This window comes from Rhizobium herbae, from assembly GCF_019511375.1.
GTDB classification, from domain to species: Bacteria; Pseudomonadota; Alphaproteobacteria; order Rhizobiales; family Rhizobiaceae; genus Pararhizobium; species Pararhizobium herbae_A.
The window spans coordinates 1,183,979-1,238,095 of sequence record NZ_JAEUAO010000001.1 but is presented as its reverse complement, the minus strand read 5'-3'; the positions used below and the strand labels follow the sequence as shown (position 1 = coordinate 1,238,095).

At 61.2% G+C, this 54,117-nt stretch carries 59 protein-coding genes and 1 tRNA gene (2 of these 60 only partly in view); 36 read left to right on the top strand and 24 right to left on the bottom strand.

What is annotated here, in order from left to right; genetic code table 11:
* From JNB71_RS06025 to JNB71_RS06000, 6 genes are all read left to right on the top strand, one after another.
* A protein-coding gene (locus tag JNB71_RS06025) for a carbohydrate ABC transporter permease (RefSeq protein ID WP_220370882.1) crosses the window boundary here: on the top strand, positions 1-480 show its 3' portion. It extends 345 nt beyond the left edge of the window; only the last 480 of its 825 coding nucleotides appear in the window; the start codon falls outside the window, past its left edge; it ends in the stop codon at positions 478-480.
* A gap of 54 nt (positions 481-534) precedes the next feature.
* Entirely contained in the window at positions 535-1,536 is a 1,002-nt protein-coding gene (locus JNB71_RS06020; protein ID WP_220370881.1) for an ABC transporter ATP-binding protein, read from the top strand.
* Positions 1,533-2,306 carry an L-iditol 2-dehydrogenase gene (locus JNB71_RS06015; RefSeq protein ID WP_220370880.1) on the top strand — a complete coding sequence of 258 codons (774 nt, stop codon included), beginning with the start codon at positions 1,533-1,535 and terminating at the stop codon, positions 2,304-2,306. Before JNB71_RS06020 ends, JNB71_RS06015 begins: the two co-directional genes overlap by 4 nt.
* Positions 2,307-2,333: 27 nt before the next feature.
* Positions 2,334-3,818: a mannitol dehydrogenase family protein gene (locus tag JNB71_RS06010; protein WP_220370879.1), complete on the top strand. Its 1,485-nt coding sequence runs from the start codon at positions 2,334-2,336 to the stop codon at positions 3,816-3,818.
* Between the two features lie 81 nt (positions 3,819-3,899).
* On the top strand, positions 3,900-4,595 hold the full coding sequence (locus JNB71_RS06005) for an HAD family hydrolase (RefSeq protein ID WP_220370878.1): 696 nt from the start codon (positions 3,900-3,902) through the stop codon (positions 4,593-4,595).
* Positions 4,595-6,175, top strand: coding sequence for an FGGY-family carbohydrate kinase (locus tag JNB71_RS06000; protein WP_220370877.1), 1,581 nt, complete (start codon positions 4,595-4,597; stop codon positions 6,173-6,175). Before JNB71_RS06005 ends, JNB71_RS06000 begins: the two co-directional genes overlap by 1 nt.
* Before the next feature lie 257 nt (positions 6,176-6,432).
* Here the strand turns inward: JNB71_RS06000 and JNB71_RS05995 are convergent, their stop codons facing one another.
* Positions 6,433-7,395, bottom strand: a complete 963-nt coding sequence (locus JNB71_RS05995; protein WP_220370876.1) for a sensor histidine kinase — start codon at positions 7,393-7,395, stop codon at positions 6,433-6,435.
* Between the two features lie 208 nt (positions 7,396-7,603).
* Positions 7,604-8,398, bottom strand: coding sequence for a response regulator (locus tag JNB71_RS05990; protein WP_220370875.1), 795 nt, complete (start codon positions 8,396-8,398; stop codon positions 7,604-7,606).
* Positions 8,399-8,538: 140 nt separating this feature from the next.
* Here JNB71_RS05990 and JNB71_RS05985 point away from each other — a divergent pair, with 140 nt between their 5' ends.
* From JNB71_RS05985 to JNB71_RS05975, 3 genes are all read left to right on the top strand, one after another.
* The gene (locus tag JNB71_RS05985) at positions 8,539-8,733 is read left to right on the top strand and encodes a NepR family anti-sigma factor (protein WP_220370874.1); all 195 of its coding nucleotides are present in this window, start codon (positions 8,539-8,541) and stop codon (positions 8,731-8,733) included.
* 8 nt (positions 8,734-8,741) lie between these two features.
* Entirely contained in the window at positions 8,742-9,296 is a 555-nt protein-coding gene (locus JNB71_RS05980; protein ID WP_220370873.1) for an RNA polymerase sigma factor, read from the top strand.
* A 188-nt stretch (positions 9,297-9,484) separates the two neighbouring features.
* Positions 9,485-10,990 carry a sensor histidine kinase gene (locus JNB71_RS05975; protein ID WP_220370872.1) on the top strand — a complete coding sequence of 502 codons (1,506 nt, stop codon included), beginning with the start codon at positions 9,485-9,487 and terminating at the stop codon, positions 10,988-10,990.
* A gap of 12 nt (positions 10,991-11,002) precedes the next feature.
* On the opposite strand, the gene JNB71_RS05970 is transcribed toward JNB71_RS05975, so the two are convergent.
* The 7 genes from JNB71_RS05970 to hemP form a co-directional block, all read right to left on the bottom strand.
* Positions 11,003-11,434, bottom strand: a complete 432-nt coding sequence (locus JNB71_RS05970) for a hypothetical protein (RefSeq protein ID WP_220370871.1) — start codon at positions 11,432-11,434, stop codon at positions 11,003-11,005.
* 90 nt (positions 11,435-11,524) lie between these two features.
* Positions 11,525-11,878 carry a DUF883 family protein gene (locus tag JNB71_RS05965; protein ID WP_220370870.1) on the bottom strand — a complete coding sequence of 118 codons (354 nt, stop codon included), beginning with the start codon at positions 11,876-11,878 and terminating at the stop codon, positions 11,525-11,527.
* Between the two features lie 147 nt (positions 11,879-12,025).
* Positions 12,026-12,814: a heme ABC transporter ATP-binding protein gene (locus JNB71_RS05960; protein ID WP_220370869.1), complete on the bottom strand. Its 789-nt coding sequence runs from the start codon at positions 12,812-12,814 to the stop codon at positions 12,026-12,028.
* An 8-nt stretch (positions 12,815-12,822) separates the two neighbouring features.
* Complete coding sequence (locus tag JNB71_RS05955) at positions 12,823-13,947, bottom strand: FecCD family ABC transporter permease (protein WP_220370868.1); 1,125 nt, start codon at positions 13,945-13,947, stop codon at positions 12,823-12,825.
* Complete coding sequence (locus tag JNB71_RS05950; RefSeq protein WP_220370867.1) at positions 13,934-14,875, bottom strand: heme/hemin ABC transporter substrate-binding protein; 942 nt, start codon at positions 14,873-14,875, stop codon at positions 13,934-13,936. Before JNB71_RS05950 ends, JNB71_RS05955 begins: the two co-directional genes overlap by 14 nt.
* Before the next feature lie 11 nt (positions 14,876-14,886).
* Entirely contained in the window at positions 14,887-15,942 is a 1,056-nt protein-coding gene (locus JNB71_RS05945; protein WP_220370866.1) for a hemin-degrading factor, read from the bottom strand.
* Positions 15,943-15,951: 9 nt separating this feature from the next.
* The gene (gene hemP / locus JNB71_RS24325) at positions 15,952-16,101 is read right to left on the bottom strand and encodes a hemin uptake protein HemP (protein ID WP_346657248.1); all 150 of its coding nucleotides are present in this window, start codon (positions 16,099-16,101) and stop codon (positions 15,952-15,954) included.
* 231 nt (positions 16,102-16,332) lie between these two features.
* On the opposite strand from hemP, the gene JNB71_RS05935 reads away from it, so the two are divergent.
* The 5 genes from JNB71_RS05935 (at position 16,333) to JNB71_RS05915 (ending at position 18,899) form a co-directional block, all read left to right on the top strand.
* The gene (locus JNB71_RS05935; RefSeq protein WP_431028332.1) at positions 16,333-16,767 is read left to right on the top strand and encodes a hypothetical protein; all 435 of its coding nucleotides are present in this window, start codon (positions 16,333-16,335) and stop codon (positions 16,765-16,767) included.
* Between the two features lie 25 nt (positions 16,768-16,792).
* Positions 16,793-17,707 (top strand): energy transducer TonB, encoded by a 915-nt coding sequence (locus JNB71_RS05930; RefSeq protein ID WP_220371164.1) that lies wholly within the window; start codon positions 16,793-16,795, stop codon positions 17,705-17,707.
* Positions 17,708-17,827: 120 nt separating this feature from the next.
* Positions 17,828-18,247, top strand: coding sequence for a DUF2325 domain-containing protein (locus JNB71_RS05925; protein WP_220370863.1), 420 nt, complete (start codon positions 17,828-17,830; stop codon positions 18,245-18,247).
* Between the two features lie 56 nt (positions 18,248-18,303).
* A complete protein-coding gene (locus JNB71_RS05920; RefSeq protein WP_220370862.1) occupies positions 18,304-18,573 on the top strand; it encodes a hypothetical protein in 270 nt (89 codons plus the stop codon).
* Between the two features lie 11 nt (positions 18,574-18,584).
* Positions 18,585-18,899, top strand: coding sequence for an antibiotic biosynthesis monooxygenase family protein (locus JNB71_RS05915; protein ID WP_220370861.1), 315 nt, complete (start codon positions 18,585-18,587; stop codon positions 18,897-18,899).
* Between the two features lie 27 nt (positions 18,900-18,926).
* On the opposite strand, the gene JNB71_RS05910 is transcribed toward JNB71_RS05915, so the two are convergent.
* Both JNB71_RS05910 and JNB71_RS05905 read right to left on the bottom strand, forming a co-directional pair.
* Positions 18,927-19,295, bottom strand: coding sequence for a DUF423 domain-containing protein (locus tag JNB71_RS05910; RefSeq protein ID WP_220371163.1), 369 nt, complete (start codon positions 19,293-19,295; stop codon positions 18,927-18,929).
* A 2-nt stretch (positions 19,296-19,297) separates the two neighbouring features.
* Positions 19,298-19,693 carry a group II truncated hemoglobin gene (locus JNB71_RS05905; RefSeq protein ID WP_220370860.1) on the bottom strand — a complete coding sequence of 132 codons (396 nt, stop codon included), beginning with the start codon at positions 19,691-19,693 and terminating at the stop codon, positions 19,298-19,300.
* Positions 19,694-19,846: 153 nt separating this feature from the next.
* On the opposite strand from JNB71_RS05905, the gene JNB71_RS05900 reads away from it, so the two are divergent.
* The 4 genes from JNB71_RS05900 to JNB71_RS05885 all read left to right on the top strand — a co-directional run bounded on the left by JNB71_RS05900 (position 19,847) and on the right by JNB71_RS05885 (position 22,726).
* On the top strand, positions 19,847-20,407 hold the full coding sequence (locus JNB71_RS05900) for a TetR/AcrR family transcriptional regulator (RefSeq protein ID WP_220370859.1): 561 nt from the start codon (positions 19,847-19,849) through the stop codon (positions 20,405-20,407).
* A gap of 20 nt (positions 20,408-20,427) precedes the next feature.
* A complete protein-coding gene (locus JNB71_RS05895) occupies positions 20,428-20,769 on the top strand; it encodes a DMT family transporter (RefSeq protein WP_220370858.1) in 342 nt (113 codons plus the stop codon).
* A gap of 119 nt (positions 20,770-20,888) precedes the next feature.
* Positions 20,889-21,674: a ThuA domain-containing protein gene (locus tag JNB71_RS05890; protein WP_220370857.1), complete on the top strand. Its 786-nt coding sequence runs from the start codon at positions 20,889-20,891 to the stop codon at positions 21,672-21,674.
* Positions 21,671-22,726 (top strand): Gfo/Idh/MocA family protein, encoded by a 1,056-nt coding sequence (locus JNB71_RS05885; protein ID WP_431028203.1) that lies wholly within the window; start codon positions 21,671-21,673, stop codon positions 22,724-22,726. Before JNB71_RS05890 ends, JNB71_RS05885 begins: the two co-directional genes overlap by 4 nt.
* Positions 22,727-22,728: 2 nt before the next feature.
* On the opposite strand, the gene JNB71_RS05880 is transcribed toward JNB71_RS05885, so the two are convergent.
* Positions 22,729-23,748 carry a substrate-binding domain-containing protein gene (locus JNB71_RS05880; protein ID WP_220370856.1) on the bottom strand — a complete coding sequence of 340 codons (1,020 nt, stop codon included), beginning with the start codon at positions 23,746-23,748 and terminating at the stop codon, positions 22,729-22,731.
* A 102-nt stretch (positions 23,749-23,850) separates the two neighbouring features.
* Positions 23,851-24,891: a DUF4105 domain-containing protein gene (locus JNB71_RS05875; protein ID WP_220370855.1), complete on the bottom strand. Its 1,041-nt coding sequence runs from the start codon at positions 24,889-24,891 to the stop codon at positions 23,851-23,853.
* Positions 24,892-25,231: 340 nt separating this feature from the next.
* Here JNB71_RS05875 and JNB71_RS05870 point away from each other — a divergent pair, with 340 nt between their 5' ends.
* The 8 genes from JNB71_RS05870 to JNB71_RS05835 all read left to right on the top strand — a co-directional run bounded on the left by JNB71_RS05870 (position 25,232) and on the right by JNB71_RS05835 (position 33,816).
* Positions 25,232-26,287 (top strand): dipeptidase, encoded by a 1,056-nt coding sequence (locus JNB71_RS05870; protein ID WP_220370854.1) that lies wholly within the window; start codon positions 25,232-25,234, stop codon positions 26,285-26,287.
* A 47-nt stretch (positions 26,288-26,334) separates the two neighbouring features.
* Positions 26,335-27,978: an ABC transporter substrate-binding protein gene (locus tag JNB71_RS05865; protein WP_431028329.1), complete on the top strand. Its 1,644-nt coding sequence runs from the start codon at positions 26,335-26,337 to the stop codon at positions 27,976-27,978.
* Positions 27,979-27,992: 14 nt separating this feature from the next.
* Positions 27,993-29,060, top strand: coding sequence for an ABC transporter permease (locus JNB71_RS05860; protein WP_220370852.1), 1,068 nt, complete (start codon positions 27,993-27,995; stop codon positions 29,058-29,060).
* Positions 29,057-29,989, top strand: coding sequence for an ABC transporter permease (locus tag JNB71_RS05855; RefSeq protein ID WP_220370851.1), 933 nt, complete (start codon positions 29,057-29,059; stop codon positions 29,987-29,989). Before JNB71_RS05860 ends, JNB71_RS05855 begins: the two co-directional genes overlap by 4 nt.
* Entirely contained in the window at positions 29,986-30,819 is an 834-nt protein-coding gene (locus tag JNB71_RS05850; protein WP_220370850.1) for an ABC transporter ATP-binding protein, read from the top strand. The genes JNB71_RS05855 and JNB71_RS05850 overlap by 4 nt, the downstream gene beginning before the upstream one ends.
* Positions 30,816-31,577, top strand: a complete 762-nt coding sequence (locus JNB71_RS05845; protein WP_220370849.1) for an ABC transporter ATP-binding protein — start codon at positions 30,816-30,818, stop codon at positions 31,575-31,577. The genes JNB71_RS05850 and JNB71_RS05845 overlap by 4 nt, the downstream gene beginning before the upstream one ends.
* Positions 31,578-31,715: 138 nt before the next feature.
* Positions 31,716-33,149, top strand: coding sequence for an FAD-binding oxidoreductase (locus JNB71_RS05840; RefSeq protein WP_220370848.1), 1,434 nt, complete (start codon positions 31,716-31,718; stop codon positions 33,147-33,149).
* A 196-nt stretch (positions 33,150-33,345) separates the two neighbouring features.
* On the top strand, positions 33,346-33,816 hold the full coding sequence (locus JNB71_RS05835) for an aminoacyl-tRNA deacylase (protein ID WP_220370847.1): 471 nt from the start codon (positions 33,346-33,348) through the stop codon (positions 33,814-33,816).
* 163 nt (positions 33,817-33,979) lie between these two features.
* Here JNB71_RS05835 and JNB71_RS05830 read toward each other — a convergent pair whose 3' ends face one another.
* The 5 genes from JNB71_RS05830 to xylF all read right to left on the bottom strand — a co-directional run bounded on the left by JNB71_RS05830 (position 33,980) and on the right by xylF (position 38,145).
* Entirely contained in the window at positions 33,980-34,189 is a 210-nt protein-coding gene (locus tag JNB71_RS05830; RefSeq protein ID WP_220370846.1) for a hypothetical protein, read from the bottom strand.
* 400 nt (positions 34,190-34,589) lie between these two features.
* Positions 34,590-34,666 (bottom strand) — tRNA-Arg (locus JNB71_RS05825).
* A gap of 195 nt (positions 34,667-34,861) precedes the next feature.
* A complete protein-coding gene (locus tag JNB71_RS05820) occupies positions 34,862-35,647 on the bottom strand; it encodes an ATP-binding cassette domain-containing protein (RefSeq protein WP_220370845.1) in 786 nt (261 codons plus the stop codon).
* A gap of 14 nt (positions 35,648-35,661) precedes the next feature.
* The gene (locus JNB71_RS05815; RefSeq protein ID WP_220370844.1) at positions 35,662-36,987 is read right to left on the bottom strand and encodes a sugar ABC transporter permease; all 1,326 of its coding nucleotides are present in this window, start codon (positions 36,985-36,987) and stop codon (positions 35,662-35,664) included.
* Between the two features lie 117 nt (positions 36,988-37,104).
* The gene (xylF, locus tag JNB71_RS05810; protein WP_112859368.1) at positions 37,105-38,145 is read right to left on the bottom strand and encodes a D-xylose ABC transporter substrate-binding protein; all 1,041 of its coding nucleotides are present in this window, start codon (positions 38,143-38,145) and stop codon (positions 37,105-37,107) included.
* A 230-nt stretch (positions 38,146-38,375) separates the two neighbouring features.
* Here xylF and JNB71_RS05805 point away from each other — a divergent pair, with 230 nt between their 5' ends.
* Complete coding sequence (locus tag JNB71_RS05805) at positions 38,376-39,611, top strand: ROK family transcriptional regulator (protein WP_220370843.1); 1,236 nt, start codon at positions 38,376-38,378, stop codon at positions 39,609-39,611.
* Between the two features lie 59 nt (positions 39,612-39,670).
* On the opposite strand, the gene iolG is transcribed toward JNB71_RS05805, so the two are convergent.
* Positions 39,671-40,666 (bottom strand): inositol 2-dehydrogenase, encoded by a 996-nt coding sequence (iolG, locus tag JNB71_RS05800; protein WP_220370842.1) that lies wholly within the window; start codon positions 40,664-40,666, stop codon positions 39,671-39,673.
* A gap of 377 nt (positions 40,667-41,043) precedes the next feature.
* On the opposite strand from iolG, the gene JNB71_RS05795 reads away from it, so the two are divergent.
* Complete coding sequence (locus JNB71_RS05795; protein ID WP_018326820.1) at positions 41,044-41,271, top strand: hypothetical protein; 228 nt, start codon at positions 41,044-41,046, stop codon at positions 41,269-41,271.
* A gap of 4 nt (positions 41,272-41,275) precedes the next feature.
* Here JNB71_RS05795 and JNB71_RS05790 read toward each other — a convergent pair whose 3' ends face one another.
* Positions 41,276-41,743, bottom strand: a complete 468-nt coding sequence (locus JNB71_RS05790; protein ID WP_220370841.1) for a hypothetical protein — start codon at positions 41,741-41,743, stop codon at positions 41,276-41,278.
* Between the two features lie 54 nt (positions 41,744-41,797).
* Positions 41,798-42,775 (bottom strand): LysR family transcriptional regulator, encoded by a 978-nt coding sequence (locus JNB71_RS05785; RefSeq protein WP_220370840.1) that lies wholly within the window; start codon positions 42,773-42,775, stop codon positions 41,798-41,800.
* Positions 42,776-43,068: 293 nt separating this feature from the next.
* On the opposite strand from JNB71_RS05785, the gene chvE reads away from it, so the two are divergent.
* From chvE to JNB71_RS05745, 8 genes are all read left to right on the top strand, one after another.
* Positions 43,069-44,136, top strand: coding sequence for a multiple monosaccharide ABC transporter substrate-binding protein (gene chvE, locus JNB71_RS05780; RefSeq protein ID WP_220370839.1), 1,068 nt, complete (start codon positions 43,069-43,071; stop codon positions 44,134-44,136).
* Between the two features lie 121 nt (positions 44,137-44,257).
* Positions 44,258-45,793: a multiple monosaccharide ABC transporter ATP-binding protein gene (gene mmsA / locus JNB71_RS05775; RefSeq protein ID WP_220370838.1), complete on the top strand. Its 1,536-nt coding sequence runs from the start codon at positions 44,258-44,260 to the stop codon at positions 45,791-45,793.
* Positions 45,793-47,001, top strand: a complete 1,209-nt coding sequence (mmsB, locus tag JNB71_RS05770; protein ID WP_220370837.1) for a multiple monosaccharide ABC transporter permease — start codon at positions 45,793-45,795, stop codon at positions 46,999-47,001. The genes mmsA and mmsB overlap by 1 nt, the downstream gene beginning before the upstream one ends.
* A 227-nt stretch (positions 47,002-47,228) precedes the next feature.
* Positions 47,229-48,221, top strand: a complete 993-nt coding sequence (araD1, locus tag JNB71_RS05765) for an AraD1 family protein (RefSeq protein ID WP_220370836.1) — start codon at positions 47,229-47,231, stop codon at positions 48,219-48,221.
* 68 nt (positions 48,222-48,289) lie between these two features.
* Positions 48,290-49,723 (top strand): aldehyde dehydrogenase family protein, encoded by a 1,434-nt coding sequence (locus tag JNB71_RS05760; protein ID WP_220370835.1) that lies wholly within the window; start codon positions 48,290-48,292, stop codon positions 49,721-49,723.
* 55 nt (positions 49,724-49,778) lie between these two features.
* Positions 49,779-51,518 (top strand): L-arabinonate dehydratase, encoded by a 1,740-nt coding sequence (gene araD, locus JNB71_RS05755; protein WP_220370834.1) that lies wholly within the window; start codon positions 49,779-49,781, stop codon positions 51,516-51,518.
* Between the two features lie 127 nt (positions 51,519-51,645).
* Complete coding sequence (locus tag JNB71_RS05750; protein ID WP_220370833.1) at positions 51,646-51,891, top strand: type II toxin-antitoxin system Phd/YefM family antitoxin; 246 nt, start codon at positions 51,646-51,648, stop codon at positions 51,889-51,891.
* Positions 51,888-52,301 (top strand): type II toxin-antitoxin system VapC family toxin, encoded by a 414-nt coding sequence (locus JNB71_RS05745; protein WP_220371161.1) that lies wholly within the window; start codon positions 51,888-51,890, stop codon positions 52,299-52,301. Before JNB71_RS05750 ends, JNB71_RS05745 begins: the two co-directional genes overlap by 4 nt.
* Before the next feature lie 12 nt (positions 52,302-52,313).
* Here the strand turns inward: JNB71_RS05745 and JNB71_RS05740 are convergent, their stop codons facing one another.
* The 3 genes in view from JNB71_RS05740 to JNB71_RS05730 are tightly spaced (at most 22 nt apart) and all read right to left on the bottom strand, a layout consistent with a single transcriptional unit that may run on beyond the window.
* Complete coding sequence (locus tag JNB71_RS05740; RefSeq protein WP_220370832.1) at positions 52,314-53,135, bottom strand: transglutaminase family protein; 822 nt, start codon at positions 53,133-53,135, stop codon at positions 52,314-52,316.
* Between the two features lie 22 nt (positions 53,136-53,157).
* Complete coding sequence (locus JNB71_RS05735; protein WP_220370831.1) at positions 53,158-54,096, bottom strand: alpha-E domain-containing protein; 939 nt, start codon at positions 54,094-54,096, stop codon at positions 53,158-53,160.
* Between the two features lie 5 nt (positions 54,097-54,101).
* Positions 54,102-54,117, bottom strand: the final stretch of a protein-coding gene (locus JNB71_RS05730; protein ID WP_220371160.1) for a circularly permuted type 2 ATP-grasp protein. The gene runs 1,379 nt beyond the window's last position; the window shows 16 of its 1,395 coding nt (coding positions 1,380-1,395); the start codon falls outside the window, past its right edge; its stop codon occupies positions 54,102-54,104.

Genomic DNA, 54,117 nt, shown 5'->3' with positions numbered 1-54,117 from the left:
ATGCCGGCCGTCGCCGTTCTCGTGCCGATCTACCTGATCTTCCGCGATTTCGGCCTGCTCGACAGCCGTCTTGGCCTCACCTTCATGCTGACCATGATCAACCTGCCGATCGTGATCTGGATGCTCTACACCTACTTCCGCGAAATTCCGGGCGAGATTCTGGAGGCTGCGCGGATGGACGGTGCTTCGCTCTGGGGCGAGATCATCTACGTCCTGACGCCGATGGCGGTCCCCGGCATCGCATCGACGATGTTGCTCAACATCATCCTGGCCTGGAACGAGGCCTTCTGGACGATCCGTCTGACCACCACCAACGCGGCGCCGCTCACCGCCTTCATCGCCTCCTTCTCCTCACCACAAGGGTTGTTCTGGGCGAAGCTGTCGGCAGCATCGACGCTCGCCATCGCCCCGATCCTGATCATGGGCTGGTTCAGCCAGAAGCAACTCGTCCGCGGCCTGACCTTCGGCGCCGTCAAATAACAGAAGAACGACGAAAAGACGTCTCACTGAAGAAAAGAGTTGGGAGAGAAACGCATGGGCAACATCACACTCAGGAAGGTCAACAAGTCCTTCGGCGCGACGCAGGTCATTCCGGGTATCGACCTCAACATCGAAGACGGCGAGTTCGTCGTCTTCGTCGGCCCATCGGGTTGCGGAAAGTCGACGCTGCTGCGGCTGATCGCCGGTCTCGAAGACACCACATCCGGCAGGATCGAAATCGACGGCCGCGACGTCACCGGCGCGGCACCGGCCAAGCGCGGCCTTGCCATGGTGTTCCAGTCCTATGCGCTCTACCCGCATATGTCGGTGCGCAACAACATCGCCTTTCCGCTGAAGATGGCCAAGCTCGATCACGGCACGATCGACAAGAAGGTGACGGAAGCTGCGCGCGTCCTCAACCTGACGAACTATCTCGACCGTCGCCCAGGTCAACTGTCGGGCGGTCAGCGACAGCGCGTCGCCATCGGCCGCGCCATCGTGCGCGAACCCTCGGCCTTCCTGTTCGACGAGCCGCTGTCCAATCTTGACGCCGCGTTGCGCGGCACGATGCGGCTGGAGATAAGCGAGCTGCATCACCAGCTGCAGACGACGATGATCTACGTCACCCACGACCAGGTCGAGGCCATGACGATGGCCGACAAGATCGTCGTTCTCAATGCCGGCAACATCGAGCAGGTCGGCTCGCCGCTTGATCTTTATCACCGGCCCGACAACCTCTTCGTTGCCGGCTTCATCGGCTCGCCGCGAATGAATTTTGCCACCGGCGAATTCGCCCGGCCCTACGGCGCCCATACCGTCGGCGTCCGCCCGGAACACCTGCAGCTCTCGACCCAGTCGGGCACATGGCGCGGCGTCGTCGGGGTGGCGGAACATCTCGGCTCCGACACGTTCCTGCACATTCACGTCGAGGGGATCGGCCTGGTAACTGCCCGCGTCGGTGGCGATTTCGGCGTCAATCATGGCGACCAGGTATTCCTGACCCCGGATGAGGGCCGCGTCCACCGCTTCAATGACAAGGGACTGGCAATTCGATGACGCGGTTACAGGGAAAAAGCGCGCTTATCACCGGGTCGGCGCGCGGTATCGGCCGCGCTTTTGCCGAGGCTTACATCCGGGAAGGAGCGACCGTCGCGATCGCCGACATCAATGTCGAGCGCGCGAAGACGACTGCGGACGAGCTTGGCCCGTCGGCCTATGCGGTGGAAATGGATGTGACCAGCCAAGCCTCGATCGATGCGGCAATCGCCGCGGTCGTGGCGAAGGCTGGTGGGCTCGATATTCTTGTCAACAATGCCGCCTTGTTCGATCTCGCGCCGATCGTCGAGATCACCCGCGAAAGCTACGACAGGCTGTTTTCGATCAATGTCGCCGGCACGCTCTTCACCATGCAGGCGGCGGCACGGCAAATGATTGCGCAAGGGCGCGGCGGCAAGATCATCAACATGGCAAGCCAGGCGGGGCGCCGCGGGGAGGCGCTTGTCGCGGTCTATTGCGCCACCAAGGCGGCAGTGATCAGCCTCACCCAGTCCGCCGGTCTGAACCTCATCAAGCACGGCATCAACGTCAATGCGATCGCGCCCGGCGTCGTCGATGGCGAGCATTGGGAGGGGGTCGATGCACTGTTTGCCAAGTACGAGAACCGGCCGCTCGGTGAAAAGAAAAAGCTCGTCGGTGCCGAAGTGCCATACGGGCGGATGGGCACTGCGGAAGACCTGACGGGCATGGCGATCTTCCTCGCGTCTGCCGAAAGCAACTACGTCGTTTCGCAAACCTACAATGTCGATGGCGGCAACTGGATGAGCTGATCGAAGCTCATCGAAAGGAATGAAGACATGACGACCAAACTTTCGCTCGCCAATCTGAACGCCATCAAGGCGACGGCCGCCGTACCGGCCTATGATCGTTCGAAGCTGAAGGCGGGCATCGTCCATTTCGGCGTCGGCAATTTCCACCGCGCCCATCAGGCGATCTATCTCGATGATCTCTTCAATACCGGCAAGGATCTCGACTGGGCGATCGTGGGGGCAGGGGTTTTGCCCTCCGACGAATCGATGCGGACGAAGCTCGAAGAGCAGGATTTCCTGACGACGGTCGTCGAGCAGGACAACAACAAGAGCGCCGCCCGTATTACCGCACCCATGATCGACTATCTGCGGCCCGGCAACGCTGCCGCGACGATCGCGCAGCTCGCCGATCCCGCGATCCGGATCGTCTCGCTGACGATCACCGAGGGTGGCTATTTCATCGACCCGGCCTCGGGCAAGTTCAATCCGGGCCATCCGGCGATCGTTGCCGACAGCCGGAATCCCTCCGATCCGAAAACGGTGTTCGGCCTGATCATCGCCGGTCTGAAGGCACGCAGGGACAAAGGCATCGCGCCGTTTACGGTCATGTCCTGCGACAATATTCCGGGCAATGGCGAAGTCACGCATGCCGCCGTTTCGGGGCTCGCCCGCCTGTCCGACCCGGCATTTGCCGACTGGATCGATGCCAGCGTCGCTTTTCCGAATGCGATGGTCGATCGCATCACGCCGGCGACAGGTCCACGGGAAATCGGCATCGTCGCCGACGACTACGGCATCGAGGACAACTGGCCGGTCTTTTGCGAAGAATTCAAGCAGTGGGTTTTGGAGGACCGTTTTACCGCGGGCCGTCCCGCGCTTGAAACGGTCGGCGTGCAGTTCGTGCCGGAAGTTGCCCCTTACGAGCATATGAAGATCCGCATTCTCAATGGCGGCCATGCGGCGATCGCCTATCCGGCGGCGCTCCTCGACATCCATTTCGTGCACGAGGCGATGGAGGACGAGACCGTGCGGGCCTTCCTGGCGAAGCTGGAGCACGACGAGATCATCCCTGTCATTCCGCCGGTGCCGAACACGGACCTCAATGCCTATTTCAAACAGGTCGAGACGCGGCTGTTAAACCCGAAGATCGGCGACACCATCCCGCGCCTTGCCCAGGATGGCTCCAATCGGCAGCCGAAATTCATCCTGCCGACGACCTCCGACCGGCTGCGGCGCGGCGAGGATGTAATTGGCCTGTCGCTCGTCTCTGCCCTCTGGTGCCGCTATTTCGCCGGCACCTCCGACAGCGGCAAGGCAATCACCTTCAACGACGCCAGCGCCGGCCGGCTGCATGCCGCGGCGCTAAAGGCGAAGGATGATCCGCAGGCCTTCCTTGCGCTTTCGGATATCTTCGGCGAAGTTGCGCAGTCCTCATTGTTTCAGGGGCGGTTTGCAGAGGCGTTGCGGACGCTTTGGGACAAGGGCACGCGAACAACGCTCCAACTCTATCTCGACGGAAAACTCGGGGAATGACGTCATGACGCTCCAGCTATCGCCTAACGTCGCGGCCGTGCTGTACCGCCGCCTTGGCGCGCCGGTAGCGGCCTGACGGATATGACCGTGCGCCATCCACCCAAGCTGGTGATCTTCGACTGCGACGGCGTCCTGGTGGATAGCGAACCCCTGTCGATCGATGTGCTCGTGCGCGTCCTTCGCAATGCCGGCGTCGATATGGATGCCGAGGAGGCGACCGTGCGTTTTCTCGGCAAGAGCCTGAAGACGATGACGGACATCCTGCACGAGGATTACGGGCTTGCGGTGGACGACCATTTTCTCGAGCGGATGCGTCTCGACCTCTACCAGCGCTTCCGGCGGGAGTTGCAGCCCGTGGCCGGTGTCGGGACTGCGCTCGATCAGCTCGACATCCCGCGCTGCGTCGCCTCTTCCAGCCAGATGGAGCGCATCCGCCTGTCGCTGACCATCACCGGACTTATCAACAAGCTAGACCCCTATCTGTTCAGCTCCACGATGGTGAAGCGCGGTAAGCCTGCACCCGACCTCTTCCTGCATGCGGCGGCAGAAATGGCCACCCCGCCCGAAAACTGTATCGTCGTCGAAGACAGTCCAGCCGGTATAGAAGCGGCCCAGGCTGCCGGAATGCGGGTCTTTGCATTTGCGGGCGCATCGCATGCGAAGTCCGAGCGGCATCTGGCAACGCTCAAGCGGCTTTCTCCCGACGTCCTGTTTGACGACATGCGGGAATTGATCCATTTTGTCCGCAAAGAACAAACGGACGGGAACGCAGTTTAATGCGCGATCTGATCGTTGCTGTCGATGTTGGAACCGGCAGTGCCCGCGCCGGCATTTTCGACAGGCATGGCAAGCAATTGGCGCGCGCCGATTATCCGATCGCGATGAACCGGCCCGAGGAAAATCACGCCGAGCACGATTCCGAAAACATCTGGGCGGCTGTCTGCATCGCCGTGAAAACGGCCCGCGCCAAGGCGGGGGTGCCGGCCGAAGCCATCGCCGCGATCGGGTTCGATGCCACCTGCTCGCTTGTCGTGCGCGACAGGAGTGGTGCACCCTTGTCGGTCAACCGCAAGGGTGATCCCCGCTGGGACACCATCGTCTGGCTTGATCATCGCGCCCTGGAACAGGCGGATTTCTGCACTGCCACCGAGCATCCTGTCCTTGCTCACTCCGGCCGGGTCATGTCACCGGAAATGGAAATGCCGAAGCTCATGTGGCTGAAGCAGAGCCTGCCGCAGCAATGGGAAAAGGCGGGTTACTTCTTCGATCTTGCGGACTTCCTCTCCTGGCGGGCGACGGGTAATCCGGCCCGTTCACGTTGCACATTGACCGCGAAATGGAACTACCTTTCCCACAAGGCGAACGGCTGGCAGGAGGAGTTCCTGGCCATGATCGGCCTGGAGGATTTGCTTGAGCGCGGCGGCCTGCCGGAGAAAGCCTTGCCGGTCGGACAATCGACCGGACACTTGACGGCTGCGGCGGCGGCCGAACTCGGGCTGCACGAAAAATGCCAGGTGGCGACGGGGCTGATCGACGCCTATGCGGGAGCCATCGGCGTTCTCGGCGAATTTGCCGGCGCGCCGGACAGGCTCGAAAGGCAGCTCGCCCTGATTGCCGGTACGTCGAGCTGCATCGTTGCCTTTTCAAAGGACATGAAGCCGGGCTTCGGCATGTGGGGCCCCTATTTCGAGGCTGTGTTTCCGGACAGCTGGCTGGTCGAGGGTGGGCAATCGGCGACCGGGGCGCTGCTCGATCATGTCGTGCGCAGCCACAGCGCCGGCGGCGAGCCGGATGCGGAAATCCACGCGCGCATTGTGCTGCGCATCCAGGAACTGCGCGCGGCCCAGGGTGCGGAGTTTGCCTCGCGCCTTCATGTGCTTCCGGATTTCCACGGTAATCGTTCGCCGCTCGCCGACCCGCACGCGCTCGGCGTCATCAGCGGACTGGCACTCGACAGTTCATTCGATGCCCTGTGCCGGCTCTATTGGCGCACCTGCGTCGCCATTGCGCTCGGGATACGGCATATTCTGGAGATGATGAAGCAGGCCGGTTATGATCTCGACACCCTGCACGTCACCGGAGGGCATGTCCGCAACCCACTGTTGATGGAACTCTATTCCGACGTCACCGGCTGCACGGTCGTCGTGCCCGAGACAAACGATGCGGTGTTGCTCGGCACGGCCATGGTCGCGGCGGTTGCCGGGGATCTCTATCCCGATCTTGGTGTTGCGGGACCGGCGATGTCACCGGGCGGGATTGAGCGCCGCCCCAATCCCGCCCGGAAAGAGGTCTACGATCGAGACTTTCGCAAATTCCTGAGCCTCTACAAACATCGGGCCGAGCTGGAGGCTCTTTGACGGCACTTCTTCCGCTGCGATAATTTTTCAGAAAAAAGACAGACGGCGCTGGAACCTTTTTGCGCGGAGCCCGTTTACGCCCTGTCCGGATAGTGCTTCGCATCGCCCCCAATGCGCGCACACCTAATAATGTCCGGCACACAACTCACACGCCCCCTCGGTGAGTTGTCGATATCAGCCAGTGTCTTCCCCGGACGCTGGCTGTTCTTTTTTGCCAATCTGTCACCGTGTAGCCGCTGCTGTCGCCCGAGGCCGGCTCATTCCTCGACGCGGGTGATGATCTCGTATTCCCGCCACGGGATTGTCAGGCGATACTCGATACGGTCGGATGTGGTCAGGTATATGGCCCTGCCGCCGACGGCCACCGGCACGACCCTTTCCAGGACCGTCAGTGCAAACGTGTGATCTTCAGCCTCATTCCGCGACGCCAACGCTGGCGGGAGATGTTCGATCCAGGCGAGCTCGATCGCGTCCTGATCGTCCAGCAGCGTCTCGAAACAGTCGATCGTCAGCGAATTGATACCGGCCGCGATCGCGCCGCAGGAGGCGGAGTTGACAATCAGTTCGTGCAGCGCAAGGCCGACATGCAATGTCGCGTTCGGCGACAGATGGGCGTTCACGCCGCGGACGGAGATCGGGTTCTCCGTCGCAGGCCAGTAGGCGCTCACCTGCCGCTCCGCCAGCGTGAAGAGATACGCGCCGCGCCAGCTGGAATCCGTCACGAGGTCCTGCGAGTAGGCAAGTGATTGAATGCGGCCGCGAAACTTGCTGAGGAAATAGTCGAGGGAAAGCGCCTGGCGCGCGGTCTGGGTCGCAATGCCCTGGATGATGGCCAGGAGGTTTTTCGAGCGGTGGCTGAGCTCGCGCAGCAGGGTTTTCAGGATGCGCTCGCGATGGCGAGCTTCGGAAATATCGGTGATCACGGAGAGAATACCGATCATGCCGAGGGTATCGACGCGCTCAATGTCTATGCGATAGGTGAGCACGCCCGTCGGGGAGAGCACTTCGATTTCCGTCGAAGCAGGCGTATTGCAGCTGGCGACGTCGCGTTTCAAGGCGCTCAGGCGGGCGCCTTCCTCAACTCCGAACACCTCTTTATCCGCCTGCGGCCCAGTTGCCAGTGGTTGCAGGACACTGGGCAGGTTGCCGAAAAGAACGACGTCGAGATCGTCGGATTGATAAAGGTAGCCCGAACCAGACTTCTTTAAAACCAGCTCCATCAGGACCGCGCCTCCGGTCCCGAGAGGAACTGAATTGCCTGCAGTGGCCACGCGATTACGCCTTCCATGCTCTGATTGATTGTGTGTTCGGCTCCTGTGCAACGAAACGGCCAACCGATCGGCTTTTTCCGATGCGGTTAAGTTTGGCTCTTACCGCAGATGCGGCAGGGCGTTGAAATCAACTTTCCGGCTGTCCAGGCGGACAGCCTTAGGCCGCAGCCTTGGTGGATTCGTTGAAGAACAGCGCCTGGCTGATCAGCGCCTTGACCATGTCGGGGTTGAACGGCTTGGTGACCAGGAAGGTCGGTTCAGGCCGCTCGCCGGTCAACAGGCGTTCAGGGAACGCCGTGATGAAAATCACCGGAATGGGCGTGTTCTTCAGGATGTCATTGACTGCATCTATGCCTGAGCTGCCGTCGGCGAGCTGGATATCGGCGAGCACCATACTGGGCTGCGTCGCCTTGAAGAGAGCCACGGCCTCGTCTCGGGTGCGGGCAATGCCGGTCACCCTGTGGCCGAGGCTTTCGACCATCTGCTCGATATCGATCGCAATGAGCGGCTCGTCTTCGATGATCATGATGTCGGTGGCGACCTGTCGCGAGATCTCCTCGGAAGCGCGCTCGAGCAGCTCGTTCATGCCGCTCTCGGTCGTGCCCAGGACTTCCGCCGCCTCGCTTGTCCGGAAGCCTTCGACGGACACAAGGAGGAAAGCCTGACGCGCCAGCGGCGACACGGATGCGAGATTGATCGACGCCCGCTTTTCCCAGGCAAAGGGGGAAACCGGCTCGGGAATCAAAACGGAGGAGGAGCCGAACAGCTCCGTATAGAGCCGAAACAGCGCAACCCTGTCGCTGCTCGCCTCCGGGAAAATGGTGACATCTGCGATCAGCGCTTCCAGGACAGCCGCCACATAGGCGTCACCCGACGTCTGTGAACCGGTCAGTGCACGGGAGTAGCGGCGCAAATAGGGAAGGAACGGAGCGATCCGCGTGGAAAGTGACATGTATGGGCTCCCTAAATCTGGCCGAGGTGGTGGCCATGCAGTTCGGAAACGCGACGCGAAAAAAAAGGTTCCTTTGGAGGGAACGATTTTTTTCGCGGTGCATTATGCAGCCAGATGAACTCTCAAGGTATTTTCACTGTATGACCTACAAAATTGGGGCTGGGCGCGATGTGGCAACGCCAATGCGCGCCGATAATCCGAATGGGCAGATTGCAACCAAGCTTCGCGCACTCTATCTTTCGGTACAGGAAGAAGCCATTCCGGACCGGTTTCTCGACCTTTTGGAGAAACTCGATGCGGTCGAGCGCCGGTCGTTGTCGGACGTGGCGGAATGAGTGGCGGCATGACCTCTGAGGAGTCGAGTTTCAAGCGTGAAATGCTCGCAGCCCTTCCAAGCTTGCGCGCGTTCGCGATGTCGTTGATCGGCCGGCACGACCGCGCCGACGATCTCGTTCAGGACACCATCATGAAGGCTTGGGCCAAACAGGACCACTTCGAGATGGGCACCAACATGAAGGCGTGGCTGTTCACCATTCTGCGCAACGAACTCTACAGCCAGATGCGCAAACGTGGGCGCGAAGTGCAGGACAGCGAGGGCTACTTCACCGAAGCGCTGGCTCAGCATCCCTCCCAGTATGGTTCGCTCGATCTTCAGGACTTCAAGCGGGCGTTGGAAATGCTGCCGCCGGATCAGCGCGAGGCGATCATCCTGGTCGGTGCTTCCGGCTTCTCCTATGAGGAGGCGGCGGAGATCTGCGGCTGCGCTCTCGGAACAATCAAGAGCCGGGTCAACCGCGCCCGCCAGCGCCTTCAGGATATTCTTCAGGTGACGGGTGAGAGCGAGTATGGACCGGACGCGACATCGGCGCCCATCATCTCGCGCTCTTTCGTTTCCTGACAGCAGGCATTAGGTGTCCGCCAGTCGTCTGATCCGGCGGAACTTCTCTTTCGCAGAGCGCCGCGATCTGCGGGCAGATTGCACCGGGGTTGGCAATCGTGCAGAACAGCGAGCAACAGGCACGCTGCATTGGCAGATGCAGCGCGCTCCAATAAATGACGGCGCCCCGTGGTTGGGTGTGGAAGTTCATGGATGAAATGACTAGCGATCTTCCGACGGCGGTTGCGGCCGTCATGACATCGCCTCAACGGCTTGGTGTCCTGCGCTCTGTCGTCCCGGACATGGCTGTGCCGGATGCCGATTTCCGCGAGCTCGCCGAGATTGCCGCCGATCTTTTCAGCGCTCCGATTGCTTTGGTGACCCTTGTCGATACGCGGCATCAGTGGTTCAAGGCCGCGGCTGGGACCACCGAGGCGCAGGCGTTGTCAACGGAATCGTTCTGCGTGCATGCTCTCGCGGCGCCCCTAAGCGAAGTGTTCGTTGTCGGCGATGCCTCGACCGACCCTCGGTTTTCGCGCCTGCCGCAGGTGACGAGTGCGCCGTTTCTGCGGTTTTATGCGGGTGCGCCGCTCCTCATCGACGACCAGCCCGTTGGCACGATCTGTGTTTTCGATATCAAGCCGCGTAAAAATCTTCCGCAGCAACTCCTCGTCCAATTGCAGCGCCTTTCGCGCGCTGCGGCGGCGTTGTTCAAGCTCAAGCACGAGGCGCGCCAGCGGGCGTTGAAAGAGGCAGCGCTTTCACGCGAGGAGCAGCGCCATGCCATGGCGCTCGATGCCGCCAATGTCGGCAGCTGGCTGTGGGATATCCGCTCCGGCAGCGTTTCGTGCAATCCCGCGATGCTGCGGATGTTCGGCATGCCGCCCGCCGGAGTCGCCCAGGCAAGGGACATTTTCCACAAAATTCATGCCGAGGATCGCATCGCAACGCTGTCGAAGCTGCGGTCTGCCATGACGCGGGACGAGGAATATGACGGCACGTTTCGGGTCGCCTCCACCGGTCGCTGGCTTCTGGGCCGCGGCCGCGTGCATGAACGCGATGCCAACGGCAAGCCAACGCTTTTTCTCGGCATCAATATCGACGTGACGAATGAACAGATTTCAGCGCAGCGCACGCGGCTGCTTCTGCGCGAGCTCAACCACCGCGTCAAGAACACGCTGGCAATGTTGCAGTCGCTGGCGCGCCAGACATTGCGCCAGACCAGCGATCCGCGGGAGTTCATGACGGCGTTCGCCGGCAGGCTTCAATCCATATCGGAAGCACACGGGCTTTTGTCGGATCACGAATGGGGCAATATTCACCTTTCTGCACTGCTGGCCAAGCAACTGGCGCCGCATGTACGCGACTATGCGCGGCAGGTCGAAATCCACAAGGACGAGATTCTACTCGGTCCGGATCAGGCGGTCGGCCTCGGGCTGGTCCTGCACGAGCTGGCGACCAATGCCGCAAAATACGGTTCTCTCGGGGTTCCTGACGGCAAGATCGTCCTTACCGCGCGCGGCGTGGATGAGGACGGCCATCGTGTTCTGCATATGACCTGGACCGAGGTCGGAGGTCCGCCGGTCAGGGAGCCGGAGCGGCGCGGCTTCGGCTCGATCCTGATCGAACGCAGCCTCGACAAGGTGATGGGCAGTTCGGTGAAGATAGAGTTCCTGCCCGCGGGCCTGACGGCGATCGTCCGGCTCCCCCTTTGATCCGGTTTGCCGTCAGGAGTGGTCGCTGCTGCCGGGTTTCCGCATCAGCCCAAGCGCGGCTCCCAGTCCGACGACGAGACCGGCGGCAAGAAGCGGCTGCTTTCGGAACAGCGTCAGGGCAGTAGCGATTACCAGGCTGGTTTGCGCTTGCGAACGCCGGCGCTTTTCGGCCGCGATCCGCCGGTCCCGCGCATTGAGCGCGGACATGATGCCGATGATGACGAGGCCAATGGCGAGGGATATGGCTGCGAGCATGACGGTGGCCGTCAGCGGCGTAAATATTGTGCTGAGATAGATTGCGGCTGCGACAAGAACGAAAATATAGGCGGTCAGGAAAAACAAGGACGCCAACAGCCACAGGCCTCCGTTGCGCTTGTAGCGCGATACGACAATGCCAATGTCCGTCACTACGAGAGCCGAAAGCATGGCGGCCAAGGGACCCATTTTCTTCTCCACGGCAAGAAGGCAAGTTCGGCTGGCAAACAGAGCCAGCGATGCGACGGGCAGTGCTGACCGCCGCCCGAAGCTGGTTAATTAGCGGCGGAGGAGAGCTGCGATCAGCAGTCCAACGGCAGCCGCTGCCCCGAGCGTCGCGAAGGGATGGTCGCGAACAGTGTGGCGGACCCGCTTTTCAGTGAGCGCGTAGCGGCTGCGCAAGTCTGCAAACAGTTGCTCGCCGGTTTCGATCAGCTCCTGAAGGCCGGCTTCGGCGTGTTCGCGTGCGCTATGCGCCTTGGTCCGGACATCTTTCGAAGCGTCGGCGCCACGCTGCGACAGGAGGCGCGCAAGGGATGCGATTTCGTCGCGCAGTTCAGTGATCTGATCGTCCATCGGCGTATCAACGAAGCGCTTCTTTGCGCCGGAACCGGAAAAGAGACCTGTTGCCATGAGAATAAAACCCCTATCTGTCGCTGGCGTCCACCACTTACGGCAAACCCCGCGTCTGTCATGCCGACACGGGACATCATCACCGTGTCAGCGGTTCGCGACCTCAACGCGCAGAAGGGTGATTGGTTCCACCGGCGGAACGGCGGGCTAGCCGGCGGCCGTGTGGGGCAGGACGAACGGGACTGAGCCGGCGGGCGTGGCGTTGACCCGCATGGCGCAGCCGAAAACCGCTTCCATGACGCCGTCGGTCATCACCTCGTTCGGATGTCCGGCGGCGCGCACACGGCCGCTCTTCATCATGATCATCCGATCGGCAAACATGGCGGTCAGATTGAGGTCATGCATGACGGCGACGACGCCACCGCCGCGGGCGCAGAAATTGCGGGCAAGCCGCATGATCGTCAGTTGGTGGCGGATGTCGAGGCTTGATACGGGTTCATCCAGCAACAGGAACGCGGGTTCGCCATCCTGCAGGGGGTCCCAGATCTGACACAGCGCGCGGGCAAGCTGGACGCGCTGCTGTTCGCCGCCGGAAAGCTCCCGGTAGAAGCGGCCGGCGAAACCCGACAGATCGACGGCTTCCAGCGCCTCTCTGGCGATCCGGTCGGCTTCGTCCGCGCCGGCCCTTGCGCCAACGGACAGACCCATGCGAACGATCTCGCGCACCGTGAAGGGAAAGGAGATCACTGTCGATTGCGGCAAGACGGCGCGCTTCACCGCGAGTTGCCACGGTTTCAGTGTCGCGATGTCGTGACCGTTAATGCTGATGGTGCCGTCATAGGGGAGTTCGCCGGCGATCGCCTTGAGACTGGTGGTTTTGCCGGAACCGTTCGGCCCGACGATGGCCGTCAACTGGCCGGCTGCCGCCTCTATGTCGACGCCGTGCAGCACCTGTTTTCCGGCAAGTCGGACCGAGAGATTGCTGGCCTTGATCATGATTGTCCTCAAAGCCCCATATGCGAACGCCCGCGCAGCAGGATCCACAGGAAGAAGGGGGCACCAACGAATGCGGTGATGATGCCGATGGGCAGTTCCGCGGGCGGCACGATTGTACGCGCGACCATGTCGGCAAAGATCAGCAGCGTGCCGCCGAGCAACGCTGACGCTGGCAGCAGATAGCGATGGTCCGGCCCGATGATCAGCCTGAGCACATGCGGCACGACGATGCCGACGAAACCGATGCCGCCGCTGACGGCGACCGAAGCGCCCGTCAAGGCGGCGACGCTGACGATGGCGATGTTCTTCAGCCGCTGGACCGGAATGCCCATGTGGAAGGCCGCTGCTTCGCCAAGGGTCAGCGCGTTGAGGCCTTGCGCCAGAAGCGGCACGACGGCGAGCGAAACGAGGATGATCGGCGCGGCGGAGAGGATCTTCGTCCAGTTTGCGCCGGCGAGCGATCCAAGGCCCCAGAAGGTCAAGTCACGCAACTGCTTGTCGTCGGCGACGAAGATCAGCACGCCGGTGACGGCATTGGCAAGCGCGGCGAGCGCAATGCCGGCAAGCAGCATGGTTGCGACTGACGTCTGGCCGCTGCGGGTCGCGATCCGGTAGAGCAGGAGCGTCGTCACGAGGCAGCCGAGGAATGCGGCGACCGGGAGCGTGTAGAAGCCGAAGACGGCAAAGAGTGCACCGAAAAGGGAACTGCCGAGCACGATCGTCAGCACGGCGCCCAGGCTGGCGCCGGATGAGATGCCGACAAGCGCCGGGTCGGCCAGCGGGTTGCGGAAGAGGCCCTGCATGATCGCGCCGGATACCGCCAGGGAGGCTCCGACCAGCAGGCCCATGACCGCCCGCGGCAAGCGGATATCGAGGATGATGATGCGGTCGCGAACGCTCAGCGCCTGTTGCGCGCCCTCGACGCCGAAGAGCCAGCGCAGCACGTTGCCCAGCGAAGCGTCGGCCGCACCGGTCATGATGGACGCGGCGAACATCGCCGCCGCCGCCAGGATGAGCGCAAGGATCACCAGTCGCGCCAGCCGCGACCGGTCGCCCTGGAGCCATTCCGATTTCAGACGCGCTGCAAACGGTCGCGATTGGCCGCTGCCTGCCGTCATTTCACTGCGAGGCATGCGGTTTTCCGTAGATCGCTGCATTCAACGCGCGCACGGCGCCTGCTGTACGCGGGCCAAAACCGAGCAGATGCAAGCCATCCATGCGGATCACCGCCTTGGTCTTGGCCGCCGGCGTCAGGCTGAGCGCCGGATGCGCAAAGAGTTCGTCGTCGGTGGCGGCATGGCCGCCGCTGCGGGTCATCATCAGCACCACATCCGGTCTTGCTTCGATGATCGCTTCGTCGGTCAGGGGCTTGTACCCGGGGAAGCTTGCCGTCGCATTGACGGCACCGGCAAGCGCAATGATGCCGTCTGCCGCCGTCCCCGTGCCCGACGCCATGATCTTTCCGCCCTGGGTGCTCAGGATGAACATCACCCGCTTGCGTTCGGCTTCAGGCCGCCTGGCGGCATCTGCCACCGCCGCGTCCAGGTCCGCGTTGACCTTTTCGGACAGCGCCGCTGCCTTCTCCGGTACGCCTAGAAAATCGCCGACGATTTTGATTTTTTCCAGGATGCCGTCGCGATCGAACTTTTCCGGAACCGTCTGGAAGGGGATCTTTGCCTCTTCGAGAACGTTGAGCGTCTCCGGCGGGCCGCTGCCCTCCACCGCAATGATGGCGGACGGATTTGTGGCGATCACGCCTTCCGGTGCCAGCTGCCGCATGTAGCCGACGTTGGGAAGCTTCGAAGCCGCCTCGGGATAGACGCTGGTCGAGTCGCGCCCGACGAGCTTGCCCTCTTCACCGAGCGCGTAGATGATCTCTGTAATGGCGCCGCCGACGGAGACCAGGCGCGACGTGTCGATCTTCTGCATGTCCTGCGCCACGGCTGCGCGCACGAAAGACGGGGGCGACGCGAACGGCAAGGCGAACGGCGCGGAAACGGCAAAGACGACCAGAGCCAGTTCCCAGGAACGCAACCGGCGGAAATCACAGGAATTTTTCATCTCGGGATCCTTCACGCCGCCGCGGTGATGTCGAGCCGGGCGAGGCTTTCCATGATCGAGCGCCATTCCGGTCGCTCGGCGAAGCCTTCCTTGCGCTTGCCGAAGAACTGGATGACCATTTCGCCCCTGGCGTCGAGCGCTTCCAGCGAAGTCACATGGCCGTCAGCCGTCGGCTTGCGAACGGCCCAGATTTCCGCCAGGTGGTCCAGGCGCAGGTGCAGGTGGAAGGTCGGGTCCATGACGTTGAGCCAGGGGCCTATCGTCTGGATGTTGGCGAGCAGTCCGGAATGGATCTGGATGACGCCCTGATTGCCGACGAAGCACATGATCGGCAGCTCCACGCGGGCGGATTCGCGCATCATCTCCTCCACGGCCTGCGGATGCAGTTTCCAGGCGAAATCCTCGCCGATCGATTGCAGCGCCTGCCGGCGGCCGAGCTTGAGCTTACGCAGCAGACCGTGGAACTGATGCGTATCCGTCATCCTGCTCCATTCGTCGCGCAGCACGGCGACATCCACCTGCCCGAGATCTGTTTCGATGCTTTCAGCAGCGGCCCCGACAACAAATTCCTGCGACTGGTCCTCCAACCGGAAGTCATCGACGATGCTCTTGTATGCCTCGAGGTTGGAGCGTGTGCGCAGGTGGATCTTGTGGACTGCGGTTCCCTGCCTGTCGAAGAACTGCAGGCTGTGGCGCACGGTGTCGCCATCGGTTTTGGTCACGGCAAAGCCGTGCGCCCAGACGCCGGGGAAAATGCGCAGATCGATATTCTCGCCCAGTACGATAGAGGCATGTTTGCCGGGGGTGATGTTCTCGAACACGCCGATTTTCTCGTGCACCGCGCTTTCGTTGCGGGTCAGCGCCATGACCTCGCCGAGTTCAGCGGCGCGCTCGAGGAAACGGTTGGCGTCGCCATCGATGCGGGTGGCGGTCAGGCCGCATTCGGCGGCAACGAGAGCTGCTTCCGAAATGCCCAGGTGGGCGGCGATATCGCGCTCACGCATTTTCGGGTTGGCTGCCCGGTAGGCGCGAATTTCGGACGGAGTCGGACGGGGCGTTTGGGTCATGGAGATTGCCTATTTGTTCAGTATCAATTTGCCCTGACGGGTAATTTTCATGCGGTAGATGGAGCCGTCATGCGAGATCAGGATTTCGCTCTCGCCGCGGAACAAGTCGCGGCTTTCGACGATGCGTTGCGTCTGGCCGGCCGGTGGGAAAGCCGGCACAGCATCTGATTGGTTCGGTGTCACAGGCTTCCTGCCATGATCATGGGGGCTGAAAAGGGGGGATTGCTCCCTTTCTCCAGCCGGGTCATCGTGATTGGTATCTTGACTTCTTTACTCATCTTTTATTAAGGACGCAATACAGGATTCTGCTGGTCAAGTTTAATTGCCGGGTTGAATTCTTTCGACGCGTCTGCGGCCGCGATACCGAATGATGAGGGTGGATAGACAATGATGAAATTCGACCGACTGCTGCTCTTGGCCTTGACGCTCGCGTGCTATCCGGGCGCGGGCGCTCTGGCGCAGGATACCGGGACATCCGGCAATCTCACGGTTGAGATCAACGAGCTGGCATCGTCGGACAAAGGCTGCAAGCTGACATTCGTGGCCGGCAACGGCTTGGCGCAATCGCTCTCCAAAGTGTCCTTCGAATTCGTGCTTTTCGATCAAAAGGGACTGGTCGAACGCATGGCGGTTCTCGATTTCCGCGATCTGCCGGCAGGCAAGACCAAGGTCCGCCAGTTCGATCTTTCCGGAACCAGGTGCGAGGCCGTAAAGAGCCTTCTGATCAACGACGCTCCGGTCTGCGACGGCGAGGGCCTCGCCAGCGATGCATGCATGAAGGTGCTGAAAACCGGGTCGAAGTCATCCGTCGAGTTGAAGGGCTGAGGCGCATTTTGCGTCGGTTTCCGTGATGAACAATACGGTAAAATGGACCGGGGCCATCGTCCTCTCGCTGCTGGCGCATGCGGGCGTTGCCAAGCTGTTTGAGCCGGGCGAAGAGCCGTTCGAACCGTCTTTGGTCGCCGGCGGCGAAGCGATGGAGGTCGCGGTTCTCGGCAACGCTTTCGAGCAAACGATCCAGGCGGGCGATCCGACCGAGGCGATGGAGCCGGAGCAGGTCGAGCCCGAGGAGGTCAAACCTTCCGAGGTGGCGGAAGTCGCACCGGTGCAATCCGAAGTGGCGACCGAAGCCACGAGCGACATCGTGCCGACGGAAGCCGACGTGATCCTTCCGGCAGAGGACATTCCGCCGGTCGCTGCGGAGCAGCCCGAGGTGACCGCGACAGTCGCGCCGGTAGAGACGGTGGTTCCCGAAGAAAAGCCGAACGAGCCTAAGCCGGAACCGGAAAAGAGGCCCGAGCCGAAGAGAAAGCCGGAAAAGGAAAAGCCTAAAAAGAAAGAGGTCACCAGAAAGCAGGCTGGTGACGCGGGCAAGCAGAAAGCATCGGTCGACAAAGGACAAGCCGACGGCGTGGAGAATGCCGTTGCAAGCGCTAACTCCGGCAAAACGGGCAAGAGATCGCAAATGCTCGGCAACGCGGCGGAAACGCGCTATTCCGGCAAAATCCGGGCCAAAGTTAACCGTCATTTCCGGTACCCCAAGTCGGCCGATCGTGCCGGCGTGACGGGAACGGTGACGGTGGCTTTCACGATTTCGTCCGGTGGCGACGTGGGCGCCATCAGAATCATCCAAAGCTCCGGCTCGCCGGTCCTTGATGAGGCCGCCACAAATGCGGTGCGCCGTGCCGCGCCGTTTCCGAAAATTCCGGAGGGCGCCAACCGAAGCAGTTGGCCTTTTACGCTTCCGCTGCAATTCGGCCGTTAGCATGCATCCGTAAAAATATGAGGAAAAAACTCATCTTTATGCTTTACACTTTTTAACACGTAAAATAGGGTCCACCCACAACCAGCCGGACGGCGATTGCGAGAAAAAGCGGAGACTGACATGGGTGACAAACGGCATCAGCTCAAGCCGAAGCAGAAGCAAAACCGGCAGGCCGAAGCGCGGAATGCACAATCCTTTGCCGACACGCAGACATCGAAACTCGAGGGCCGCAGCTTCCTCTATGTCGGCGGGCGTGACTGCCAGGTGGCGCATTTGCGTGAGATCGCCAGCTCCCATGGGGCCGAACTGATCCATCACGATGGCGGTTTGCGCGAGGCGGTCTCGCGCATCGACAATATCCTGCCCTCGGTCGACTGCGTGTTCTGCCCGATCGACTGTATCAGCCATGATGCGTGCCTCCGGGTGAAGACCGGCTGCAAGAAGTGGGGCAAGGCCTTCGTGCCGCTTCGCAATGGCAGCAAGTCGAGCCTGGAGCGGGCGTTTCTGGACCTGAAGGCGAGCCGGAACAACGCCGGCTGATCGCCAAAGTTCGATTTCCAGTGCCATTTTGCGCGTCCGGTCCTACGGAGACGAAGATGAAAAACGATCGCCCCGATCAGTTCACGATGATCGGGCTGCACAAACTGGCGTCGCACATCGGCGACGGGATGGTCCCTGAACTCTACGAACTCCTGTCCAATCGGGCGCAGGTGCTTGAAGACAACTCGAATGTCACGGCATTTCCTGTCTGGCAGTCGCGTCCGCGGGCGCGCAACGCATTCGGGGTTGCGCCTAAGCGGAGGGACAATATTCTGCCATTTCCGTCGAGCGTTGCCACTGGCACACGTGCGAAGGGCAGAGCTTGAAAGGACACCTGATGTATTTTGCCATGAACAGGTTCAAGATCGCCATCGGCCACGAAGATGCATTCGAAAACGTCTGGAAGGGCCGCGATTCCAGCCTTGCGGAAGTGCCGGGCTTCAAGGAATTCCGGCTCCTGCGTGGCGATACCGTCGCGGACGAGGGCTATACGCTGTTCGTGTCGAGTTCGATCTGGGAGAGCCGGGACGCCTTTGTCGCCTGGACGAAGTCGGAGAATTTTCGCGCCGCGCACAAGAACGCTGCCGAAAACCGCACGATGTATCTCGGGCCGCCGAAATTCGAGGGGTTTTCTGCCGTCGAAGGCGCTTGACCGCGGTCTGTCAGGGTAATGGCTAAATCAAGTATCCGCGCGCTTGAAGAACGCCCCGGCGGCAATCGCGAGCCAGCCGAGCAGCATCAGACCACCGCCCGTTGGTGCCGACATCGGAAAGAGGCCGTGGCCGAGAAAATGTCGCGTCGTGAGGTCTGCAGCAAACAGCGCCGTGCCGGCGGAAAGCAACAGTCCAGCAATCGCTGCGGTCCGCATCATCGGCCAGGCTGCATAGAGAGCGACGAGGGCAGGGGCATGCGCCAGGCACATCGCCGAGGCACCTCCGAGCAGCCGCGGATCGGCCCCGTGCGAGGCAGCCGCGGCACTGACGACGCCAAACAGTCCCATCAGACCGGCAATGAAGAGGATTGCCGGGCGCAACTGGCCGTTCCGCATGCTCATTCGTCCTTGTTCTGCATATGGTGGGCAAGCCGTGTCACCGGCTCCAGGATGATTGATCGCAACTGCGGATGCGATACGGTTTCCTCGAGCGCCCGGGTGAAGCAGAGGAGCCACTCGTCGCGCTCCTGCGGCCCGATCTCTGCGACAAAATGGCGCCGTCTCAGCATGGGGTGACCGCGCTTGTCGGTATAGAGCGGTGGCCCGCCGAGCCAGCCGGTCAGATATTCGTAGAATTTCTCTTCGCTGCCGGAGAGATCGGCCGGGTGCACGGCGCGACAACGGGCGGCCTCCGGTAGCGTATCCATCAGCTCGTAGAACCTGTGGGTCAGCGCCCGCACCGTGCCGTCGCCGCCGATGGCGTTGTAAAGCGTTTCCGTCTGCGTGTCTGTCATCGCACCGTTCCTGATCGCGGCCACTCCTAGCGTGGTGGGCTTTTCCGTTCCAATGATTTTCGCTGCAGCATCGGCGTTGCGGCGATTGATCGCGCCTGGGAGGCGCTTCATCATTCTTCTTGACAAACCGTCCAGACGGTATCTTTATAAGACATGTCTGTCGCTCATCATCGCCGAAAACAACCCGGACGCGTTCGCCAGCAATTGCTGGAAGTCGCCGCGCGCCTGTCCTTCGAGCAGGGGGCGGCGGGCGTGACGCTGGACGCGGTCTCCCAAGCCGCCGGGGTGAGCAAGGGTGGGCTCCTGCACCATTTTCCCAACAAGATGGCGTTGCTCGACGGGTTGTTCGATGACTTGATCGGCAAGCTCGACCAGACGATCGCCGCGGAAATGCGCAACGATCCCGTCGCGCAAGGCCGTTTTACCCGCGCCTATCTGTCCAGCGTGTTTTCTCTGCAGGACGAGGCTGACGCACAGGGCTGGCAGGTGCTGACCATTGCGCTCCTGTCCGAACCGCATTTGCGGGCACGCTGGCGGCAATGGGTGGCGGACCGTGCCGGTGAACATGGCGGCACCGATTCCTCGACCGGCTGTCTGCTTGCGCGGCTTGCCGCCGATGGCCTGTGGCTGGCCGATTTGCTCAAGAGCCACGACATCGAACAGTCGAAGCGCCACGACATGCTGGCGCACCTGGTCAGTCTTACCCAGCAATAACCGGTCGTCGGAGCGCCAAGATGAATCCCACCATGCTTTATGCCATGCTCGTGCTCGCCATCGTTTTCGAGGTGCTTGGCACCTCGGCGATGCAGGCCGCCCAGCATTTTACCAGGCTCCTGCCGACGCTCGTCATGGTCGTCTGCTACGGCGTCGCCTTCTATTTCCTGTCCTATACGCTAAGGGCTATTCCGGTCGGCATCGCCTACGCCATCTGGAGCGGGCTCGGCATCGTGCTGATCTCTCTCGCAGGTTATTTGATCTTCGGCCAGAAGCTTGATTTTGCAGCCGTTTTGGGGCTGGTCCTGATCGTGGCCGGTGTCGTCGTGCTAAATCTTTTCTCGAAATCCACCTTTCACTAAACTGCTGGGGAAGCCGGAATTTCACTTGCAAAAGCGCGACACTGGCTCTATCGCTTCAAATTGAAAGCGGTTTCAATTTCATCGAGCGCTAATCGATGGGATGAGGAAGAGGAGTGGCTATGACCATCAAGGCTGTGGTGTGGGGAGAAAACATCCACGAACAGACGAACGCGGTCGTGCGGGAGATTTACCCGAACGGCATGCACAACACGATCGCCGCGGCGCTCAATGCCGATGTTGGCATCGAGGCGACGACTGCGACGCTGCAGCAGCCGGAACACGGCTTAAGCGCCGAGCGGCTGGCCAAAACCGATGTGCTGCTCTGGTGGGGCCACAAGGATCATGGCGCGGTCTCCGACGAGATCGTCGAGCGTGTCGCCAGGCGCGTCTGGGAAGGCATGGGGCTGATCGTCCTGCATTCCGGCCATTTCTCCAAGCCGTTCAAGCGGCTGATGGGCACGCCCTGCGCGCTGAAATGGCGCGAGGCAGGCGAGCGCGAGCGGGTTTGGGTGATCAACCCGCGCCACCCGATCGCCGCAGGACTGGACGAGAACTTCGTGCTGGAGAACGAGGAAATGTACGGCGAGCAGTTCTCCGTGCCGGAGCCGCTGGAGACCGTGTTCATCTCCTGGTTCGCCGGCGGCGAGGTGTTCCGTTCCGGGCTGACCTGGCGGCGCGGCGCTGGCAATATCTTCTATTTCCGCCCCGGCCATGAGACCTATCCGACCTATCACGACGCCAATGTCCACAAGGTGCTGCGCAATTCTGTGCGGTGGGCCTACAATCCCGAAGGCACCTACAGCGCCATCCATGAGGCCCCGAACGTGCCGGTCGAGCAGGCGCTCGAGCCGATCGTCGAACGCGGGCCGAAGCTGCACCAGGCCGGCGAAGCGGGGTACAGATGATGAAGCCGGTCCGTCTTCTCATTCTCGGCACGGGCGGCATGGCCAACACCCATGCGATGAACTTCGCGACCATTGCGGGCGTTGAGATGGTGGCAGCGGTCGATGTCGACCTTGTCCGGGTGCAAGCCTTCGCGCTGCGCCATGTGATCCCCAATACCTTCACCTCGCTCGAGGAGGCGATCGCCTGGGGCGGGTTCGACGCAGTGGCCAACGTCACGCCGGACAATATCCATTATCCGACGACGCTGAAGCTTTTGGCGGCGGGCAAACATGTCTTCTGCGAGAAGCCCTTGGCGGAAAACCATGCCAAGGCCGCGGAGATGGCAACTGCAGCCGAGAAGTCCGGCCTGGTGACAATGGTCAACCTGACTTACCGGAACGTCGCCGAGGTCCAGAAAGCGCGGCGGATGGTGCTTGCGGGGGAGATCGGCAACGTGCGCCACATCGAAGCCTCCTATCTGCAGAGCTGGCTGGTCTCCAAGGCCTGGGGTGACTGGGCGACGGAATCGCAGTGGCTCTGGCGACTGTCGACCAAACACGGTTCGAACGGCGTCCTTGGTGATGTCGGCATCCACATTCTCGATTTCGCCGGCTACGGCGCAGCGAGCGACATCGAACACATCTTCGCGCGGCTGAAGACCTTCGACAAGGCGCCCGGCAACCGCATCGGCGAATACGACCTCGACGCCAATGACAGCTTCACCATGACCGCTGAATTTTCCAATGGCGCCATCGGCGTCATCCATGCCAGCCGCTGGGCGACCGGGCATCTGAACGAGTTGCGGCTGCGCATGCATGGCGACAAGGGAGCGATCGAGGTGATCGACACGCCGGATGGAGCGACCCTGCGCGCCTGCCTCGGCACGGACGTCGAGAAGGGCATCTGGCGTGAGGTCGACGCCGGAACCGTGCTCACCAACTACCAGCGCTTCATCAATGCGGTCGCGGCCGGCAAAACCGAAGAACCAGGCTTCCGTCACGCCGCAGAGTTGCAGAAGCTGCTCGATCTTGCGATCGTGACGGAAAGGGAGCGCCGCGAACTGGCCGTGTAAATTCAGCTCGTCCTTGCCGCAGCCGTCGAGTTGCGGATGACCAGTTCCACCGGCCAAACCTCGCGCAGGGTCTCGGCCGGTGTTCCCTGGAGCAGCTCCAGCACCATCTCGCCGATCCGTGCGCCCGCTGCACGGATCGAGGACCGCGTGGTCGACAGCGTCGGTACGAGGTGGTCGGGGCTGATATACGGAAAGACGTCGTCATGGGCGATGAGGGATATGTCTTCGCCGACCTTCATGCCGGCGATCCTGATGGCGCGCATCGCGCCCAGAGCCGACATCATGGAACCGGCGACAACCGCCGTCGGCTTCCGGTCAAGTTTCAGGAAGCCCTGCATCAGCCGGAACCCCATTTCGTCGGTGAATTCGCTGTTGCCCGTCAAGGCGGGGTCGATCGCGATACCGCGCTCGCTGAGCGCAGCCTGATAGCCCTCTTGTCGGTGCTCGGCAAAAATCCGGCCGCGATAGCCGTTAAGAAGCGCAATGCGGCGATGGCCGATATCGATGAGATGTCTGGTCGCCTGACGCACGGCACCGAAATTGTCGATGTCCAGCCAGCCGAAATTGCCGGCATAATTGGTGCGACCATGCACGATGAAAGGCAGGCGCAGCGAATTGAGCAAGGCAATGCGCGGATCGTCCCGGAAGGGCGAATGCAGGATGACGGCATCGACGCGCTTGCTGGCGGCGAGCCGCCGATAGGTGGTCAGTTCCGCTTCCTGGGACTCGACGGTGGAGACAAGGATGTCGATCTCTTCCTGCTGCAGCCGCCCGCCAAGCCCGCCCATGAACTCGCTCGTATGCGGCCCGAACTCGCCGCCGCCCTTGAGCACGATGCCAATTGCCCCGACGCGGCCGGTGGCGAGACCGAGCGCACTGGTGTTCGGCCGGTAGCCATATTCAAGCGCTGCCTTGAGCACGCGTTCCCGGGTCGCCTGCTTGACCTCGGGATAACCGCTCAGCGCACGGCTGACCGTCGTCTGCGAGAGTTCAAGCCGGCTTGCGAACTCCTTGAGGTTCATGCGTGATTTCCTGTTATCTGCTGCCTTGCGCTGATAGTCACCGACTCGCCGGGGCCTCGAAATTGGTCAATATCAGCGCAGATTGTATTACTCTATGCCGCTTCATGGCCGCCTCAAAGGGACAATGCCAGGAACGCCCTCGCGGATTCGCCGGGAGAAGTCCGCAGCCCGATCCGCCACTTGCGCTTTGGCGCTGATCTTGCCGCCCCCGCGCAACTGTTCCAGCGTGAAGCCGGGCATGAAGCCATTGACGTCGAATATGTAGGCGGGCAGGTAACCTGAAAACAGTAGCCGGTAATCCAGCGGCAGGCCCGTAACGATGCGGTTTACCATGGCAAAGACGATGGTGGTGCAGTTGGCCGTTATCGTGTTGTAGAAGCGCGGGGTTTCAGCGAGGGTGTTGGCTTCATCGACATAGGCCATGAACAGCGAGCGCATCGCCGGCTTGGCCATGTTGATCCGGTAGAGATAGACATCCTCCTTGCGGATATTCGTACGGACCCGGATGATGTCGCTTTCATCGGCCGCGACAACACTCGTCTCGAATTGCTTGAAGAAGCCGCCGATTTCCGAGAACCTTTCGTGCTGCTCCTTGCGGATCTCCACCGAGAAGGTGACAAAACTGCCATCCTCGAAGCCGAATGAAACGAGCGTGTGGGCAATTGCGGGGCCCGACCAGTAGGATAAAAACAGATCGACAGAGGCGATCTTGTCCAGATCGTAGGTCCGGTTTTCCCAGCGCACCGTGTAGTCGGTCGATGTCCGCCAGTCGAAATTACGCACATTTGCGAGGGTCACTTCCGGACCGTTGACCACACCGGTCGTCATCTGTGCGACCTCCTGGGCCCAGTCGCGGGTGTTGCTGGCCGGGAGGGACTGCCACCAGAAGAGCAGCGCGGCAATCAGCACCGGATAGATCAGAGCGGCAAGCCGCGAGCGCCAGCGAAGATACGCACCAAGCACAGCCAGCGAGACAGCGACCCAAAGGACCGCGGCTGTGAGCCTGATGGGCGCGGGGCCGGGGGCCTGGTAGAAGAGGGCGACTGCGCCCCAGGCAGCAAAGCCTAGAATGGCGAGGACCGATACGGCGCGCAGGATGGCGCCAAGCAGGTGAAGGCGGGGACGTTCCTGCTGCTTGGTCATCGTGCGCCAGTGATCGTGCGAGGCGGCGCCTCGATGTTGCGAAGCAGCAGATCGGCTGTCATCGTTGAAACCCCCGTGTGTGAACAGCAAGCCCATGCCAGATTTTCGAGCAGCATGACACCCTATTTTGAATTCTCCCTGTTTTTCGGATCTGAAAATTAGCTATTTCTTGCATAACGAAATCCGATCGCTGTAGCGTAAGTCTTTATTCCGAAAGCATTTTCATAGCGCTGAATTTTATCGGTGCCACGTTGTTATTCGCCGCGCGATTCACTAGCATCGTGTTCTTGACCAACTGGACAAAAATGGGCAGCAGCCCAGGCAGGACAGGAATTTTTGAATGCAGGCGGTTTTCGACGGGCACAATGATGTGCTGCTGCGGCTGTGGAGCAATGCGAAGAACGGCGCCGATCCGGTCCATGAATTCGTGAACGGGACGAGCGAAGGCCACATCGACGGACCGCGCGCCAAACGCGGCGGCCTCGCTGGCGGTCTTTCGGCAATCTATATCCCCTCCGCGCATCTGGCGCTGAAGACGCCGGACGCGAATGGCCATTACAATACGCCGCTGTCCGAACCTTTGCAGCGGCAGCCCTCTCTGGATATCGCGCTGGAGTTTGCCGCCATCGCCTTGCGGCTCGATCGCGCCGGCGCCTGGAAACTCTGTCGCTCGGTGGCCGAGATCAGGGCTGCGATGGAAAAGGGTGTCTTCGCCGCCGTGCTTCACATGGAGGGTTGTGAGGCGATCGGAGCGGATCTCGCCGCACTCGAAATATTCTATGCCGCGGGATTGCGCTCGCTCGGCCCGGTCTGGAGCCGCCACAACATTTTCGGCTATGGCGTGCCCTTCGCCTTTCCGATGGGACCCGATACCGGACCTGGCCTTACCGATGCCGGCTTTGCTCTCGTGCGCGAATGCAACCGCCTCGGTATCCTGATCGATCTCGCCCACATCACCGAAAAGGGTTTCTGGGACGTGGCGAAAACCACGGACCAGCCGCTGATCGCCAGCCACTCGAACGCGCATTCGCTGACCACCGTCGCCCGCAACCTGACGGACCGGCAACTGGATGCGATCCGCGATAGCAGGGGATTGGCGGGGCTCAATTACGCGACGACGATGCTCCGTCCGGATGGGCAGGAGAATGCCAGGACGCCGCTGTCGGATATGGTCCGTCATGTCGACTATATGGTCGAGCGTATGGGCATCGATTGCGTGGCGCTTGGATCGGACTTCGACGGTGCGACCATTCCGCAGGAAATCGGCGATGCGGCGGGTAATCAGAGCCTGATTGCTGCCCTTCGGGCTGCCGGATATGGTGACGCCGAACTCACGAAATTGTGCCGGGAAAACTGGCTGCGCGTTTTGGCCCAAGCCTGGCACGAGGCCGCTTGAACCGAGAACAAAGCCCGAAACGGGCTCAAAAAGAGGGAAACGGAATGATGATGCACTCACTGAACAAGCATGCCCGAATGCTGACTGCCGGTGCAGCCCTGTCGCTGCTCCTGATGGCGGGTGCGCCCGCTTTCGCCGAGACGCCGGCAGATACCCTGGTCGAGGGCTGGGCGATCGACGACATCATCACCATGGATCCGGGCGAAGCCTTCGAGCTGTCGACCGCGGAAGTCACGGCCAACACGTATAGCTATCTTGTACGGCTCGACCTCAACGACACGTCGAAGGTCGTGGGGGATCTCGCCGAAAGCTGGACGGTTTCGGATGACGGCCTGACCTACACGTTCAAGCTGAAGCCGGGCCTGAAATTTGCCTCCGGCAATCCGGTGACGGCCGAGGACGTCGCCTATTCCTTCGAGCGCGTCGTCAAGCTCGACAAGAGCCCCGCCTTCATCCTCACCCAGTTCGGTCTGACCGGCGACAACGTCACCGAAAAGGCAAAAGCGGCCGACGAAACCACCTTCGTCTTTACCGTCGACAAGGCCTACGCGCCGAGCTTCGTTTTGAACTGCCTCACCGCGACCGTTGGGTCGGTCGTCGACAAGAAAGTGGTTCTCGAGCATGTGAAGGCCGTCACCCCATCCGAGGAATACAAATACGACAACGATTTCGGCAATGAATGGCTGAAGACCGGCTACGCCGGTTCCGGCGCCTTCACGATGCGTGAGTGGCGCGCCAACGAAGTGGTGGTGATGGAGCGCAACGACAATTACTACGGCGAGAAGGCACCGCTCGCTCGCGTCATCTACCGTCACATGAAGGAAAGCTCCGGCCAGCGTCTGGCGCTGGAAGCTGGCGACATCGATGTCGCGCGCAATCTCGAGCCGGGTGATTTCGACGCCGTAGCCAAGAATGGCGATTTGAAGACGACGAGCGCGCCAAAGGGTACCCTTTACTATTTCAGCCTCAACCAGAAGAACCAGAATCTCGCCAAGCCGGAAGTGGCTGAAGCCTTCAAATATCTGGTCGACTATGACGCGATTGGTTCGACCCTGATCAAGGGCATCGGCGAGATCCACCAGACCTTCCTGCCGAAGGGCGTTCTCGGCGAGCTCGATGAGAACCCCTACAAGCTCGATGTCGCAAAGGCCAAGGAATTGCTGGCCAAGGCCGGGCTTGCCGATGGCTTCTCGGTGACGATGGACGTGCGCAACACGCAGCCGATCACCGGCATTGCCGAATCCATCCAGCAGACGCTCGCCCAGGCCAACATCAAGATGGAAATCATTCCCGGTGATGGCAAGCAAACGCTGACCAAGTACCGCGCCCGCACGCATGACATCTATATCGGCCAGTGGGGGCAGGATTACTTTGATCCGAACTCGAATGCCGAGACCTTCACTGTCAATCCGGACAATTCCGACGAAGGCAAGGTAAAGACGCTCGCCTGGCGCAATGCCTGGGACGTCCCGAAGGAATGGACGGAACAGAGCAAGGCTGCGTTGCTCGAGAAGGATGCCGCCAAGCGCGCTGAGATGTACAAGGATCTCCAGAAAAAGGTGCTCGCAAACAGCCCGTTCGTGATCATCTTCCAGCAGACGGAGGTCGCGGGCTATCGCGGCAATCTGAAAGGCTTCAAGCTCGGACCGAGCTTCGATACCAACTACGTCTTCAACGTTTCCAAGGAATAGACCGGAGACGGCCGGTGACCCTTCCCGAAACGACACAACTGGCCGGGCGCAGGCGCGCCCGCGCCAATGGCTGGGCGGGAAATGCGCTGCGTTTCCTGGTCATCATCGTCACGACCTATCTCGGCTTGCTGGCCGTGACCTTCTTCATCGGCCGCGTCATCCCGATCGATCCCGTGCTCGCCATTCTCGGCGACCGGGCGCCGACTCACGTCGTGGAGCGAACCCGTGAACTGCTGGGCTTCAACAAGCCGCTCTATCAGCAATTCTACATCTATGTGCGCGATGCGCTGACCGGCAATTTCGGCACCTCCGTACTGACCACCAATCCGGTAATGGCCGACATCCGGCGCGTTTTTCCCGCCACGCTGGAACTCGCGACATTAGGCACGATTATCGGCAGTCTCATCGGGGTGCCGCTCGGCGTGCTGGCCGCCGTCAAGCGCGGCTCGATTGCGGACCAGATCGTTCGGGTCATCGGCCTCGTCGGCTATTCCGTGCCAATCTTCTGGTTGGCACTGCTTTCGCTGCTGTTGTTCTATGCGCGGCTGAAATGGGTCGCCTTTCCCGGCCGCATCGATATCGTCTATGAATACAGCTTCACGCCGGTAACCGGGCTCTATCTCATCGATTCGGCATGGCAGGGCCAGTGGGATGTTTTCCGCGACGTCTTCCGCCACATCATCCTGCCCGCAGGCCTGCTCGGCTATTTCTCGCTCGCCTATATCAGCCGCATGACCCGCAGTTTCATGCTGAACGAACTGGCGCAGGAATATATCGTCGCCGCCCGCGCCAAGGGCCTCTCGGAAAGCCGCATCATCTGGGTGCACGCACTGCGCAACGCCGCCGTGCCCCTGGTGACGGTGATTGCGCTCTCCTATGCCGGCCTGCTCGAAGGTTCGGTATTGACGGAGACGGTTTTCGCCTGGCCGGGGCTTGGCCTCTACATCACCAATTCGCTGCAGAACGCCGACATGAATGCCGTGCTGGGCGGCACGATCGTCATCGGTTCGGTGTTCATCGCCATCAACATCCTGTCCGACCTTCTTTATCGGACGCTCGATCCGAGGACGCGCGCGCGATGAGCGAGATCAGCCAGCCTGCCCCCATGAGCCGTCGTGAATGGCTGATGTCAGACCGGCCGCAATCGCGCCTGCAGGCGCGTCTCGGCCGAGCCTATATGACCTGGCGCCGGTTTTCGGCCAACCGGCTGGCGGTCGCGGGGCTCGGCATCATTCTGTTGCTCATTCTGGTTGCGGTCTTCGCCGATGCGCTGGCGCCGCATTCGCCGGTCGTCGGCAATCTTGCCGGCGCACGGCTGCTGCCGCCGGGAAGCGAAGGCTATCTGCTCGGCACTGACGATCAGGGCAGGGACATTCTCTCGCGCCTGCTGCACGGATCGCGACTGACCCTGCTCGTCATCGTTCTTGTCGCGATCATCGCCGCTCCCATCGGCCTGCTGGTGGGTGCCGTCTCCGGCTATGCCGGCGGCTGGGTCGATGCGGTGTTGATGCGGATCACCGATATCTTCTTTGCCTTTCCCAAACTGGTTCTGGCGCTCGCCTTCGTTGCGGCCATGGGGCCTGGCATCCAGAACGCCATCATCGCCATCGCCATCACCTCCTGGCCGCCCTATGCCCGCATCGCCCGCGCCGAAACGCTGACGGTGCGCAATTCCGACTACATCGCCGCCGTGCGGCTTATGGGCGCCTCGCCGTTCCGCATCGTGTTGCGCCATGTCATGCCGATGTGCGTCTCCTCGCTGATCGTGCGTGTCACCCTCGACATGGCCGGCATTATCCTGACGGCTGCCGGCCTCGGCTTCCTTGGCCTCGGCGCGCAGCCGCCGCTGCCGGAATGGGGCGCGATGATTGCGGCAGGCCGGCGCTTCATCCTCGACCAGTGGTGGGTCGCCACCATGCCCGGCATCGCCATCCTCGTCGTCAGCCTCGGCTTCAACCTGCTGGGCGACGGCCTGCGCGACGCGCTCGACCCGCGGGAGAGCGGCAAATGAACCCGATGCTGACCGTTGATGATCTGCGCGTCTCGTTTCCAACCCGCACCGGGCTGATCGAAGCGGTGCGCGGTGTGTCCTTCACGCTCGGGAGGGAAAGGCTCGGCATCGTCGGCGAAAGCGGATCGGGAAAATCGCAGACGGGCAGAGCGATCATGGGGCTCACCCCCGCGCATGCCCGCATATCGGCAAGCAGGCTCAACTTTGACGGCACCGACCTGCTGGCCGCACCGGCGAAAGTCCGGCGCAGCCTTCGCGGCAGCCGTATCGCGATGATCCTGCAGGACCCGAAATATTCGCTGAACCCCGTCATGAGCATCGGCCGCCAGATCGTCGAGACGTTGCGCACGCACGAGAACGTCGGCAAGCGCGAGGCTCGCGACCGCGCCATCGCCATGCTCGAGGCGGTGCAGATCCGCGACGCGGAACGGGTCTTCGACCTGCATCCGCACGAAGTCTCAGGCGGCATGGGACAACGCGCCATGATCGCCATGATGCTGATCGCCGGTCCGGAACTGCTGATCGCCGACGAGCCGACCTCGGCGCTTGACGTGACGGTTCAGCTTGACGTGCTTCGCATCCTCGACAAGCTCGTTGCCGAACGCGGCATGGGCCTGATCTTCATCTCCCACGATCTTCGGCTCGTCTCTTCCTTCTGCGACCGGGTCATCGTCATGTATGCCGGCAGGATCGTCGAGGAGATTGCGGCGGGAGATCTGGCGAATGCCAAACATCCCTATACACAAGGCCTGCTCAACTGCATGCCCACGCTCGGTAGCGACCGGCATCCCCTGCCGGTGCTTGACCGCAAACCGGAGTGGGCGGCATGAGGGCGGCGATTTCAGCGGAAAACCTGACCGTCTCCTACGACGACTTTCTGGCGCTCGACAATGTCAGCATCGACGTGGCATCCGGCGAATCCTTCGGGCTGGTCGGCGAATCCGGCTCGGGAAAATCGACGCTGTTGCGCGCTATTGCGGGGCTTGCGCCGATTGCCGGCGGCAAGATCATGCTCGACGGCAAGACCCTTGATGCGCGCCATCGCGACAAGGCCTTCTATCGCCGGGTGCAGATGGTCTTTCAGGATCCCTACGGCTCGTTGCACCCTCGCCAGACCGTCGATCGCCTGCTGCAGGAACCGCTTGCCATCCATGGGGTAGGGGACGCCGAACGCCGCATCCTGCGCGCGCTCGATGAAGTCGGCCTCGGTTCGTCCTTTCGGTTCCGCTATTCGCATCAGCTCTCCGGCGGCCAGCGCCAACGCATCGCCATTGCCCGTGCGCTGATCATCGAACCTGAGATCATGCTGCTCGACGAGCCGACCTCGGCGCTCGATGCCTCGGTGCAGGCCGAAGTCCTCAACCTCCTGGAACAGGTCCGGCGCGACCGGAAGCTCACCTATATCATGGTCAGTCATGATCTCGGCGTCGTCACCCACATGTGCGAACGCCTGGCGGTGATGAAATCGGGCAAGGTTGTCGAGCGGCTATCGTCCGGCGATCTCGTGGCCGGGCGGATCAGCGACGCCTACACGAAGAATCTGATGGTCGCCAGCAAGGGGTTCGTGCGGAAGGTCGCCTTGGCCTGAGGTCTGGCGCGGTCGCGTGCCGCCGGCAGCACGGTCGCGCGGTCACTCGGCATCGGCGGAACCGCGCCTTGTGCTGTGTATTCGAAAGGCGCAATATTCGCAGGCTGGGGCATGGTTCACCGTGGGAGGAGCGAATCCATGAACGATATGAGCCTCATGAATCTGCAGGCAGGCAAGACATGGATTGGTGCTGAGGCCATCGAGGCGCTTGCCGGGCGGCTGCGCGGCCGGGTGCTCGACGCCAGCGATAGCGCCTATGAGGAGGCGCGGACAATCTGGAATGCAATGGTCGACCGCCGGCCGGCCCTGATTGTCCAATGCGCCGGGGCAGCCGACGTGATTAGTGCCGTGCGTTTTGCAAGCGACAACAAGCTGCTCGTTTCGGTGCGCGGCGGCGGCCACAACATTGCCGGCAACGCCGTCTGCGATGGTGGGTTGATGATCGACCTGTCGCCGATGAAATCGGTGCGTGTCGATATCGCCGCCAAGCGAGCCTGGGTCGAACCGGGCGCAACGCTCGCCGATGTCGACAAGGAAACCCAGTCGTTCGGGCTGGCGGTGCCGACCGGCATCAACTCGACGACCGGCATTGCCGGGCTGACGCTCGGCGGCGGCTTCGGCTGGATCACGCGCAGATTCGGCCTGACGATCGACAACCTCGTTTGCGCGGATGTCGTGACGGCGAACGGCGAATTGGTGCGGGCAAGCCAGACGCAAAACAGCGATCTGTTCTGGGCGCTTCGGGGCGGCGGCGGCAATTTCGGCATCGTCACGGCCTTCGAGTTTCAGCTTCACCAACTCGGTCCGCAGGTCCTTTCCGGCCTCGTCGTGCATCCCATCGCCGATGCGCGGGCGGTTCTTGAGCAATATCGACAGGTGCTCGAAACGGCGCCCGACGAACTGACCTGCTGGGTGGTTATGCGGCAGGCGCCGCCACTGCCGTTCCTGCCGCAGGAGTGGCATGGCAAGGAGGTCCTGGTTCTCGCCGTGTGCTGGTGTGGCGATCTTGATGCCGGCGAGAAGGCGACGCAACGCTTGCGTTCGATCGGCAAGCCGATCGCCGATGTCGTCAGTCCGCATCCGTTTGCCGGCTGGCAGCAGGCCTTCGATCCGCTGCTGACGCCGGGCGCGCGCAACTACTGGAAGAGCCACGACTTCGTCGCGCTTTCGGACCCTGCGATCGAGGTTCTGCTCGATGCGATCGGCAAGCTGCCCGGACCGGAATGCGAGGTCTTCATCGGTCACGTCGGTGGTGCCGCCGGTCGCATTGCTGCCGGGGCGACAGCCTTTCCGCAGCGGAATTCGCATTTCGTCATGAATGTTCATGCGCGCTGGCGCGAGGCCGCAATGGATCAGGCCTGCATCGGCTGGGCGCGCCAGCTTTTCGAGGCGGCAAAGCCTCATTCGGCGGGAACGGCCTATATCAACTTCATGCCGGAAGACGAGACCGACCGCGTCGAGGCGGCCTATGGCGACAACTACAAGCGGCTGGCGCAGATCAAGCAGCAGTACGATCCTCAGAACCTGTTCCGCATGAACCAGAATGTCAGGCCTGGCGGCCGGACGGTGTGAACCGGCACAGCGGCCTGCCTGCCGGGCCGCAGAGGCGATGTCGGAGCAACGGCGATCCTTCTGCGACAACCGGAAGGGTCAATCCAAGCGGGCCGCCGCTCGTGCCAGAGGCGGTCCATTCGTCGTTGACTTCGCTGGTGATGGGAGGAAAATGCCGCTTTCATGCGTCAGCACGCAAGATCAGGAGGTACCTACGATGACGATCGCCAGGAAACTTCAGGACTATATCGACGGCGAGGGTATCGCCTACGACACTGTCGCTCATCACCGTACGGCGACAACCAGCCAGACAGCGCAAGCGGCCCATGTTCCGGGCAACAGGCTGGCCAAATCGGTGGTCGTCCATCACGAAATGGGGTACGTCCTCGCCGTCGTGCCGAGCACCCACCGGATCGAACTCTCCACATTGCAGGATGTGATGAACAGGCGTCTTGGCCTCGCCTCGGAGGATGAGGTCAGCTCGCTGTTTGCCGATTGCGACGTCGGAGCGGTGCCGCCCATCGGATCGGCCTACGATGTGCCGGTGATCCTCGACGAAAGCCTCGGCAACGCCAGCGACGTCTATTTCGAGGGCGGTGATCACAAGACATTGGTGCATGTCAGCGGACCGAGTTTCCGGAGCCTGATGAAGGACGCGCGGGTCGCCCGCTTCAGCCACGCGGCTTAGACGGGATGAGCTCCCGAGGCGCGCCCCGCTCTGGCCGGCGGAGCTGCGGCGCCGGCCGCCTCGCTTTCGCTCGCCTCCGGCAGGTTTCCTTGGATCGTAGCGGATTTGAGGACCTTGCAGCGCGACTTTTGTGCGCCTGATAAGACGGAGCGGCGCTGTCGGGTCAAACTCCGACGATCCCGATTATCGGCGGCACGAAGTCGGGAAACCCAAGGCTGGGATAATCACAGCGCCTGTCGAACCTGGAGATCGGTTGCGTGCGCTTGCAAGCTGGATCGGTTTTGAAGGCATATCCAGGCAAGGTGACGTACCGGCTATGAGGGTTGCACAGCAGTATGGCGACTGCGAAAAGCAATGCCGCATAGGTTTTCATGATCACGCCTCGTAAGCAAACTTCACCAATCGTTGGAATTGGTTCGTGCGTTGTCGTGATGAAAAGCGTTCACGCTGAGATGCAAGCGCCTCGCGGGGGGACCTCGGCGTCTGTGCAAGTATCTCACAAGCAGGGTGCTACAACCATTCATCCAAAGGGATGAGGGCCGCCTTCAAGTTAGGCATGCGGGGAAGCCTGGCTGGCAAGACTCGTCGGACGCTGGCTGCGCCGGACGCAACGTTTCCGCTTATTTTGTGGCCTTCAGACGGAGCGCTGTGGCGACCTGCTTCGTTATGCGCATGTCTGGAACAATCGTCCCCATGGATCGTGCGTTCCGCTGCATTTTGCTGCTTGGCGAGGCAGGCTGTTACCTATGTCTTCGGGTTGGACAAGAGTTAAGTGGCGCACCCGACAGGATTCGAACCTGTGACCTTTGGAATCGGAATCCAACACTCTATCCAGCTGAGCTACGGGTGCATCCGCGGCGGTTCGAGACCGCCGAAGCAGGCTGTGAGCGGTTCATAGCCCAGGAAATGCTCAGCATCAATGGTCAATGCACAGCTTTGGAAGGAAAATCCCGAGTTTGCCGCATGTTATCGGTGACGGCTGCACGAGATGACGAAAAATGCCGCGCCTACGAGCGCGGCATTTGATTTCACGCAAAGGCGAAGCTCACGCCGTCTGCATGGCGCCCGGGCCGGGGATGGCTTTGGGTGGGCATTTGCCGAGGATGATCATGCCGAGCACTTCGTCCTTGGTGACATCCTCCGTGCGGGCATGGCCCACGACCTGGCCGTTCTTCATTACCGAGACGCGATCGGCGAGATCGAAGACGTCGTGGATGTCGTGGCTGATCAGGAAGATGCCGATACCTTCGCGCTTCAGCTGCTTGATCAGTTCGCCGACCTGTGCCGTTTCCTGCGGTCCGAGCGCTGCCGTCGGCTCGTCCATGATCAGGATGCGGGCATCAAACAGGATGGCGCGGGCGATCGCCACCGACTGGCGTTGACCGCCGGACAGCGCCTTCACCGGCTCCTTGAAGCGGCGGAAGTTGGGGTTGAGCCGTCCCATCACTTCGCGGGCCTTGGCTTCCATCGCGACATCGTCCAGCGTGCCCCAGGGGGTTCTGAGCTCGCGGCCGAGATAGAGGTTGGCCGCGGCATCGACATTGTCGGCGACGGCGAGCGTCTGATAGATCGTCTCGATGCCGTATTTCTTGGCGTCGCGCGGATTGCTGATATGGACGGGCTCGCCGTTGATCAGGATTTCGCCGGCGTCGCGCTTGTAGGCGCCCGACAGGATCTTGATCAGCGTCGATTTGCCGGCGCCGTTATGGCCGAGCAGGGCGACGACTTCGCCCGGGTAGAGATCGACCGAAGCGTTGTCGACGGCGTGGATACCGCCGAAAGATATGGAAATGTTCTTCATTTCCACGAGGGGAGTGCGTTGTTGCGTCATTATTCGAACTCCTCTTACTTGGCCCGACCGCGATAGACGGTATCCAGCCAGACGGCCATGACCAGCACGACGCCGATGACGATGCTTTGCAGCGGGGTATCGACACGCAGGAGCACCATGCCCGATTGCAGCGATTGCATGACGATCGCGCCGAGTACCGCACCGGCGATCGTTCCCATGCCGCCGGCAAGCGACGTGCCCCCGATGACCGCCGCAGCAATGGTATAGAGCTCGTCGAGCGTGCCTTGCGCATTGGTCGCAGCATTGAGGCGAGCCGTTGAGATCGCGGCTGCGATGGCGCAGAGCGCGCCCATCAGAGCGAAGATGCGCACTGTCACCCAGCGGGTCTTGATGCCGGCGAGTTCGGCTGCTTCCGGATTGCCGCCGATGGCGAAGACATAGCGGCCGAAGCGGGTGCGGGTGGTGAGGAAACTCATGGCAATCGCAATGCCGACGGCCATCAGAACCGGGATGGCGATGCCGAGCGGGATCTGCAGGCCGCCTTCGGGCCAGGGAATGTTATGGGCCTCGGCGTATTTCTTGGCGAGGTTGACCGGCATGTAATAGCTGTTCAGTACCCAGACGGCGCAGAGCACCGTGACGCAGCCGACGACCGAGAGGAAATATTCCGCCCACATCGGCCGCAGCGGGAAACCGAAGCGCTTGCGCTGCTTGCGCGAATTGATGATCGACGCGACGATGAACAGGCAGGCGATGACGCCGACGATCCAGCTCGCCGTCGCGCCGATTGATCCTTCTGCGCCGCCGCCCATCATGCGGAAGGTCGTATCCATCGGCGCGACCGTCGCACCGCTGATGACGAGGAAGGCGCCGGCGCGCCAGACCAGCAGTCCGCCGAGCGTGACGATGAAGGAAGGCACGTTGAGAAAAGCAACGATAAGCCCCTGGAAGGCGCCGATGGCGGTTCCGAGTGCAATGCCGACCGCAAGCGCGATGATCCATGTGGCGGGATGGTCGAAGCCGATCAGCGGCGGCAGGATCTTGGCCTGGGTGATTGCCATGATCATGCCGACGAAACCGAGGATCGAACCGACTGACAGGTCGATGTTGCGGGTGACGATGACCAGCACCATGCCTGTCGCCATGACCGATACGGACGCGGCCTGAACCGTCAGGTTCCAGAGGTTGCGCGGGGTCAGGAAGAGCCCGCCGAAGAGCCCGCCTGTCGAAATCTGAAAGCCGAGCCAGATAATCAGAAGCGCCGCGATCATGCCGAGAAGCCGTGTATCTATCTCGGTTGCCTGCAAAAATCTCTGCAAGGCCGTGCCCTCTGCCTGGCGTGCGCTGCCGGAAGGTGCGGCAATGGTGGTATTTGCCATTTCCTGGATACTCCCCCTTTTTCTTGTCGTTCGAGCTCCGGACATCGGAGAAGCGCCGCAACGGTGCTCGCTGCGGCGCTCTTGACGGGACCTTATTTGCCCATGTCCGGAATCGGATCAGTTGCAGACGGCAACGGTTCCGGCCTTGACGCCCTGGCAGGTTTCTTCCTTGGAAATCCAGCCCGCGTCGATGACGACGTTCAGGTTATCCTTGGTGATCGGCTGCGGTGCGATGAAGAACGAATTCATCTCGACACCCTTCGGGCCGCCGGAGAACTTGACAGTGCCTTCGACGGCATCCATGGACGCGCCGCCGGCAAGCGCCACGGCGATCTCGCCGGCCTTCTTGCCGAGTTCACGCGAGTCCTTCCAGACGGATACGGTCTGCGTGCCGAGTGCCACGCGGTTCAGAGCGGCCTTGTCGCCGTCCTGGCCGGAAACCGGCACGGAGCCTGCGAGCCCCTGTGCTTCGAGAGCCGCGACCACACCGCCGGCCATGCCGTCGTTCGAGGAGACGACGCCATCGACCTTGTTGTCGTTGGCGGTCAGGAACTGCTCCATGTTCTTCTGAGCAACTTCAGGCTTCCAGCCATCGGTGTAAGCTTCGCCGACGTTCTTGATCTTGCCGGCATCCATGGCTTCCTTCAGCACTTCCATCTGTCCGGAGAACAGGAAGTCGGCGTTCGGATCGGTCGATGCACCCTTGATGAAGACATAGTTGCCTTCCGGCTTCACCTTGAACACTTCGCGGGCCTGCATCCGTCCAACTTCCTTGTTATCGAACGTGATGTAGTAGGCGGCCGGATTTTCGATCAGGCGGTCGTAACCGACGACCGGGATGCCTTCGGCAGCGGCCTTCTCGATCGCCGGGCCGATGGCTTCGGAATCCTGCGCCAGAACGATCAGGGCATTGGCGCCCTGTGCGATCAGGGATTCAATGTCGGTCAACTGCTTTGCGGCGGACGCCTGGGCGTCAGCGGAAATATACTTGTCACCAGATGCTTCAAGCGCGGCCTTGATTGCAGCTTCGTCGGTTTTCCAGCGCTCTTCCTGGAAGTTCGACCAGGAAACGCCGACCACCAGATCCTTGGCGACGGCTGCGGAATGCATGGACGCAATGATGGCAACGCCTGCCATCAGTTTCAAAACTGATTTCATGAAGTCCTCCCAAATGGCCGCTGGCCGTCCGTGCGAACCTCCCGCACGACCCCCGGCCAGCAAAAATGCCTGTCGCCAACCCGCAAGAGTTTTTTCTCGACAGTCGAGAAAATAGATGTCAGAGTTTTTTGGGGCTGTCAACAAGGCTTTGACAAAGGCTTTTGCACCGGACAGATGCTTTGGGAGGAGCATGTGTTTGTGAGAATCATCAGCGATAACAGGAATGCGCGATGCTGAGCAAATCCAGCACCGAACTGGTGCGTCAGCAGAACAGCGCACTCGTACTTGCGGCGCTCAGGCGCATGGGCCCGCTGTCGCATACGGATATTTCGGAACAGACCGGATTGGCATCGGCCACCGTCTCGGCGATCACCGCTGAACTGGAGCGGGCCGAGGTCATCGAGAAGGCGGAACAGCAGCCCCATGGCGGCCGCGGCCGCCCGCGCGTGCTGTTTGCGCAGCGCCGCGATAGCGGGTTCCTCATCGCCGTGAGAATATCCTCGGACGTGGTTCAATATTCCCTTGTCGACTATTCCGGACGACTGATCGACCGCTTCGAAGAGCCGCGCAATCCCAAGATCGGGGGAACCAAGCCTTTCGCCGATGGATTTCTCGATGCGTTGACGCGGCTGATCAATCGCTCGCATCTGGCCAAATCACAAATCCTGGCGGTTTCGATCAGCAGCAAGGGTACTGTCGATGCGGACGGGCCGCGGCTTTTATGGTCGCCGGTCTTTGGCGGCGAGCAGATCGATTTCGCTGCGCTGCTCAAGCCGGAATGGCGCGCCAAGGTGACGTTGAACAACGAGACCCTGCTGGTCGCCCAGGCACTGGGGATGAAGGCGGACTCGGCTCAGAGCGGCTCGTTTCGCGCACTGGCAGCGCTGTCACTCGGTCATAGCGTCGGGCTCGGCATTGCCCGCAAGGACCGGTTTGGCGAGCTCGAGGCGACCGCACCCAATTTCGGACATATGCTGCATGCGGCCAACGGTTGCCTCTGTCGCTGTGGCTCGTTTGGTTGCATCGAGGCGTCGGCGGGGTTCTATGGCATCCTGCGTGCCGCATTCGAGGTGCCGCCGGATACTATTCCGGCGAAGTTCGTTCCGCTTGCTGAAATGGACAAGGTTGCCGCCAGCGCCCGGCAGGGAAACCGGATGGCGGGCTATGCGTTCCGTCAGGCCGGCATCGCGCTCGGCAACGGCCTGTCGCGCTTGCTCAGCCTGCACGAGCGCATGCCGATCTACATCGGCGGGCCAGGCACGCGTTACTTCGATCTGCTGCAGCGCGGCATCGACGAAGGGCTCGAACAATCGCATGAGGTGCGGCTGCAGGGACGACCGGAGATTTCCGTCATCTTCGACGAGCAGCGGTTGGTCTTCGACGGTCATCTCGACCGGGCGCTGACCGACATGGATCATGACATCGCAGCCTTTCGGCAGCTTCCAACGGCAGCGGACTCCTCCTGAGAGCAAACGAAAGGCCGGGGAAAACCCGGCCTTTCCTTGCGGATCAGGCGTCGCGTGACTTATGCGTCGACGCGGATCTGCCGCTTTTCGGCGACGGATTTCACCGCAGCATCGGCCAGTGCCAGCGCGGCGAGCCCATCGGCGCCCGAGGGGGTGATGGTGGTGCCTTTTTCGACTGCGGAAATGAAGCTGGCGATTTCGTTGGCATAGGCCTCGGTGTAGCGTGTCATGAAGAAATCGTGCAGGGGCGGGCGGGTATAGCCGTCGCCATTGGCGATCTCGATCGATACGGCGCGCTGGTTTTCGGCGGAAACCACGCCCTTTGAGCCGTGCACTTCGATGCGCTGGTCGTAGCCATAGGTGGCGCGGCGGGAATTCGAGATGATCGCCTGCTTGCCCGAGGCCGTTTCGAGGATGACCGAAACGCTGTCATAGTCGCCGGCCTTGCCGATTTCCGGATCGACGAGTACCGAGGCATGCGCGGTGACTGCGACCGGCTCCTCGCCGAGCAGGAAGCGCGCCATGTCGAAATCATGGATGGTCATGTCGCGGAAGATGCCGCCGGAGCGCTTGATGTAGTCGACCGGCGGGGCGCCGGGATCGCGCGAGGTGATCGTCACCATCTCGACTTCGCCGATCTTGCCGTCGTCGATCGCCTTGCGAACGGCCATGAAGTGCGGATCGAAGCGGCGGTTGAAGCCGACCATCAGCTTGCCGTTGGTCTCTTCGACCACCTTCATGCATTCGCGCACGCGGCCGACGTCGAGATCGATCGGCTTTTCGCAGAAGATTGCCTTGCCGGCGCGGGCGAAGCGCTCGATCAGGTCGGCATGGGTGTCGGTCGGGGTGCAGATGACGACGGCATCGATATCCGAAGCCTTTTCGATCGCTTCGATCGTGCGAACTTCGCAAGCATAGGCCTGCGCGATCGCCTCGGCGGCGGCCGGGAAGGCATCGGCAACGGCAACAAGCACCGCGTCCGGATTGCCGCTGACGGCCTTGGCGTGAACCTTGCCGATGCGGCCGGCGCCGAGAAGACCAAATCTGACAGTCATGTTACATCTCTTTTTGACGGGCGGCGGGGTGCCGCGAATGGGCGAAGTGATGACGCTCACTTCGGACAGGCGTAGTGGAAGTCGCTTTGCTCCGGCGTTTGATGCGATTTTCGGGCGCCCGGCAACCCGCTCGCAGAGGCGGCCGGCGCGATTGTCTCTCTCCCGCTTCTCATTCCCTGTTTCAGGCGCTTACTCCTTCGGTGCGCTTAAAATCGGAATAAAAAAGCAATGGCTGTTATTTTCGGAATAATTATTCTATCTTGGAAGGCGCCGTCAAGCGGGTAACCGTGTTCCTCTTGCGGCGACCGCCTTTTTGGACATAAAGCTGTTATCATTGTCGCGGGCCTTAAGGTTGGCCCCTCCCAAGGACGCTTTGCATGATCAAGTTCATCGACCCGGACCATCCGTTCTACCGGCCACTCTGGGTTCGGCTTCTGATCGTCGGCTTCTGCGCGGCATGGACGGCGTTCGAATTCTGGCATGGCGAGAACACCTGGGGAATGATCTTCCTGGCCGTTACGGCCTATACCGGTTGTGTCCTGATCATCTTCTTCAAGCCGAAGACCGCTGTCGTCGAAGAGACGAAAACGGACGACCCGGCCTGATCCATCAGCTTCGCTGCATCAGGCGCAGGCGCCGCTGTGCCTCGTCAATCAGCATGTTGGCGATCTTCATGCGAATTGTGGCGTTGTTGCGGAAGTCCGGGTGATGGCGGTCTGGATGGTTTTCGGCGGCGAAGCGCCGGCGCTTGTCGGTCAGGCCCACCGCGGTTTCCATGTCGGTCAAGCCGAGGTCGGCGGCAACCTGCTCGGGACGAATGCGGGAAAGATGATCCGGCATGACGGGCTTGGGTGCCGGTATTGGCGGAGCGCGCATAGCCTCGCTTGCCGTATCGAAATAGGCGCGTTGCACAGCGCCGCCGTCGATCGTGCCAGACGACGAGAGGCTGCCGACAAAGCCAGCGTTGAGGCCGCGTATGTTCGCAGGCCGCAGCTGTTCGTCGTGAGCCTCGCCTTGCTCGTCCTCTTCAGTCTTCAGCCGTTCCAGCACCGACTGGAACACCGACATCCCGAACATGTGCTTCTCCCTTTTTCGCGGATATCAATGCACGACAAGGTTTTGCGGGCCTGATCATGCGGTGCTCTGCTTGAGAATCAGATCGTAGAGAAGCTTGGCGCTCGGCGGCAAGGCGCGGCCGCGCGCGGTGATCAGGCTGTAGGGACGGATCTTGATGTTGAAATCAGTGGGCAGTACGCGGATTTCGCCGGCCTGGCTTCCATTGGCGGCAATCAGATTGGCGACGTCGCGTGCGACAGGGGCGATCGCGTTGGTGTGCCGGACGATCGAGACCGTCAGGATGATCGACGAGGTGTTGATGATGGTCGCGGGCAGGGGCGTTCCGGTCGACAGGAAGCTGTCCTCCACGGCGCGCCGCAGCAGCGTTCCCTGTGGCTGAAAAACCCAGTCGTAGCCGGGGAGGTCGGTGGAACTGACAGCGTCCTTGTCAAGCAACGGATGGCCATCGCGCACAATCAGGCAGACATCCTCCTCGCCGATCTCGATCAGATTGAACTGCCGCGGGTCCATCTCGTCGGGTATGCGTCCGATGACGAAATCGTGTCGAGCGGCGAGGAGCTCGCGCACGAGCACGTTGCTGTTTTCGATCTGGATGTTGATCTCGATGCCCGGATAGGCGGTTGAAACCTGGCGGACGGCCGGAACCGCCAGATTGAGTGCCGGGCCGGTGACAGAGCCGAGCGAGACCGAACCGCCGCTACCGGTCTTCAATTCGGTGATTTCGCGCGCCGTTTCCCGCAGTTCCAGGAAGATCGTCCGGGCGCGCCTGGCCAGTGCTCGCCCGTATTGCGTCAATTCGACACCGCGCGCGACGCGGGCGCAAAGCGGTGCCTTGAGAATAGCCTCGACCTCACCCAGCATGCGCGAGGCTGCGGGCTGCGAGATGCTCAGTGCGTCGGCAGCAGCGCTGATCTGGCCGTGATCCTCGATGGCGAGAATCAGCTGCAGGTGGCTCATCTTCAGGCCGGAACGAAAAATTCCACGGTCTGAATAATCCACTGGAACGGATGAATTCTGTATCGGATCGTCCATGTTTTACCCGCCTTCCGAGAAAAATGCTTTAGCACGCGCAAAAAATCACACTGTTCCACATTACTATATCAAAATTGTTATAAATATACATCCATATTGTATTTGACAGTTATGACGTTTGATTCCAGTTTGCCGCCATGTGCGCCAGCGTGCTTGGGAGCGTGTAAGGCCTGGGAGGGCTTTCTTTCACCCCTTAAACCTCCGCCGGAGACTTTCGTCTCTCGGCTGCGCGAAGCGCTGCATATCCAGGCCGGCCGGACAGCTTGCCTGGATCAACACTCAGGGAGAGATACATGAAATTGATTAGCTCACTTCTCGCCGCCGCAGCGCTCAGCGTCGCGTCGTTCGTAGTTCCGGCAATCGCCCAGGACAAGGGCACCGTCGGCATTTCCATGCCGACCAAGACCTCGACCCGCTGGATCTCGGACGGCGAGACCATGGAAAAGTTGTTCAAGGAATCGGGCTACACCCCGGACCTGCAGTTTGCTGACGACGACATCCCGAACCAGCTGGCTCAGATCGAAAACATGGTCACCAAGGGTGCCAAGGTTCTCGTTATCGCCGCCATCGACGGTACGACGCTGTCCGACATCCTCCAGAAGGCTCATGACGCTGGCGTCAAGGTCATCGCTTACGATCGCCTGATCCGCGATTCTGGCAACGTCGACTACTACGCGACGTTCGACAACTTCCAGGTCGGCGTGCTCCAGGCAACCTCGCTCGTGCAGGGCCTCAAGCTCGATAGCGCCACCGAGCCGAAAAACATCGAACTCTTCGGCGGTTCGCCGGACGACAACAACGCCTTCTTCTTCTACGACGGTGCAATGTCGGTTCTGCAGCCGCTGATCGACGCCAAGAAGCTTGTTGTGAAGTCTGGCCAGATGGGCATGGACCAGGTCGGTACACTCCGTTGGGACGGTGCTGTTGCACAGGCCCGCATGGAAAACCTGCTTTCCTCGACCTACACCGACGCCAGGGTTGATGGCGTTCTGTCGCCTTACGATGGTCTGTCCATCGGCATCATCTCGGCTCTGAAGGGCGTTGGCTACGGTTCGGGCGACATGCCGATGCCGATCGTCACCGGTCAGGACGCCGAACTGCCGTCGGTCAAGTCGATCCTCGCGGGCGAACAGTATTCCTCGGTCTTCAAGGATACTCGTGAGCTTGCCAAGGTTGCCGTCAACATGACGGAGGCCATCATCGCCGGCAAGGAGCCGGAAATCAACGACACCAAGACCTATGATAACGGTGTCAAGGTTGTTCCGTCCTACCTCCTGAAGCCGGTTTCCGTTGACAAGACCAATGTCAAGGAAGTTCTGGTCGGCGCTGGCTACTACACGGAAGACCAGATCAACAACTGATCCCGTCTCTCCCACTTGGGGGCCCGCGATTGCTTGCGGGCCCTTTTATCTTGATGAGGGACTTTGTATTGTCGGTCTGTCTGTCCTCATCATTCACGGACTGCCGCAGGAATACCTGACCATGGACAACATCATTCTGGAAATGCGGGGCATCACCAAGACTTTTCCGGGCGTCAAAGCCTTGGACAATGTCAATCTCAAGGTCCGCGAAGGTGAGATTCACGCGCTTGTCGGCGAAAACGGAGCCGGTAAGTCAACACTTATGAAGGTATTGAGCGGCGTTTATCCCGCCGGCACCTATGATGGCGAGATCCACTACGACCGTGAAGTTCGGCATTTTTCGACGATTTCCGACAGCGAACATCTCGGCATCATCATTATCCACCAGGAACTGGCGCTCGTTCCGCTGCTCTCGATCGCCGAAAACATCTTTCTCGGCAACGAAATCGCCACCAACGGCGTCATCGACTGGCCGAAGACCTTTTCGCGGACGCAGGAACTGCTGACCAAGGTCGGCCTCAAGGAGCCGCCGACGACGCGCATCACCGATATCGGTGTCGGCAAGCAGCAGCTCGTGGAAATCGCCAAGGCGCTTTCCAAGAAGGTTCGGCTGCTCATCCTCGACGAACCGACGGCCTCGCTCAACGAGACCGATTCCGACGCGCTCCTGAAACTGTTGATGGAATTCCGCAAGCAGGGCATGACCTCGATCATCATTTCGCACAAGCTGAACGAGATCAAGAAGGTCGCCGACAAGATCACCATCCTGCGCGATGGCGGCACGGTGGAGACGCTGGACTGTCACAATGAAGACATCAGCGAAGACCGCATCATCAAGGGCATGGTCGGTCGTGACATGGAAGACCGCTATCCGCCGCGCGAGCCGAAGATCGGCGAGACTCTCCTTGAGGTGAGGAACTGGAACGTCTTCCACCAGCAACACCGCGACCGGCAGTTTCTGCACAATATCAATTTCAACGTCCGAGCCGGCGAAGTGGTCGGCATTGCGGGTCTGATGGGTGCCGGTCGGACGGAAACGGTGATGAGCATCTTCGGCAAGTCCTGGGGTCACAAGATCACCGGCGAAGTCTTCATGCATGGCAAGCAGGTCGATGTGAGCACCATTCCGCGTGCCATCGACGCAGGCCTTGCCTATGTGACGGAAGACCGAAAGCAGCTCGGGCTGGTGCTGAACAACAACATCATGCACAATACGACGCTTTCCAATCTCAACGCCGTGGCAAACAATGGCGTGATCGATGACCACAAGGAACGGAAGGTCGCAACCGATTACCGGTCGAAATTGCGAATCCGCTCTCATTCGATCTATCAGGAGGCAGTCAACCTTTCGGGTGGCAACCAGCAGAAGGTTGTTTTGTCCAAATGGTTGTTCACCAGCCCTGAAGTGCTGATCCTCGACGAGCCGACACGCGGCATCGACGTCGGGGCGAAGTACGAAATCTACACCATCATCAACCAGCTTGCCGCAGAAGGCAAAGGCATCCTGATGATCTCATCGGAAATGCCCGAGCTTCTCGGAACCTGCGACCGCATCTACGTCATGAACGAAGGTCGCATCGTCGCCGAGCTTTCGAAGCAAGAAGCAAGCCAGGAATCCATCATGCGCGCCATCATGCGCTCCGGGGAGAAACACTAATGGTCGCCGAAACCAGCGCTCCGAAAACCACGCCCTCCATCGGGGACTATCTCAGGAACAATATCCGCGAATACGGCCTGCTCGTCGCCCTCGTGGTCATCATGCTGTTCTTCCAGTTCCTGACTGCCGGCGTGCTGTTCAGGCCCGTCAACCTGACCAACCTCGTGTTGCAGAATTCGTTCATCGTGATCATGGCGCTTGGCATGCTGCTGATCATCGTGGCCGGTCATATCGACCTTTCCGTCGGCTCGATCGTCGCCTTCACCGGCGGCCTTTCGGCGATCATGCTGGTCAAGTGGGGATTGCACTTCTCCATCGTCGTGCCGCTGTGCCTCATTCTCGGCGGACTTGTCGGGGCAGCGCAGGGCTATTGGGTCGCCTATCGGAAAATTCCTGCCTTCATCGTTACACTTGCCGGGATGCTCGTCTTCCGCGGTCTCACCTATCTGGTCCTGCAGAACAGGCCTATCGGGCCGTTCCCCAAGGATTTCCAGCTGTTGTCGACCGGCTTCATTCCGGACTTCCTGTATTTCATCAATCCGCTACCCGGCGTTATCACCAACTTCTTCGCTCTGGTCGCAGTGCTCGTGCTGGTCGCGGTGGCGATTTACTACGGCGTCAAGGACCGCCGGACGAACGAGCTGCATGGAACGGAAAACGAGCCTTTCGCGTTCTTTGTTCTGCAAATGGGGATCATCAGTGCCGTGGCAATTTTCCTCGGCTTCCAGCTCTCGACATACAAGGGCTTTCCGAACGTCCTCGTTGTCATGGCGCTGCTGATCGCGCTCTATACCTTCGTCACCACACGTTCGACGATCGGCCGCCGCATCTATGCGATGGGGGGCAACGAGAAGGCGGCCAAGCTCTCCGGCATCAACACCGAGCGCCTGACCTTCTACACGTTCGTCAACATGGGTGTTCTCGCCGCGCTCGCCGGCATGATCATCGCCGCACGTCTGAACTCGGCAACCCCGAAAGCAGGCGTCGGCTTCGAGCTCGACGTTATCGCTGCCTGCTTCATCGGTGGTGCCTCGGCGTCCGGCGGCGTCGGCAAGATCACGGGGGCGGTCATCGGCGCGTTCATCATGGGCGTCATGAACAATGGCATGTCGATCATGGGTCTCGGCATCGATTACCAGCAGCTCGTCAAGGGTCTGGTGTTGCTCGCTGCCGTGTTCTTCGACGTCTACAACAAGAACAAGGGCTGACCCGTTACGGGCCGTCCCGCGCAGCCGGCTTGCCGGCTGATGCAAATCTGGTGCCGGAGCGGCTTTGTGCTCTTTGAGACGATAACGCTCCGGCCCGCGCATCATGACGATAACGGCGGCTTTGCCGCCATGGACGGGAGCGCTCCGTGTCTCCCAAAGGGTTGTTGTTGCCGATAGCCAGCCGCTTGACGCCGAAAAGCAGCCCGGATTTAGAAAAGGATAAGGCTGTGCTGATTTCCCAGGTGAAGAACAATGACGGCTCGATCACGGTGGCCGTTCGCGAACTGGGCGAGGGCGCCCGCGCCGTGAAGGGTGCAACCAGCGTCTATGCGCTGGCAATGGAAGCGGCCAATTCAGGTAGAAGCCTGAAGGCGGTCGTCGAGGCGCATGGCCTCGGCGAAGACGTCGATCTTCAGGACGTCTATGCCAAGGGGCTGTTCCTGCCGCCGATTACGCATCCGGACGCTGCGCATCTGCATCTGACCGGTACGGGCCTGACCCATCTCGGGTCTGCCTCGACCCGCGATGCCATGCATGCGGCCGTATCCAAGGTGGAAGAGGGCGCCACCGATACGATGAAGATGTTCAAGATGGGCCTGGAAGGCGGCAAGCCGAAGCCCGGCGAGAAGGGTGTTCAGCCGGAGTGGTTCTACAAGGGCAACGGCTCGCAAACCGTGGCGCCCGGCGGCGATCTTGTCTCGCCCTCGTTCGCACAGGATGGTGGCGAGGAACCGGAAATGGCCGGCATTTATGTGATCTCCGACAAGGGCGCGCCGTTCCGCATCGGCTTTGCCGTTGCCAACGAGTTTTCCGATCACGTGACAGAGCGCGTCAACTATCTCTATCTTGCCCATTCCAAACTGCGCCCGGCAAGCTTCGGTCCCGAAATCCGCATTGGCGAAGCGCCCGCCGACATTCGCGGTACCTCGCGCATTATCCGCGGCGGCGCGGTGCTGTGGGAAAAGCAATTCCTGTCGGGTGAGGCCAACATGTCACACAGCTTTGCCAATCTCGAGTACCACCACTTCAAGTATGGCATCTTCCGGGCACCGGGCGACGTGCATGTCCATATGTTCGGGACCGCGACGCTTTCCTTCGGAGACGGCATCAAGACCGAGGCCGGTGACATCTTCGAAATCGAGGCTTCGGAATTCGGGCTGCCGCTGCGCAATACGCTGGCAATTGCCGGCGAGGACGAGATCACGATCAGCCAGCTCTGATCCCGCTACGCACTGACTGCGGGTGCCCGTTACGTGGCGCCCGCGCAAACCAAGGAGGCTTTAGGCCCATGACATTGCACCAGAACCTGATTGCCGGCGAATGGGTCGGCACGAATGGCGTCGAGAACATCAATCCCTCAAACACTAAAGAAGTGGTCGGCCTCTACGCGTCCGCCAGTGCCGACGATACGAGGACTGCAATCGCCGCGGCCAAGGCGGCATTTCCGGCCTGGTCGCGCTCGGGCATCCTGGAGCGCCATGCGATCCTGAAGAAGACCGCCGACGAGATTCTGGCTCGCAAGGATGAAATCGGCACGCTGCTTGCGCGTGAAGAGGGCAAGACGCTGCCGGAAGCGATCGGCGAGACCATCCGCGCGGCGCAGATCTTCGACTTCTTCGCTGGTGAAGCCTTGCGGCTTGCAGGCGAGGTGCTGCCGTCGGCACGCCCGAACATCGGCGTCGAGATCACCCGTGAACCGATCGGCGTCATCGGCATCATCACGCCGTGGAATTTCCCGATCGCCATTCCCGCCTGGAAGATCGCGCCGGCGCTCTGCTACGGCAACACTGTCGTCTTCAAGCCGGCTGAGCTTGTGCCGGGCTGCTCCTGGGCGATTGCCGACATTCTCAACCGCGCCGGTCTGCCAAAGGGCGTGTTGAACCTCGTGATGGGCAAGGGCTCGGTCGTCGGCCAGGCAATGCTCGACAGCCCGGATCTCGCCGGCATCACCTTCACCGGCTCGACCGGTACGGGCAAGCGCGTCGCCGCTTCTTCTATAGAGCATAACCGCAAGTTCCAGCTGGAAATGGGCGGCAAGAACCCGATGGTGGTGTTAGATGACGCCGATCTCACGGTCGCCGTCGAAGCTGCCGCTAATTCCGGCTTCTTCTCCACCGGTCAGCGCTGCACCGCATCGTCGCGGCTGATCGTGACGGAAGGCATCCACGACAAGTTCGTGGCGGCTCTGACGGAAAAGCTGAAGACGCTGGTGGTCGATGATGCGCTGAAGCCCGGCACCCATATCGGCCCGGTCGTCGACGAACGCCAGCTTGCCACCGATACCGACTATATCGATATTGGCAGACAGGAAGGCGCCAAGCTCGCCTTCGGCGGCGAGACGATCGCGCGCGACAATCCCGGCTTCTATTTGCAGCCGACGCTGTTTACGGAAGCCACCAACCAGATGCGCATCAGCCGCGAAGAGATCTTTGGCCCGGTCGCGTCCGTGATCCGGGTGAAGGACTACGACGAGGCACTTGCAGTTGCAAACGACACGCCATTCGGCCTGTCGGCCGGCATTGCGACGACGAGCCTCAAGCATGCGACGCATTTCAAGCGCAATTCCGAAGCGGGCATGGTGATGGTCAACCTGCCGACCGCCGGCGTCGATTTCCACGTGCCGTTTGGTGGCCGCAAGGCGTCGAGCTTCGGCTCGCGCGAACAGGGCAAATACGCGAACGAGTTCTTCACCGTTGTAAAGACCGCCTACACGCTGGCGTAAGCATTTTCGCTGCATCGGCATTCGCCGGTCCGGCACTTCAAAGGATACGAAGACAATGAAGAAAAAAGCTGAGTGGCCGCGCAAGCTGCGCTCGCAGGAATGGTACGGCGGCACGAGCCGCGACGTGATCTATCACCGCGGCTGGATGAAGAACCAGGGATATCCGCACGACCTGTTCGACGGGCGCCCTGTCATCGGTATCCTCAACACATGGTCGGATATGACGCCGTGCAACGGGCACCTGCGCGAGCTTGCCGAAAAGGTGAAGGCCGGTATCTGGGAAGCTGGCGGCTTTCCGATGGAGGTGCCGGTGTTCTCGGCCTCCGAAAATACCTTCCGCCCGACCGCGATGATGTACCGTAACCTTGCGGCGCTCTCGATCGAGGAAACGATCCGCGGCCAGCCGATGGATGGCTGCGTGCTGATGGTCGGTTGCGACAAGACGACGCCATCGCTTCTCATGGCAGCGGCCTCCGTCGACCTGCCGTCGATCGTCGTCACGGGTGGCCCGATGCTGAACGGCTATTTCCGTGGTGAACGCGTCGGCTCAGGCACGCATCTGTGGAAGTTTTCCGAAATGGTGAAGGCCGGCGAGATGACGCAGGCCGAGTTCCTCGAGGCAGAGGCCTCGATGAGCCGCTCGTCGGGTACGTGCAACACCATGGGTACAGCCTCGACGATGGCTTCTATGGCCGAAGCATTGGGCATGGCGCTGTCCGGCAACGCCGCGATCCCTGCGGTCGATTCCCGCCGCAAGGTCATGGCGCAGCTCACCGGCCGTCGGATCGTCCAGATGGTCAAGGACGACCTGAAGCCCTCCGACGTCATGACGAAAGAGGCCTTCGAGAACGCCATACGCACCAATGCGGCCATCGGCGGATCGACCAACGCCGTTATCCACCTGCTCGCCATCGCCGGCCGCGTCGGCGTCGATCTTTCGCTGGACGACTGGGACCGCTGCGGCCGCGACGTGCCCACCATCGTCAACCTGATGCCATCGGGCAAGTACCTGATGGAGGAGTTCTTCTATGCCGGCGGCCTGCCGGTCGTGTTGAAACGTCTCGGTGAGGCCGGCCTTCTGCACAAGGATGCGCTGACGGTATCCGGCGAAACCATGTGGGACGAGGTCAAGGACGTCGTCAACTGGAACGAGGACGTCATCCTGCCTGCCGAAAAGGCGCTGACTTCTTCGGGCGGTATCGTCGTCGTGCGCGGCAATCTCGCGCCCAAGGGTGCGGTGCTGAAGCCGTCGGCTGCCTCACCGCATCTGATGGTGCACCGGGGCAGGGCGGTCGTGTTCGAGGACATCGACGACTACAAGGCCAAGATCAACGACGACAGCCTCGACATCGATGAGACCTGCGTCATGGTCATGAAGAACTGTGGGCCGAAGGGCTATCCGGGCATGGCCGAGGTGGGCAACATGGGCCTGCCGCCCAAGGTGCTCAAGAAGGGCATTACCGACATGGTGCGGATCTCCGACGCCCGCATGTCGGGTACGGCCTATGGCACCGTCGTGCTGCACACCTCGCCGGAAGCGGCGGTCGGCGGACCGCTCGCCGTGGTGAAGAACGGCGACATGATCGAACTGGACGTGCCGAACCGTCGCCTGCATCTAGACATTTCCGAAGAGGAGTTGGCGCGGCGGCTCGCCGAATGGCAGCCGAACCACGATCTGCCCGCTTCCGGCTATGCCTGGCTGCACCAGCAGCATGTCGAAGGGGCCGATACCGGCGCCGACCTCGACTTCCTCAAGGGATGTCGCGGAAACGCGGTCGGCAGGGACAGCCACTGATCTGTACGGCAGTCGAAATCAGAGGAGGCGGGGCATCTTGTCCCGCCTTTTTTGATTCCGGCGCCTGCATTGCGCTCTCACCGATAGGAGACTATATATTCTGTCTACATGTACAGGAGATATAGTCATGTCCTCGAAAGCGATCGGTGCTGCCGAGTTCAAGGCGAAATGCCTGCATCTGATTGAGCAGATGGCTGATGACGGTGAACCGATCGTCATTACCAAGCGCGGCAAACCTGTTGCCGTGCTTTCGCCGATAGCGGCTGCTTCGGGGCGTACCAGCATTATCGGGGCAATGAAGGGCACTGTACTTGCCTATGACGATCCATTTTCGCCAGCCGTCGCAGCAGACGAATGGGACGCGAGCCGGTGATCGTGCTCGACACGCATGTTCTGATCTGGGCCGTTCAGGACGATCCGCGTCTTGGCGAGACGGCCCGACGTGTAATCGATGACATGACGCGACGCAGCCGTATCCTGATTGCCGCTATCACGCCTTGGGAGATCGCCATGCTGGCGCAGAAGGGGCGTATCGTGCTGGGCGACGACGTTGAACGATGGATCAGTCGTGCGCTGGCGCTGCCAGGCATCACCCTTGCGCCCCTGGAGGCTCCAATTTCCGTCGGCAGCGTCCGGCTACCTGGAGACTTTCATGCTGACCCTGCCGACAGGATGATCGTTGCCACGGCGCGCTTTCATCAAGTGCCCCTGATGACCGCAGACCGGGTGATCCTTTCCTACGGCGCGAGGGGTCATGTCGGTACGCTTGCCGCCTCGGCATGACGCAGCGTTCGTTCACTGGCTCTGCGTCTGGCTCTGACCCTGGTGCTCGACGGTCACCGCCACCTTCAGGGCTTCGGTCGCAGACCCATGAACGAGCCCGGAAATCGGCGCGGCATCGCGATAGTCCAGCCCGCAGGCGATGCGGACATAGCGGTCGTCGGGGCAAACATTGTTGGCGGCGTCGAAGCCGACCCACCCGAGGCCGTTCAGGTGCACTTCCGCCCAGGCGTGGCTTGCCGCCTCTTCCGGCTGGTCGTCCATCATCAGGTAGCCGGAGACGTAGCGGGCGGGCAGACCGAGCGTACGGGCGGCTGCGATCATGATGTGCGCATGGTCCTGGCAGACGCCGTACTTCTTTTGCAAGGCCTCCTCAGCCGTCGTCTGCGCTCCGGTTTCGCCAGGCTTGTATTCGACAATCTCATTGATCTTGCCCATCAGCCCATGCATCTTGGCGAGGTCCGTGTCGCCGCTCATCGCCTTGGCGAGGTTGCGGATCGGTTTCGTCATCTTCGTCAGCGGCGTGTCGCGCAGGTAAAGCCAGAGCGGCGCATAGGCCTGGTGGACGCCAAAGACGCCGGCTTTGTCCTCTGTCTCGACTTCGCCGCTGGCGGTGATGCGAATCGACGTCTGATCGCCATTGACGCTGACCAGATTGACCCGGTTTCCAAAGTGATCGTCATAGGCGACCTCCATGTGGGCGCCCTCGACAGAGGTTTCCCAACTGATGACCGTCTGGCCGGGCTGGGTCAGAGGCGTCAGCCGCAGTCGCTGCAGTGAATATTGCACCGGCTCGTCATAGGTGTATTCGGTCGTGTGGCTGATCTTCAGACGCATTTAGTCTTTCCTCCCACCCGACCTAGTAGAACCGGTAACCGTCGGAGATTTCCTGTCCCAGACGGTTATTGTGGCTGATGAAGTTCTCGATATATTCGTGCAGCCCCTGGTCCATCACGTCCTTGATCGAATGATTGCGCAGCGAGGTGAGCGTTTCCTCTGCCGTTGCATGCGCTGCGTGGCTTTCACCGTATTCGCGGGCGAGATAGCCGAGATTGCTGACGATCTTCTCATAACAATAGGCAAGCGAACGCGGCATGCGGCCGTTGAGGATCAGGAAGTCGGCGATATGCGACGGCTTGTACTCCGCCTCATAGACCCAGCCGTAGGAGCGATGTGCCGAGACCGATCGCAGGATCGATTCCCATTGCACGTTGTCGATTGAGGAGCCGACCTGCGAGACTGCCGGAAGCAGCACGTAGTATTTCACGTCGAGAATGCGCGCCGTGTTGTCGGCTCGTTCGATGAAGGTGCCGATGCGCGAGAAATTGAAGATCTCATTGCGCAGCATGGTGCCGTGGAAAGCGCCACGGATCAGGCCCGTCTTGCGCTTGATCGCGTCGATGGCCTCCGGCAGGTCCGCGGCTTTCACCCGTCGGGCCAGCATCGCCTTGAGGTCGAGCCAGCATTCGTTGGTGGCTTCCCAGGTCTCTCGCGTCAGAGCCGTCCGGACCATGCGGGCATTGTTGCGGCCCGCGTCAATGCAGGACATGACGCTTGAGGGGTTTGCCCTGTCGCGCAGCAGAAAGTCGATGGCATCGGCGCTGGACAGTTTTTCATAGAGATCGTCATAGATGTCGCGGACCCCGGAGCTTTGCAGCACGCCGTCCCAGTCGTCTTCCGACGCCTGCGAGCGGGTGAGCGACATGCGCAGGCCGGCATCGATCAGCCGGGCGCTGTTTTCGGCCCGCTCAATATAGCGGAACATCCAGTAAAGGCCGTTTGCGGTTCTTCCGAGCATGCGTGTCAGTCCTCCAGAACC

What these genes read in the sequence shown, in the direction of transcription:
- JNB71_RS06020 (WP_220370881.1), top strand. Translation starts at nt 535, where the DNA reads ATGGGCAACATCACACTCAGGAAGGTCAACAAGTCCTTCGGCGCGACG.
- JNB71_RS06015 (WP_220370880.1), top strand. Translation starts at nt 1,533, where the DNA reads ATGACGCGGTTACAGGGAAAAAGCGCGCTTATCACCGGGTCGGCGCGC.
- JNB71_RS06010 (WP_220370879.1), top strand. Translation starts at nt 2,334, where the DNA reads ATGACGACCAAACTTTCGCTCGCCAATCTGAACGCCATCAAGGCGACG.
- JNB71_RS06005 (WP_220370878.1), top strand. Translation starts at nt 3,900, where the DNA reads ATGACCGTGCGCCATCCACCCAAGCTGGTGATCTTCGACTGCGACGGC.
- JNB71_RS06000 (WP_220370877.1), top strand. Translation starts at nt 4,595, where the DNA reads ATGCGCGATCTGATCGTTGCTGTCGATGTTGGAACCGGCAGTGCCCGC.
- JNB71_RS05995 (WP_220370876.1), bottom strand. Translation starts at nt 7,395, where the DNA reads ATGGAGCTGGTTTTAAAGAAGTCTGGTTCGGGCTACCTTTATCAATCC.
- JNB71_RS05990 (WP_220370875.1), bottom strand. Translation starts at nt 8,398, where the DNA reads ATGTCACTTTCCACGCGGATCGCTCCGTTCCTTCCCTATTTGCGCCGC.
- JNB71_RS05985 (WP_220370874.1), top strand. Translation starts at nt 8,539, where the DNA reads ATGACCTACAAAATTGGGGCTGGGCGCGATGTGGCAACGCCAATGCGC.
- JNB71_RS05980 (WP_220370873.1), top strand. Translation starts at nt 8,742, where the DNA reads ATGACCTCTGAGGAGTCGAGTTTCAAGCGTGAAATGCTCGCAGCCCTT.
- JNB71_RS05975 (WP_220370872.1), top strand. Translation starts at nt 9,485, where the DNA reads ATGGATGAAATGACTAGCGATCTTCCGACGGCGGTTGCGGCCGTCATG.
- JNB71_RS05970 (WP_220370871.1), bottom strand. Translation starts at nt 11,434, where the DNA reads ATGGGTCCCTTGGCCGCCATGCTTTCGGCTCTCGTAGTGACGGACATT.
- JNB71_RS05965 (WP_220370870.1), bottom strand. Translation starts at nt 11,878, where the DNA reads ATGGCAACAGGTCTCTTTTCCGGTTCCGGCGCAAAGAAGCGCTTCGTT.
- JNB71_RS05960 (WP_220370869.1), bottom strand. Translation starts at nt 12,814, where the DNA reads ATGATCAAGGCCAGCAATCTCTCGGTCCGACTTGCCGGAAAACAGGTG.
- JNB71_RS05955 (WP_220370868.1), bottom strand. Translation starts at nt 13,947, where the DNA reads ATGCCTCGCAGTGAAATGACGGCAGGCAGCGGCCAATCGCGACCGTTT.
- JNB71_RS05950 (WP_220370867.1), bottom strand. Translation starts at nt 14,875, where the DNA reads ATGAAAAATTCCTGTGATTTCCGCCGGTTGCGTTCCTGGGAACTGGCT.
- JNB71_RS05945 (WP_220370866.1), bottom strand. Translation starts at nt 15,942, where the DNA reads ATGACCCAAACGCCCCGTCCGACTCCGTCCGAAATTCGCGCCTACCGG.
- JNB71_RS05935 (WP_431028332.1), top strand. Translation starts at nt 16,333, where the DNA reads ATGAAATTCGACCGACTGCTGCTCTTGGCCTTGACGCTCGCGTGCTAT.
- JNB71_RS05930 (WP_220371164.1), top strand. Translation starts at nt 16,793, where the DNA reads ATGAACAATACGGTAAAATGGACCGGGGCCATCGTCCTCTCGCTGCTG.
- JNB71_RS05925 (WP_220370863.1), top strand. Translation starts at nt 17,828, where the DNA reads ATGGGTGACAAACGGCATCAGCTCAAGCCGAAGCAGAAGCAAAACCGG.
- JNB71_RS05920 (WP_220370862.1), top strand. Translation starts at nt 18,304, where the DNA reads ATGAAAAACGATCGCCCCGATCAGTTCACGATGATCGGGCTGCACAAA.
- JNB71_RS05915 (WP_220370861.1), top strand. Translation starts at nt 18,585, where the DNA reads ATGTATTTTGCCATGAACAGGTTCAAGATCGCCATCGGCCACGAAGAT.
- JNB71_RS05910 (WP_220371163.1), bottom strand. Translation starts at nt 19,295, where the DNA reads ATGCGGAACGGCCAGTTGCGCCCGGCAATCCTCTTCATTGCCGGTCTG.
- JNB71_RS05905 (WP_220370860.1), bottom strand. Translation starts at nt 19,693, where the DNA reads ATGACAGACACGCAGACGGAAACGCTTTACAACGCCATCGGCGGCGAC.
- JNB71_RS05900 (WP_220370859.1), top strand. Translation starts at nt 19,847, where the DNA reads ATGTCTGTCGCTCATCATCGCCGAAAACAACCCGGACGCGTTCGCCAG.
- JNB71_RS05895 (WP_220370858.1), top strand. Translation starts at nt 20,428, where the DNA reads ATGAATCCCACCATGCTTTATGCCATGCTCGTGCTCGCCATCGTTTTC.
- JNB71_RS05890 (WP_220370857.1), top strand. Translation starts at nt 20,889, where the DNA reads ATGACCATCAAGGCTGTGGTGTGGGGAGAAAACATCCACGAACAGACG.
- JNB71_RS05885 (WP_431028203.1), top strand. Translation starts at nt 21,671, where the DNA reads ATGATGAAGCCGGTCCGTCTTCTCATTCTCGGCACGGGCGGCATGGCC.
- JNB71_RS05880 (WP_220370856.1), bottom strand. Translation starts at nt 23,748, where the DNA reads ATGAACCTCAAGGAGTTCGCAAGCCGGCTTGAACTCTCGCAGACGACG.
- JNB71_RS05875 (WP_220370855.1), bottom strand. Translation starts at nt 24,891, where the DNA reads ATGACCAAGCAGCAGGAACGTCCCCGCCTTCACCTGCTTGGCGCCATC.
- JNB71_RS05870 (WP_220370854.1), top strand. Translation starts at nt 25,232, where the DNA reads ATGCAGGCGGTTTTCGACGGGCACAATGATGTGCTGCTGCGGCTGTGG.
- JNB71_RS05865 (WP_431028329.1), top strand. Translation starts at nt 26,335, where the DNA reads ATGATGCACTCACTGAACAAGCATGCCCGAATGCTGACTGCCGGTGCA.
- JNB71_RS05855 (WP_220370851.1), top strand. Translation starts at nt 29,057, where the DNA reads ATGAGCGAGATCAGCCAGCCTGCCCCCATGAGCCGTCGTGAATGGCTG.
- JNB71_RS05850 (WP_220370850.1), top strand. Translation starts at nt 29,986, where the DNA reads ATGAACCCGATGCTGACCGTTGATGATCTGCGCGTCTCGTTTCCAACC.
- JNB71_RS05845 (WP_220370849.1), top strand. Translation starts at nt 30,816, where the DNA reads ATGAGGGCGGCGATTTCAGCGGAAAACCTGACCGTCTCCTACGACGAC.
- JNB71_RS05840 (WP_220370848.1), top strand. Translation starts at nt 31,716, where the DNA reads ATGAACGATATGAGCCTCATGAATCTGCAGGCAGGCAAGACATGGATT.
- JNB71_RS05835 (WP_220370847.1), top strand. Translation starts at nt 33,346, where the DNA reads ATGACGATCGCCAGGAAACTTCAGGACTATATCGACGGCGAGGGTATC.
- JNB71_RS05830 (WP_220370846.1), bottom strand. Translation starts at nt 34,189, where the DNA reads ATGAAAACCTATGCGGCATTGCTTTTCGCAGTCGCCATACTGCTGTGC.
- JNB71_RS05820 (WP_220370845.1), bottom strand. Translation starts at nt 35,647, where the DNA reads ATGACGCAACAACGCACTCCCCTCGTGGAAATGAAGAACATTTCCATA.
- JNB71_RS05815 (WP_220370844.1), bottom strand. Translation starts at nt 36,987, where the DNA reads ATGGCAAATACCACCATTGCCGCACCTTCCGGCAGCGCACGCCAGGCA.
- xylF (WP_112859368.1), bottom strand. Translation starts at nt 38,145, where the DNA reads ATGAAATCAGTTTTGAAACTGATGGCAGGCGTTGCCATCATTGCGTCC.
- JNB71_RS05805 (WP_220370843.1), top strand. Translation starts at nt 38,376, where the DNA reads ATGCTGAGCAAATCCAGCACCGAACTGGTGCGTCAGCAGAACAGCGCA.
- iolG (WP_220370842.1), bottom strand. Translation starts at nt 40,666, where the DNA reads ATGACTGTCAGATTTGGTCTTCTCGGCGCCGGCCGCATCGGCAAGGTT.
- JNB71_RS05795 (WP_018326820.1), top strand. Translation starts at nt 41,044, where the DNA reads ATGATCAAGTTCATCGACCCGGACCATCCGTTCTACCGGCCACTCTGG.
- JNB71_RS05790 (WP_220370841.1), bottom strand. Translation starts at nt 41,743, where the DNA reads ATGTTCGGGATGTCGGTGTTCCAGTCGGTGCTGGAACGGCTGAAGACT.
- JNB71_RS05785 (WP_220370840.1), bottom strand. Translation starts at nt 42,775, where the DNA reads ATGGACGATCCGATACAGAATTCATCCGTTCCAGTGGATTATTCAGAC.
- chvE (WP_220370839.1), top strand. Translation starts at nt 43,069, where the DNA reads ATGAAATTGATTAGCTCACTTCTCGCCGCCGCAGCGCTCAGCGTCGCG.
- mmsA (WP_220370838.1), top strand. Translation starts at nt 44,258, where the DNA reads ATGGACAACATCATTCTGGAAATGCGGGGCATCACCAAGACTTTTCCG.
- mmsB (WP_220370837.1), top strand. Translation starts at nt 45,793, where the DNA reads ATGGTCGCCGAAACCAGCGCTCCGAAAACCACGCCCTCCATCGGGGAC.
- JNB71_RS05760 (WP_220370835.1), top strand. Translation starts at nt 48,290, where the DNA reads ATGACATTGCACCAGAACCTGATTGCCGGCGAATGGGTCGGCACGAAT.
- araD (WP_220370834.1), top strand. Translation starts at nt 49,779, where the DNA reads ATGAAGAAAAAAGCTGAGTGGCCGCGCAAGCTGCGCTCGCAGGAATGG.
- JNB71_RS05750 (WP_220370833.1), top strand. Translation starts at nt 51,646, where the DNA reads ATGTCCTCGAAAGCGATCGGTGCTGCCGAGTTCAAGGCGAAATGCCTG.
- JNB71_RS05740 (WP_220370832.1), bottom strand. Translation starts at nt 53,135, where the DNA reads ATGCGTCTGAAGATCAGCCACACGACCGAATACACCTATGACGAGCCG.
- JNB71_RS05735 (WP_220370831.1), bottom strand. Translation starts at nt 54,096, where the DNA reads ATGCTCGGAAGAACCGCAAACGGCCTTTACTGGATGTTCCGCTATATT.